The 56,632-nt window shown below is 64.7% G+C and carries 52 protein-coding genes and 1 tRNA gene (1 of these 53 only partly in view); 37 read left to right on the top strand and 16 right to left on the bottom strand.

Features of this window, described 5'->3' with window-relative positions:
* Both N2605_RS19510 and N2605_RS19505 read right to left on the bottom strand, forming a co-directional pair.
* A protein-coding gene (locus N2605_RS19510) for a dihydroorotase (RefSeq protein WP_036015131.1) crosses the window boundary here: on the bottom strand, positions 1-784 show its 5' portion. Its footprint begins 518 nt before the window's first position; only the first 784 of its 1,302 coding nucleotides appear in the window; its start codon is at positions 782-784; its stop codon lies beyond the left edge, outside the window.
* 5 nt (positions 785-789) lie between these two features.
* Entirely contained in the window at positions 790-1,737 is a 948-nt protein-coding gene (locus N2605_RS19505) for an aspartate carbamoyltransferase catalytic subunit (protein ID WP_036015092.1), read from the bottom strand.
* Between the two features lie 225 nt (positions 1,738-1,962).
* Between N2605_RS19505 and N2605_RS19500 the strand changes: the two genes are divergently transcribed.
* The 4 genes from N2605_RS19500 to N2605_RS19485 are packed head-to-tail and all read left to right on the top strand — an operon-like array spanning position 1,963 to position 6,531.
* A complete protein-coding gene (locus tag N2605_RS19500; RefSeq protein ID WP_260342077.1) occupies positions 1,963-3,309 on the top strand; it encodes an NADase-type glycan-binding domain-containing protein in 1,347 nt (448 codons plus the stop codon).
* The gene (locus N2605_RS19495) at positions 3,306-4,079 is read left to right on the top strand and encodes a M15 family metallopeptidase (RefSeq protein WP_109143512.1); all 774 of its coding nucleotides are present in this window, start codon (positions 3,306-3,308) and stop codon (positions 4,077-4,079) included. The genes N2605_RS19500 and N2605_RS19495 overlap by 4 nt, the downstream gene beginning before the upstream one ends.
* 20 nt (positions 4,080-4,099) lie before the next feature.
* Positions 4,100-5,743, top strand: coding sequence for an acyl-CoA dehydrogenase family protein (locus N2605_RS19490; RefSeq protein WP_260342076.1), 1,644 nt, complete (start codon positions 4,100-4,102; stop codon positions 5,741-5,743).
* A 23-nt stretch (positions 5,744-5,766) separates the two neighbouring features.
* Positions 5,767-6,531 (top strand): CPBP family intramembrane glutamic endopeptidase, encoded by a 765-nt coding sequence (locus N2605_RS19485; RefSeq protein WP_260347463.1) that lies wholly within the window; start codon positions 5,767-5,769, stop codon positions 6,529-6,531.
* 129 nt (positions 6,532-6,660) lie between these two features.
* Here N2605_RS19485 and N2605_RS19480 read toward each other — a convergent pair whose 3' ends face one another.
* Together N2605_RS19480 and ruvX are read right to left on the bottom strand one after the other, a co-directional pair.
* A complete protein-coding gene (locus N2605_RS19480; protein ID WP_225152456.1) occupies positions 6,661-7,584 on the bottom strand; it encodes an AEC family transporter in 924 nt (307 codons plus the stop codon).
* Positions 7,585-7,587: 3 nt separating this feature from the next.
* On the bottom strand, positions 7,588-8,079 hold the full coding sequence (ruvX, locus tag N2605_RS19475) for a Holliday junction resolvase RuvX (protein WP_036025537.1): 492 nt from the start codon (positions 8,077-8,079) through the stop codon (positions 7,588-7,590).
* A 47-nt stretch (positions 8,080-8,126) separates the two neighbouring features.
* Here ruvX and N2605_RS19470 point away from each other — a divergent pair, with 47 nt between their 5' ends.
* Positions 8,127-8,342, top strand: coding sequence for a hypothetical protein (locus tag N2605_RS19470; protein WP_063676118.1), 216 nt, complete (start codon positions 8,127-8,129; stop codon positions 8,340-8,342).
* A gap of 58 nt (positions 8,343-8,400) precedes the next feature.
* Here the strand turns inward: N2605_RS19470 and N2605_RS19465 are convergent, their stop codons facing one another.
* Both N2605_RS19465 and N2605_RS19460 read right to left on the bottom strand, forming a co-directional pair.
* Positions 8,401-9,336 (bottom strand): cyclase family protein, encoded by a 936-nt coding sequence (locus N2605_RS19465; RefSeq protein WP_036015077.1) that lies wholly within the window; start codon positions 9,334-9,336, stop codon positions 8,401-8,403.
* 201 nt (positions 9,337-9,537) lie between these two features.
* A complete protein-coding gene (locus tag N2605_RS19460) occupies positions 9,538-10,428 on the bottom strand; it encodes a LysR family transcriptional regulator (RefSeq protein WP_036025534.1) in 891 nt (296 codons plus the stop codon).
* Between the two features lie 99 nt (positions 10,429-10,527).
* Here N2605_RS19460 and N2605_RS19455 point away from each other — a divergent pair, with 99 nt between their 5' ends.
* The 8 genes from N2605_RS19455 to N2605_RS19420 all read left to right on the top strand — a co-directional run bounded on the left by N2605_RS19455 (position 10,528) and on the right by N2605_RS19420 (position 18,306).
* On the top strand, positions 10,528-11,508 hold the full coding sequence (locus N2605_RS19455) for an NAD(P)H-dependent flavin oxidoreductase (RefSeq protein WP_225140110.1): 981 nt from the start codon (positions 10,528-10,530) through the stop codon (positions 11,506-11,508).
* A 52-nt stretch (positions 11,509-11,560) separates the two neighbouring features.
* Positions 11,561-12,637, top strand: coding sequence for an NAD(P)H-dependent flavin oxidoreductase (locus N2605_RS19450; protein ID WP_036015068.1), 1,077 nt, complete (start codon positions 11,561-11,563; stop codon positions 12,635-12,637).
* A gap of 76 nt (positions 12,638-12,713) precedes the next feature.
* Positions 12,714-13,001 (top strand): Asp-tRNA(Asn)/Glu-tRNA(Gln) amidotransferase subunit GatC, encoded by a 288-nt coding sequence (gatC, locus tag N2605_RS19445; RefSeq protein ID WP_036025530.1) that lies wholly within the window; start codon positions 12,714-12,716, stop codon positions 12,999-13,001.
* Between the two features lie 14 nt (positions 13,002-13,015).
* Positions 13,016-13,228 carry a hypothetical protein gene (locus N2605_RS19440; protein ID WP_225170963.1) on the top strand — a complete coding sequence of 71 codons (213 nt, stop codon included), beginning with the start codon at positions 13,016-13,018 and terminating at the stop codon, positions 13,226-13,228.
* Complete coding sequence (gatA, locus tag N2605_RS19435; protein ID WP_260342075.1) at positions 13,225-14,700, top strand: Asp-tRNA(Asn)/Glu-tRNA(Gln) amidotransferase subunit GatA; 1,476 nt, start codon at positions 13,225-13,227, stop codon at positions 14,698-14,700. The genes N2605_RS19440 and gatA overlap by 4 nt, the downstream gene beginning before the upstream one ends.
* On the top strand, positions 14,691-14,993 hold the full coding sequence (locus N2605_RS19430; protein WP_156447234.1) for a hypothetical protein: 303 nt from the start codon (positions 14,691-14,693) through the stop codon (positions 14,991-14,993). Before gatA ends, N2605_RS19430 begins: the two co-directional genes overlap by 10 nt.
* Positions 14,990-16,468, top strand: coding sequence for an Asp-tRNA(Asn)/Glu-tRNA(Gln) amidotransferase subunit GatB (gene gatB, locus N2605_RS19425; RefSeq protein ID WP_036025527.1), 1,479 nt, complete (start codon positions 14,990-14,992; stop codon positions 16,466-16,468). The genes N2605_RS19430 and gatB overlap by 4 nt, the downstream gene beginning before the upstream one ends.
* Before the next feature lie 1,571 nt (positions 16,469-18,039).
* Positions 18,040-18,306: a hypothetical protein gene (locus N2605_RS19420; RefSeq protein WP_260342074.1), complete on the top strand. Its 267-nt coding sequence runs from the start codon at positions 18,040-18,042 to the stop codon at positions 18,304-18,306.
* 59 nt (positions 18,307-18,365) lie between these two features.
* Here N2605_RS19420 and N2605_RS19415 read toward each other — a convergent pair whose 3' ends face one another.
* Entirely contained in the window at positions 18,366-20,387 is a 2,022-nt protein-coding gene (locus N2605_RS19415; RefSeq protein ID WP_260342073.1) for an O-linked N-acetylglucosamine transferase, SPINDLY family protein, read from the bottom strand.
* 528 nt (positions 20,388-20,915) lie between these two features.
* Positions 20,916-21,008 (bottom strand) — tRNA-Ser (locus N2605_RS19410).
* 747 nt (positions 21,009-21,755) lie between these two features.
* Between N2605_RS19410 and N2605_RS19405 the strand changes: the two genes are divergently transcribed.
* Positions 21,756-23,285, top strand: coding sequence for a porin (locus N2605_RS19405; RefSeq protein WP_260342072.1), 1,530 nt, complete (start codon positions 21,756-21,758; stop codon positions 23,283-23,285).
* 129 nt (positions 23,286-23,414) lie between these two features.
* Here N2605_RS19405 and N2605_RS19400 read toward each other — a convergent pair whose 3' ends face one another.
* Positions 23,415-23,519: a DUF3551 domain-containing protein gene (locus N2605_RS19400; protein ID WP_311735305.1), complete on the bottom strand. Its 105-nt coding sequence runs from the start codon at positions 23,517-23,519 to the stop codon at positions 23,415-23,417.
* A gap of 321 nt (positions 23,520-23,840) precedes the next feature.
* On the bottom strand, positions 23,841-26,261 hold the full coding sequence (locus N2605_RS19395) for a lytic transglycosylase domain-containing protein (protein ID WP_225113879.1): 2,421 nt from the start codon (positions 26,259-26,261) through the stop codon (positions 23,841-23,843).
* Between the two features lie 281 nt (positions 26,262-26,542).
* Here N2605_RS19395 and dapA point away from each other — a divergent pair, with 281 nt between their 5' ends.
* Genes dapA through N2605_RS19375 form a run of 4 tightly spaced genes read left to right on the top strand, consistent with a single transcriptional unit; the run spans position 26,543 to position 29,032 of the window.
* Positions 26,543-27,433 carry a 4-hydroxy-tetrahydrodipicolinate synthase gene (gene dapA, locus N2605_RS19390; RefSeq protein ID WP_036015047.1) on the top strand — a complete coding sequence of 297 codons (891 nt, stop codon included), beginning with the start codon at positions 26,543-26,545 and terminating at the stop codon, positions 27,431-27,433.
* A gap of 54 nt (positions 27,434-27,487) precedes the next feature.
* Positions 27,488-27,901, top strand: a complete 414-nt coding sequence (gene mscL, locus N2605_RS19385) for a large conductance mechanosensitive channel protein MscL (RefSeq protein WP_036039223.1) — start codon at positions 27,488-27,490, stop codon at positions 27,899-27,901.
* Between the two features lie 59 nt (positions 27,902-27,960).
* Complete coding sequence (gene smpB / locus N2605_RS19380) at positions 27,961-28,434, top strand: SsrA-binding protein SmpB (protein WP_025036727.1); 474 nt, start codon at positions 27,961-27,963, stop codon at positions 28,432-28,434.
* Positions 28,435-28,438: 4 nt separating this feature from the next.
* Positions 28,439-29,032 (top strand): peroxiredoxin, encoded by a 594-nt coding sequence (locus tag N2605_RS19375; RefSeq protein WP_260342071.1) that lies wholly within the window; start codon positions 28,439-28,441, stop codon positions 29,030-29,032.
* A gap of 85 nt (positions 29,033-29,117) precedes the next feature.
* Here the strand turns inward: N2605_RS19375 and N2605_RS19370 are convergent, their stop codons facing one another.
* Both N2605_RS19370 and N2605_RS19365 read right to left on the bottom strand, forming a co-directional pair.
* Positions 29,118-29,792, bottom strand: a complete 675-nt coding sequence (locus tag N2605_RS19370; RefSeq protein WP_036025518.1) for a uracil-DNA glycosylase — start codon at positions 29,790-29,792, stop codon at positions 29,118-29,120.
* Positions 29,773-30,417: a LabA-like NYN domain-containing protein gene (locus tag N2605_RS19365; RefSeq protein WP_036015038.1), complete on the bottom strand. Its 645-nt coding sequence runs from the start codon at positions 30,415-30,417 to the stop codon at positions 29,773-29,775. Before N2605_RS19365 ends, N2605_RS19370 begins: the two co-directional genes overlap by 20 nt.
* A 330-nt stretch (positions 30,418-30,747) precedes the next feature.
* Between N2605_RS19365 and rpoZ the strand changes: the two genes are divergently transcribed.
* The 13 genes from rpoZ to N2605_RS19300 all read left to right on the top strand — a co-directional run bounded on the left by rpoZ (position 30,748) and on the right by N2605_RS19300 (position 45,073).
* Complete coding sequence (gene rpoZ / locus N2605_RS19360) at positions 30,748-31,140, top strand: DNA-directed RNA polymerase subunit omega (RefSeq protein ID WP_007603391.1); 393 nt, start codon at positions 30,748-30,750, stop codon at positions 31,138-31,140.
* A 205-nt stretch (positions 31,141-31,345) separates the two neighbouring features.
* Positions 31,346-33,634, top strand: a complete 2,289-nt coding sequence (locus tag N2605_RS19355; RefSeq protein ID WP_260342070.1) for a RelA/SpoT family protein — start codon at positions 31,346-31,348, stop codon at positions 33,632-33,634.
* 45 nt (positions 33,635-33,679) lie between these two features.
* Positions 33,680-34,432, top strand: a complete 753-nt coding sequence (locus N2605_RS19350) for a pyridoxine 5'-phosphate synthase (protein WP_057029760.1) — start codon at positions 33,680-33,682, stop codon at positions 34,430-34,432.
* Positions 34,429-34,848 carry a holo-ACP synthase gene (gene acpS / locus N2605_RS19345; RefSeq protein WP_260342069.1) on the top strand — a complete coding sequence of 140 codons (420 nt, stop codon included), beginning with the start codon at positions 34,429-34,431 and terminating at the stop codon, positions 34,846-34,848. Before N2605_RS19350 ends, acpS begins: the two co-directional genes overlap by 4 nt.
* A 249-nt stretch (positions 34,849-35,097) precedes the next feature.
* Positions 35,098-35,862, top strand: a complete 765-nt coding sequence (gene lepB / locus N2605_RS19340) for a signal peptidase I (protein ID WP_036015031.1) — start codon at positions 35,098-35,100, stop codon at positions 35,860-35,862.
* Positions 35,859-36,680 (top strand): ribonuclease III, encoded by an 822-nt coding sequence (gene rnc / locus N2605_RS19335; RefSeq protein WP_109143526.1) that lies wholly within the window; start codon positions 35,859-35,861, stop codon positions 36,678-36,680. Before lepB ends, rnc begins: the two co-directional genes overlap by 4 nt.
* Positions 36,670-37,596, top strand: coding sequence for a GTPase Era (era, locus tag N2605_RS19330; protein ID WP_260342068.1), 927 nt, complete (start codon positions 36,670-36,672; stop codon positions 37,594-37,596). Before rnc ends, era begins: the two co-directional genes overlap by 11 nt.
* Before the next feature lie 21 nt (positions 37,597-37,617).
* The gene (locus tag N2605_RS19325; protein WP_036015023.1) at positions 37,618-37,998 is read left to right on the top strand and encodes a hypothetical protein; all 381 of its coding nucleotides are present in this window, start codon (positions 37,618-37,620) and stop codon (positions 37,996-37,998) included.
* 120 nt (positions 37,999-38,118) lie between these two features.
* Complete coding sequence (gene recO / locus N2605_RS19320) at positions 38,119-38,871, top strand: DNA repair protein RecO (protein ID WP_225187486.1); 753 nt, start codon at positions 38,119-38,121, stop codon at positions 38,869-38,871.
* A 92-nt stretch (positions 38,872-38,963) separates the two neighbouring features.
* Positions 38,964-39,248 (top strand): hypothetical protein, encoded by a 285-nt coding sequence (locus N2605_RS19315; RefSeq protein ID WP_260342067.1) that lies wholly within the window; start codon positions 38,964-38,966, stop codon positions 39,246-39,248.
* A gap of 64 nt (positions 39,249-39,312) precedes the next feature.
* Positions 39,313-41,571 carry a DNA topoisomerase IV subunit A gene (gene parC / locus N2605_RS19310; RefSeq protein ID WP_036015009.1) on the top strand — a complete coding sequence of 753 codons (2,259 nt, stop codon included), beginning with the start codon at positions 39,313-39,315 and terminating at the stop codon, positions 41,569-41,571.
* A gap of 402 nt (positions 41,572-41,973) precedes the next feature.
* The gene (locus N2605_RS19305; RefSeq protein WP_036025509.1) at positions 41,974-43,524 is read left to right on the top strand and encodes an ABC transporter substrate-binding protein; all 1,551 of its coding nucleotides are present in this window, start codon (positions 41,974-41,976) and stop codon (positions 43,522-43,524) included.
* 4 nt (positions 43,525-43,528) lie between these two features.
* Positions 43,529-45,073 carry a GMC family oxidoreductase gene (locus tag N2605_RS19300; RefSeq protein ID WP_260342066.1) on the top strand — a complete coding sequence of 515 codons (1,545 nt, stop codon included), beginning with the start codon at positions 43,529-43,531 and terminating at the stop codon, positions 45,071-45,073.
* Positions 45,074-45,702: 629 nt separating this feature from the next.
* Here N2605_RS19300 and N2605_RS19295 read toward each other — a convergent pair.
* The 3 genes from N2605_RS19295 to N2605_RS19285 form a co-directional block, all read right to left on the bottom strand.
* Positions 45,703-45,966, bottom strand: coding sequence for a hypothetical protein (locus N2605_RS19295; protein ID WP_146207726.1), 264 nt, complete (start codon positions 45,964-45,966; stop codon positions 45,703-45,705).
* 90 nt (positions 45,967-46,056) lie between these two features.
* Complete coding sequence (chrA, locus tag N2605_RS19290; RefSeq protein WP_260342065.1) at positions 46,057-47,439, bottom strand: chromate efflux transporter; 1,383 nt, start codon at positions 47,437-47,439, stop codon at positions 46,057-46,059.
* Positions 47,439-48,257, bottom strand: a complete 819-nt coding sequence (locus N2605_RS19285; RefSeq protein WP_057029754.1) for a chromate resistance protein ChrB domain-containing protein — start codon at positions 48,255-48,257, stop codon at positions 47,439-47,441. The genes chrA and N2605_RS19285 overlap by 1 nt, the downstream gene beginning before the upstream one ends.
* A 194-nt stretch (positions 48,258-48,451) precedes the next feature.
* On the opposite strand from N2605_RS19285, the gene dmeF reads away from it, so the two are divergent.
* The 6 genes from dmeF to N2605_RS19255 all read left to right on the top strand — a co-directional run bounded on the left by dmeF (position 48,452) and on the right by N2605_RS19255 (position 55,508).
* Positions 48,452-49,411 (top strand): CDF family Co(II)/Ni(II) efflux transporter DmeF, encoded by a 960-nt coding sequence (gene dmeF / locus N2605_RS19280; protein ID WP_225148425.1) that lies wholly within the window; start codon positions 48,452-48,454, stop codon positions 49,409-49,411.
* A 288-nt stretch (positions 49,412-49,699) separates the two neighbouring features.
* Entirely contained in the window at positions 49,700-51,532 is a 1,833-nt protein-coding gene (locus N2605_RS19275) for an adenylate/guanylate cyclase domain-containing protein (protein ID WP_036025493.1), read from the top strand.
* Positions 51,533-51,605: 73 nt separating this feature from the next.
* Positions 51,606-52,715 (top strand): phosphatase PAP2 family protein, encoded by a 1,110-nt coding sequence (locus tag N2605_RS19270; protein ID WP_260342064.1) that lies wholly within the window; start codon positions 51,606-51,608, stop codon positions 52,713-52,715.
* A gap of 36 nt (positions 52,716-52,751) precedes the next feature.
* Complete coding sequence (locus N2605_RS19265; protein ID WP_109143536.1) at positions 52,752-54,752, top strand: S8/S53 family peptidase; 2,001 nt, start codon at positions 52,752-52,754, stop codon at positions 54,750-54,752.
* Positions 54,753-55,011: 259 nt separating this feature from the next.
* Positions 55,012-55,242: a hypothetical protein gene (locus N2605_RS19260; RefSeq protein WP_109143537.1), complete on the top strand. Its 231-nt coding sequence runs from the start codon at positions 55,012-55,014 to the stop codon at positions 55,240-55,242.
* 23 nt (positions 55,243-55,265) lie between these two features.
* The gene (locus tag N2605_RS19255) at positions 55,266-55,508 is read left to right on the top strand and encodes a hypothetical protein (RefSeq protein ID WP_260342063.1); all 243 of its coding nucleotides are present in this window, start codon (positions 55,266-55,268) and stop codon (positions 55,506-55,508) included.
* On the opposite strand, the gene N2605_RS19250 is transcribed toward N2605_RS19255, so the two are convergent.
* Positions 55,440-56,597: an MFS transporter gene (locus N2605_RS19250; protein ID WP_260342062.1), complete on the bottom strand. Its 1,158-nt coding sequence runs from the start codon at positions 56,595-56,597 to the stop codon at positions 55,440-55,442. The two genes, N2605_RS19255 and N2605_RS19250, sit on opposite strands and share 69 nt — an antisense overlap.
* Between the last annotated feature and the right edge of the window lie 35 nt (positions 56,598-56,632).

Genomic DNA, 56,632 nt, shown 5'->3' with positions numbered 1-56,632 from the left:
TGACGGCGAGCCCGGCATCGCGCGCGCGCTGAAGGATGTCGAGGGAATCGATGCAGGTCAGCGACGCCGCGTGGTAGCGGCCGCCGGTGAGGGCGACGAGGCGCAGATCGCGCTCCAGCATCACGGCTTCGGCGGCATTCGGGATGCCCATCAGGCCGAGCCGCGAGGCAAACTCGCCCTCATTCATCACGCCTTCGCCGACAAGATCGGGGTCCTCGGTGTAATGCACGATCAGCGCGTCGAAATCGCGCGCATAGGTCAGCGCGCGGCGCATCACCTGCGCATTGGTCACGCTTCTGGCGCCATCGCTGAAGGCGACGGCGCCAGCGGCTTTGAGCAGGCCGAACTCGGTCATCTCCTGGCCGTGCATGCCCTTGGTGAGGGCGGCCATCGGCTGGATGTTGACGATCGCGGTGTCGCGGGCGCGGCGCATCACGAAGTCGACCGTTGCCGAATTGTCGATCACCGGCGAGGTGTCGGGCTGGCAGATGATGGTGGTGATGCCGCCGGTCGCGGCCGCCTGGCTCGCGGTGGCAAAGGTCTCGCGGTGGCTGAAGCCGGGTTCGCCGACGAAGGCGCGCATGTCGATCAGGCCGGGTGCGACGATCTTGCCGGAGCAATTGACGATGTCGGTGCCCTCGGGGACGCCGGCCGCGCCGATGCCGCGGCGGGTCTCGCGGATGCTGCCGTCCGCGATCAGGACGTCGCCGACGCCGTCGAAATCCCTGGAGGGATCGACGACGCGGGCATTGGCCAGCAGGATGGGGCGGCGATCGGTCAGCATCGGCATCACGCGTTCGGCAGGTTACGGGCGAGCGCTTCCAGCACCGCCATGCGCACGGCGACGCCCATCTCCACCTGCTCGCGGATCAGGGATTGCGCACCGTCGGCGACGGCCGTGTCGATTTCGACGCCGCGGTTCATGGGGCCGGGATGCATCACGAGCGCGTCCGGCTTGGCGTAAGCGAGCTTCTTCTGGTCGAGCCCGAAATAGTGGAAGTATTCGCTCGACGAGGGCACGAAGGAGCCGTTCATGCGCTCGCGCTGCAGCCGCAGCATCATGACGATGTCGGCGCCGTTGAGACCCTCGCGCATGTCGCGCGCGACCTCGACGCCCATGCGCTCGATGCCCGGCGGCAGCAGCGTGGAGGGCCCGACGACGCGGACGCGGGCGCCCATGGTGTTAAGCAGGATGATGTTGGAGCGGGCGACGCGCGAATGCATCACGTCGCCGCAGATCGCGACCACGAGCCCCTCGATCCGACCCTTGTTGCGGCGGATGGTGAGCGCGTCGAGCAGCGCCTGGGTCGGATGCTCGTGCGCGCCGTCGCCGGCATTGATCACGGAACCGTCGACCTTGCGGGCCAGCAGTTCCACGGCGCCGGAGGCGTGATGGCGCATCACCAGGATGTCCGGGTGCATCGCATTGAGCGTCATCGCGGTGTCGATCAGTGTCTCGCCCTTCTTGATGGACGAGGAGGCGACCGACATGTTCATGACGTCGGCGCCCAGCCGCTTTCCCGCAAGCTCGAACGAGGATTGGGTCCGGGTGGAGGCCTCGAAGAACAGGTTCACCTGCGTCCGTCCGCGCAGGACGGTGCGCTTCTTGTCAACCTGGCGGTTGAGCTCGACATATTCTTCGGACAGGTCGAGGAGGCCGCTGATGTCGGCCGCGGAAAGGCCCTCGATGCCCAGCAAATGCCGGTGGCCGAGGACGAAGGTCGATTTCGATGTCATTAAAAGCAGAGCTATAGGGGCGGACGGCGGGGGGAGCAAGCTTCAAATCCCGCCGCCGGACTTATCCACGGCGCTTTGCGGCGGAGGCGGCGCCGCCAGCCGGTGTTCGGGGCAGCCGCTTTGCGCTAGACTCGCAACATTGGTTGCGTCACGGGCTGGATCATGACGGGCACGCGGTATTTTAATCGACTGGCGCGCAATGTTGCTGCGCTCGCGACCGCGTGCATGGCTGGCCTTGCGACACCGGCTTGGGCCGAAAAACGCGTCGCACTCGTGATCGGCAACGATCTCTATCCGAACCTGCCGGCCGACCGGCAATTGAAGAAGGCCGCCAATGACGCAACGACCGTGGCCGACGCGCTGAGGTCGCTCGGGTTCGACATCGTGCTCGGGACCAATCTTGGCCGGCAGGGCATGATCGACCGGCTTGCGGATTTCACGTCGCGGCTCGTGCCGGGCGATACCGCCGCCGTGTTCTATGCCGGACACGGCGTTGCGATCGCAGGCGTGAACTACCTCGTGCCGAGCGACGTTCCCACTGTGAACGAGGGCGCCGAGGCGCGGGTGCGCGGGGCCTCGATCGCCGAGCCCGACGTGATCGCGGAGCTTCAGGCCAAGGCAGTGCGGGTCGCCTTCGTCGTCATCGATGCCTGCCGTGACAATCCGTTTCCTCGCGCCGCGGGACGTTCGATCGGGAACACGCGGGGGCTTGCTGACGCCCGGCCCGCGCGCGGGATCTTCACGCTCTATTCCGCAGGCATCGGCCAGACCGCGCTCGACCAGCTTGGCAGCAACGATACGGCGCACAATTCGGTGTTCACGCGGATATTTGTCGAGCAGCTCAAGCGGCCCGAGCTGCATCTCGGCGACCTCGCGGTCGAGGTGCGCGAGCGCGTGGCGGCGCTGGCGCTGACGGCGACGGATGCCGGAGGACAAGCAGCACCGCACGAGCAGACGCCCGCCTATTACGACCAGACGCTCGGCGGGCGCATCTTTCTCTGGAATGCGGAATCGTCGAACGGGGCGCCGAAAGTGGCGGGCATGCTGGTGAAGCCGCCGGCAAGGCCTGCGGTCGCGGAGCGCGCCACCATGCGTCCGCCGCGTCCTTCCGCGGCAGGCGAAAGCTGCGCCCGCAGCGGCTTCGAGACCTATTGCGTCAGCTCGATGCTGAAGCCGCAATTCGGCAATTCATACGGCGCAGCGAATTTGTTCGACGCCTCGACGGGGACGGCCTGGGTCGAGGGCGCATCCGGCAACGGCGTCGGCGAGTGGATCACCATCGAGTTCGAAACCGTGCGGCGGGTCAGGTCGATCCACGTGCAGAACGGCTACCAAAAAAGCCGCGACATCTTCGCCAAGAACAACAGGGTCCGCCAGATCCGCGTGCTGTTCTCGGGCGGCGAGTCGCAGACCTTCGTTCTCGACGACAAGCTGTCGGCGCAATTGCTGATGTTGCGGCCACCGGTGTCGGCCCATTGGATGCAGTTCATCATCGACGATGTCTGGGCCGGCAACAAATATACGGACACCGCGATCACGAAACTTCTGGTCAACTCGGATCCGGTGCAATGACCGCAAGGACCGGAACCGCGGCGCGCGTCGCGCTTGTCGTGCTGCTCGCACTATCGTTTCTCGTTCCCGTGCGGGCGCAGAGCTTGCCCGGTGACTTCGTCTATCTGCGCGATATCGATCCCAGCATCATCCAGGATATCCGTTACGCCACGTCGAACAATTTCGTCGGCCGTCCGCTCGCCGGCTACCAAGCAGGCGAATGCGTGGTGAAGCGCGAGGTGGGGCTGCGGCTGAAAGCGGTGCAGCAGGAGCTGGCGGCGCAAAATCTCTCGCTCAAGATGTTCGACTGCTACCGGCCGGCGCGGGCCTCGCTCGACATGGTCAAGTGGTCGCAGAACGGCCGCGAGACGGCGTCGGAGCGGCGCTACAATCCGAAGATCCCCAAGACCGAGCTGTTCCGCCTCGGCTACATTGCGAGCCGCTCGCAGCATTCGACCGGTGCGGCACTCGATCTCACGCTGGTCGATCTCAGGGCGGACAATTCTGCCAAATATGATCCAGCCAAGACCTATGCGGATTGCACGGCGCCGGTCGAGGCGCGGGCGCCCGAGGGCAGCGTCGACATGGGCACAGGCTACGACTGTACCGACCCGAAGGGGCACACTGCGGCACCATCGATCACTCCGGAGCAGCGCGCCTGGCGCAAGCGGCTGGTGGCTGCGATGGCCAGGCAAGGCTTTGTGAACTATTCGAAGGAGTGGTGGCATTTTTCGCTGCCGGGGGCAGGCGGGGCGGCCTATGATTTCCCGATCCAGCCGCGACGGAACTGATTCCGCGCCGAGGACGCAAAATGACCCAGCCCACATTTGCGACCCACGAGGTCTTCAACCAGTCGCCGCCGTTCGAGGACGTCGATCTTTTCGCCGTGGACCGGCCGCTGGTCGAGGCGGTCAGGTCCAATGGCGGCGCAGCGGCGGAGCGGGAACTGTCGGAGTTCGGCCGGCATTGGGGCTCGGCAGCAATGGCCGATCGCGGGCGCCTTGCGAACGAGAACACGCCGAAGCTGCGCAACTTCGATGCCAAAGGCAATCGCCGCGACCAGGTCGAGTTTCATCCCGCCTATCACGAGCTGATGGCGCACAGTGCGCATGCCGGCGTGCACAATTCGACGTGGATGGCGGACGGAAAACCTGCGGGCGATGCCACTGAGGTCATTCGTGCCGCAAAGTTCTACATGGCTGCGCAAGTCGAGACCGGCCACCTTTGCCCGATCACGATGACGCGCGCCTCCGTCGGTGCGCTGGCGATGCAGCCTGACTTGCTCGCGCGCGTGATGCCGGTGTTGTCGACCAAGAGCTACGATCCGAGCTTTGCGCCGTGGTGGCAGAAACGCGGCATGACGCTCGGCATGGGCATGACCGAGAAGCAGGGCGGCACCGACGTGCGCGCCAACATGACGCGTGCGGTGCGCGACGGGGACGGCTATCGCATCACCGGCCACAAATGGTTCATGTCGGCGCCGATGTGCGATGCGTTCCTGGTGCTGGCGCAGGCCGAAGGCGGGCTGACCTGCTTCTTCATGCCGCGCTTCGCGCCGGACGGATCGGTCAACGCCATTCAGTTCCAGCGGCTGAAGGACAAGCTCGGCAACCGCTCCAATGCCTCATCCGAGGTCGAATTCACGGGCGCCTATGCCGAAAGGGTCGGCGAGGAGGGCAAGGGCATCCGCACCATCATCCAGATGGTGCAGCTGACGCGGCAGGATTGCGCGATCGCCTCCGTCGGCCTGATGCGCTCGGGGCTTGCGCATGCGCTGCACCATGCCCGGCATCGCAGCGTGTTCCAGAAGCATCTGGCCGATCAGCCCCTGATGCAGGCCGTGCTGTCGGACATGGCCCTGCATGTGGAGGCGAGCACGGCGCTGGTGATGCGGCTCTGCCGCGCCTTCGACCGCACGCCGCACGATGCGGCGGAGGCGGCCTATATGCGGCTGCTCACGCCCGCGATCAAATACTGGACCTGCAAGAGCGCGCCGCCGTTCCTGTTTGAGGCGATGGAGTGCCTCGGCGGCAACGGTTATGTCGAGGACGGCATTCTGGCGCGCCATTATCGGGAGTCGCCGGTCAACGCGATCTGGGAGGGCTCGGGCAACGTGATGTGCCTCGACGTGCTCCGCGCGCTCTCGCGCGAGGGCGAGGCGGCGACGGCGGTGCTGCAAGCGCTGGCGGCCGAGACCAAGGGGCTGCCGGGGGCGGGCGAGGCGGCCAGCTTCATCGGCAAGACGTTTCGGCGCGCCGACGGCGAGCGCGTCGCGCGGCTTGCGGTCGAGAAGCTGGCATTGCTGGCCGCGACGGCCGCGCTCAATGGCGTGTCGCCGCGCCAGGCCGAATTGTTTGCCGCGACCCGCCTTGCGACGAACCATGCCAGCATGTACGGCGCGGTCGAGCTCGACAGCGCCGACGTGCGCGCGCTGCTGGATCGGGCGCTGCCGTGAATCTCCAAAACGAAAGCCTGCTGATGGACTCCCTCAATCCCGATCATCCGCCGCTGACCGCGACGCCGGCGGCGCCGCGTGTCTGGAAGTTCTGGGGCACGGCGGTGTGGGGCCTCTTCATCTTCGTTGCGATGTTCGTCGGTCAGATCGGCGCCGTCCTTCTGCTGGCGGCGCAGCGCGGTCTTCCCATGGATCTCGCCTCGCTTCAGCTCGTCGGCCGTGAGCCGCAGACGCTCGCGCTCTCGGTCATCATGGGCCTGCCGGCGACGCTGGCCGCGGTCTGGCTCGCCGTTCGCATCAAGAAGGCGTCGTTCGTCGACTATCTCGCGCTGCATTGGCCGTCCTGGAAGCAGCTGCTGTTCGGCGCCGTCGGCCTCATCCTGATCGTGCTGCTCTGGGAAACGATGTCGCGCGCGCTCGGCCGCGAGGCGACGCCGGGCTTCATGACCGATCTGTTGAAAACGGGCCGTGACAAGGGCGCCGCGCTGCTGCTGCTCGCCGCGTTCGCTGTGGCGGCGCCGATGTCGGAAGAGGTACTGGCGCGAGGCTTCCTCTATCGTGGCTGGTCGGCGAGCTTCCTGCGCGCACCCGGCGCGATCCTGCTGTCGTCGCTCGTGTGGACAATCGTCCATCTGCAGTACGACATGTACTTCCTCGCCGAAGTCTTTGCCATCGGCCTGTGGTTCGGCTACATGCGCTACCGCTCCGGCTCGCTGTGGCTCACCATCGTGCTGCACGCGCTGAATAATCTCACCGCGGTGGTGCTGACGATGTGGCTGGGGAGCTAGGCCGCAACTTCGTCATTGCGAGCGCAGCGAAGCAATCCATAATCTCTCCGCCGCGGCAGTCTGGATTGCTTCGTCGCAAGAGCTCCTCGCAATGACAAGGTCAGAGAGGTGCGCTCGAATTGACGAGTGCTAGGCCGCCAGCGCGATCGCGATCGGCATTGTAATGGCTGCAAAGATCGTCTGCAGCGTGATGATCTGCGCCAGCAGGGGGGCGTCGCCGCCCATCTGGCGGGCGAGGACATAGGCGCTGGACGATGTCGGCACAGCCGAGCAGATCGCCACGATCGCCAGGCTGTTGCCGGAAAGCCCGAACCAGAGACCGAGCCCCATCGCGAGCGCGGGCATCAGCAAGAGCTTGAAAACAACACCGACGGCTGCGCCGAGGCTTGGACGGAAGAGCCCTTCGAGATGCAGTCCTGCGCCGGTGACGAGCAGGCCGATGGCGAGGGAGGAACTGCCGAGTGCGTCTGCAACCTCATGCCAGAGCCTTGGCAACGGCAGATGGGTGACATTGACAGTAAGGCCGATGATGCAGGCCCAGATCAAGGGATTGCGCACCAATGTCATGACGATGGCGCGGCCGGATTGCTTTTCCGGCGATGCGTAACGAGCGAGCACCGACACGCTGAACACGTTGACGAGCGGGATGATCGCCACCATCGCAACGGAGGCGAGCGCCAGCCCGACATCGCCGAACAGATTGGCGGCGATCGACAGCGCAACGAAGGTCTGCCAGCGCGTCGCCCCCTGGAAGATCGAGGTGAAGGCGGGGCCGTCGATGCCGAGCCGGGACAGGGCCGGGCGCAATGCGAGGCAGAGCAGCGACATCGCCAGCGCCGACAGCAGCAGCGCGCCGCCGACGCCGGCGACCGGCACCTTGGAGAGGTCGGCTTTTACCAGGGTCTGGATCAGCAGCATCGGAAACAACACGAAATAGGTCAGCTGCTCCAACCCGTGCCATTGCGTGTCGAGTCGCATCAGGCTGCGCTTCAGCACGATGCCGAGCACGATCAGGATGAAGACCGGCAGCAGCGCCGCGATGACGACGGCCATGGATCAGTCCGGTCCCGGGCTCGTGCGAAGATTGGCAAGGCGATCGAGCGCGCCTTGCAGGATGAAGATCGCGGCGTGCTCGTCGATCACCTCGGCGCGCTTGGCGCGGCTGACGTCCATGCCGATCAGCTCGCGCTCGACCGCCGCGGTCGAAAGACGTTCGTCCCAGAGACCGATGGGCAGCGCGGTCAATCCGGCCAGATTGCGCGCGAAGGCGCGGGTCGATTGCGCGCGCGGGCCTTCGCTGCCGTCCATGTTGATGGGCAGGCCCAGCACGAAGCCGACCACCTTGCGCTCGGTGGCGATGGCCAGCAGCCTGGCGGCATCCTGCTTGAACTGCTTGCGCTGGATCGTCTCGACTCCGGTCGCCAGCCGCCGGTCCGGGTCGGACACCGCAACGCCGATGGTCTTCGTGCCCAAATCGAGGCCGACCAGCGCGCCGCGCGCGGGCCAGTGGGTTGCAGCATCGATGAGAGGCAGGATAGGAGCCGGCATGGCTTTAGCGCATATCATGCGTCGCGCTGCGGGGTGAACTGATAACCATGGATGCACTGACACTATTCGGCCTGTTTGCCGTGACGGCGATGCTGGTCTGCTATGCCCTGGAGGATCGCAGCCACTGGTTCGTGCTGCTGTTCGCGGCGTCCTGCGCGCTGGGGTCGGCCTATGGCTTCCTGCAAGGCGCCTGGCCGTTCGGCCTGGTCGAGGCGATCTGGGCCATCGTGGCATTGCGGCGGTGGCATCTGAGGCCGCGGTGACGAAGGGGTGGGCGAGGGGCCTGCCGCGCGGCAAGCGGCTCCTCGCCCGGTTTTCAGCTCAGCGGATCGCGATCGGGTTGATCATGGCCTGCACGGCGCCGGTCCAGCGCGGCTGGCCCAGCACGAACAGGAATTCATAGCCCTTGTCGCGCGCGAGCGCCGCCGTGTCCATGTTCTCGAGGATATAGGTCCCGTTCATCGCGAGCAGAATCTGGTGGACCTCGAACACGGTCTTGCCTTCGAACGGAAGCACCTCGAGCCCCCAGGTGTCGGCGCCGACCGCGACGACGCCCTTGCCGGCGAGGTACTTCGCGCCTTCGACGCCGAGGCCGGGCTCGCCGGCCGAGTAGCGCTTGTCGTCCTTGCCGATCAGGCTGAGCCAGCCGGTGTGGAAGATGACGACATCGCCCTGGCGGATCTCGACGTTCTGCTGCTTGGCGGCTTCCTCGATCTCCTTGACGTTGAAGGCGGTGCCTTCCTTCACCACGTCGGTCTTGAAATAGGCGGCCATGTCGAGCAGCACGCCGCGGGCGACCATCGGCGGCACCTTCTCGATGCCGAGCTTCTTCAAGCCATTGGGATCGGCGAAATCGGCCAGCTTGTTGCCGTTGTAGTAGACGTGCTCGACGCCGAGATGGCCGAGCCCGTCGAGCTGACTGCCGATGCCGACCCAGCTGTCGAGGATGTCGTCGTTGTAAGTGGCCTTGTTCGGACCGAGACCCGGGGTGCCGGCCTGTCCGGGCTGCACGATGGTGAGCTTGAAGGTGCGCGGCGGGTAGGCGGGCGTCTGCGGCGTGACGGGGATGCCCAGAGCGTAGGTCTTGCCGGTCTTCACCAGCGATGCCGCCTTCACCACGAGCTCGGGCGTCATGTAGTTGGCGGCGCCGATCTCGTCGTTCGGCCCCCATTTCGATTTGGTCCAGTCCTGTGCGCTTGAAGTTCCTGAAATCGCCGACAACGCGGCGACGCAGCACAACACGAGCGTATTGCGCATCAATAGTCCTCCCGATGTTTTCTGCCGATGTTTTGGCTTCGTTTATGGTTTCGCGCTGGCCAGTCACTTATCCTAACGTAGAAGAAGCGCGGGCTTCAAAGCTTTTCGAAGTGCTGCGCTGCGATGGCAGGGCGCAGCGCGAATCGATTCAAACGCGATGGATTTGTGACGAATTTCGTAGCGTGGAACGTTGGCGCTCCGTCATGCTGCGATGACGTCCTCGTCCTTCTTCAGGCAATCGGCAAAACCGCTCAGCGCACTGTATTGATGTCCGGCGCGGCGCTGGATGAAGAGTGTCTCGACACGTGCATGTGACGGGCTCAGCGTGTGGACGGCGACGGCGCCGTTCATCGCGCTGCGTTCCACGACGGCGCGCGGCAGCAGCGTCACGCCCATGTCGGCGGCGACGCAGCCGATCATGCCGTCGAGCGTGCCGAGCTCGAAGCGCGCCGCCGATGGCCAGCCGAATTCGACGAAGATCTGTTCGAGCCGCTGGCGATAGGTGCAGCCGGTGCGGAACACCAGCGCGGTCGGACCCGACTCCGGCGTGCCGGCGCGCAGCTCGGCGAGCGAGGCCCAGCGGCGCGCGCTGACCAGCACCAGCTCTTCGCGGAACGCGCTCGTCGCGGTGAGGTCGTCATGCGTGATGGGTCCAGCGACGAAGGCGCCGTCGAGCGTGCCGTCGAGCACGAGGGCGACGAGGTCGGCGGTCGGCGCGGTGCGCAACGAAAGGCGCACGGCCGGGAAGCGGCGGTGGAAATCGGCGAGCAGCGGCGGCAATCGCACGGCTGCCGTGGTCTCCATCGATCCGATCGCGAGCGGTCCTTTCGGCTCGCCATCGTCGCGCGCGGCGAGCAAGGCTTCGCGCGACAGCGCTGCCATCTTTTGCGCATAGGGGAGGAGGCGCTTGCCGGCGCCGGTCAGCGTCATGCCGCGCGAGTGCCGCTCGAACAGCGGCGTGCCGATCTCCGCCTCCAGCGCCTTCACGCGCTGGGTGACGTTCGACTGCACGGTGTTGAGCTCCTCGGCGGCGCGGGTGATGCCGCCGGTGCGGGCGACGGCGGCGAAGGTCTTGATATCGCTGAGTTCCATGGTGTCGTTTCGCTTTTGAGATGGCAGCGTTCGCAACAATTCAATTTTCGAGAATGCTAGTCGCGCCTAGTCTCGCTGTCCAGATCGGGGAGGAGCCGTATGCCGATGACGACGTCGCTGACCACGCTGCTGGGGATCGAGCATCCGATCCTGCTGGCGCCGATGGATGTCATTGCCGGCAGCCGCCTGGTCGCGGCGGTGAGCCGCGCCGGCGGGTTCGGCATTCTTGGCGGCGGCTATGGCGAACGGATCTGGCTGGAGCAGGAGACGGCGAAGCTCGCCGACCTCAGTGCACCGTTCGGGATCGGCTTCATCACCTGGAGCCTCGCCAAGCGGCCCGAGCTTCTCGATGTCGCGCTCGCTGCAAAACCAGTTGCGATCATGTTGTCGTTCGGCGATCCGGCGCCGTTCGCGCCCAAGATCAAGTCCGCCGGCGCGCGCCTGATTTGCCAGGTGCAGGACGAAGCGATGGCGCGGCAGGCGCTCGATGCCGGTGCTGACATCCTGATTGCGCAAGGCACGGAGGCGGGCGGTCATGGCGCTTCGCGCACCACTGTCGATCTCGTGCCCGCCATCGTCGATCTCGTCGCGGGGCACGTTCCAGTGGTGGCGGCTGGCGGCATCGCGGATGGGCGCGGCCTAGCGGCCATGATGATGATGGGCGCGAGCGGCGTGCTGCTCGGCACGCGCTTCTATGCCAGCCAGGAGGCCGACGGTGCGGAGGAGGCCAAGCGCCGCATCTGCGCGGCGAACTCCGGTTCGACCGTGCGCGGCATCCTCTTCGATCTCTCCCGCAACAATGTCTGGCCGGCGCCGTTTACCGGGCGGTGCCTGGTCAACGATCATGCCAAGCGCTGGATCGGCCGCGAGGTCGAGCTGATGCAGAATGTTGCCGCAGTCGCTTCCGAGTATGCGGCAGCAAGGGCGGCGGGCAATTTCGATGTCGCGGCCGTGATCGCCGGCGAGGCGGTTGGGTTGATTCATGATATCCCACCGGCGGCGGAGATCGTCGAGCGGATTGCGGCGGAGGCGGAGCAGTTGATCGCCGGGCGGAGAAACTCGGCGGTGGCAGCGGCGTAGACTTCCTACCCTCCAGGGGAGGGTAAGAAAGAGAAAGAACGAGAGAACAACCATGTGGCCTGACCGTCGACTGATCGATCTTTTCAAGACCGAATTCCCGATCGTGCTGGCGCCGATGGCTGGCGTGATGGATGCGGAGCTGGTGATTGCGGCTGCGCAGGGCGGGGCGCTGGGGTCGCTGCCGTGTGCGATGATCTCGCCGGAGAAGGCGCGCGAGCAGGTTGGTCTCATCCGCCAGCGCGTCAAGGCGCCGGTCAACATGAACTTCTTCTGCCACACGCCGGTCGAGTTGACGCGCGAAGCCGAGGCGCGGTGGAAGCAGCGGCTCGCGGGGTACTATTCCGAGCACAGTCTCGATCCCTCCGCGCCGATCGCGGCTGCGAACCGCGCGCCGTTCGATGCAGCGTTCTGCGAAGTGGTCGAGGAGCTGAAGCCGGAGGTCGTCAGCTTCCATTTCGGCCTGCCGGAGCAAGCGCTGCTGCGGCGCGTCAAGGCGGCGGGTTGCCTCGTCATCTCGTCCGCGACGACGGTGAAGGAGGCGGTCTGGCTGGAAGAACACGGCGTCGATGCCGTGATCGCGCAAGGTGCCGAGGCGGGCGGCCATCGCGGCATGTTCCTGACCGACAAGATCGCCGAGCAGCCCGGCACCTTCGCGCTGGTGCCGCAGGTCGTCGATGCCGTGAAGGTGCCGGTGATCGCGGCGGGCGGCATCGCCGACGGACGCGGCATTGCCGCAGCCTTCGCCCTCGGTGCCGCCGGCGTGCAGATCGGCAGCGCCTATCTGCGCTGCCCGGAATCCAAGCTCAGCGCGGGCGGCCGCAAGGCGCTGGCCGAGGCGCGGGACGATTCCACCGTCATCACCAATGTCATGACCGGCCGGCCTGCGCGCGGGGTGCAGAACCGGCTGATGCGCGAGGCCGGTCCGATCTCGCCGGATGCGCCGCCGTTTCCCCACGCCGCGACGGCGCTGGGGCCGCTGAAAGCGGCTGCCGAAAAGCAGGGCAGGGTGGATTTCACCAATCTCTGGGCAGGGCAGGCCGTTGCGCTGGGCCGCGAGCTTCCCGCCGCCGAATTGACCCGGGATCTCGCCAAATCGGCGCTGGGGCGCATGAAGGCCCTCGCCGGATAGGGGGAAGCGCCGGTTGCGGCGCAAAACCGGCCTCTGCTATACGGCACATAGGTTTTGCCGTAAGAGGCCTTATATAATGTCCGTCGACGCCGCTACCGTCCGCCGCATCGCGCATCTGGCGCGCATTGCGGTTTCCGAGGGCGAGGTTCCGCATCTGCAGGGCGAGCTCAACGCCATGCTCGCTTTCGTCGAGCAGCTCTCGGAGGTCAATGTCGAGGGCGTGGAGCCGATGACCTCGGTCACCCCGATGCAGATGAAGAAGCGGCAGGACGTGGTCGACGACGGCGGGATCGCCGACGATATCGTTGCCAACGCGCCCGCGACCGAAGGTCACTTCTTCCTGGTGCCGAAGGTCGTTGAATAAACAGGTTAGATCCGATGTGCCTGCTTTGCGACGATGAGAAGGCCTATCAGGCCTACATGAATTATCTCGACAAGATGGAACGGCAGGGCAAGGCTGCCGATCCCAACATCGCCGTCAATGCCGTGCTCGACGAGATCGAGGCGGCCGCGAAAGCCGCCGCCAAAAAGGACGACCCGGCCGACGACAAGACCCTGTCTCCGTTCTTCTGCAGCCCGATCAATAAATGACCGATTTGATATCGCTGACGCTCGCCGAGGCCCGCAAGGGTCTCGCGGCAAAAACTTTCACGTCGCTCGAGCTGACCGATGCGCATCTTTCCGCGATCGAGAAAGCGCGCGTGCTCAACGCCTTCGTGATGGAAACGCCGGACCAGGCGCGCGCCATGGCGCGCGAGGCGGACAGCAAGATCGCCAAGGGCGATGCGGGCCCGCTCGCCGGCATCCCGCTCGGCATTAAGGACCTGTTCGCGACCAAGGGCGTGCGCACCACGGCGTGCTCGAAGATCCTCGGCAATTTCGTGCCGACCTACGAGTCCACCGTCACCTCGCAGCTCTGGCGCGACGGCGCGGTGATGCTCGGCAAGCTCAACAATGACGAGTTCGCGATGGGCTCGGCGAACGAGACCTCGTGCTTCGGCCCCGTCGGCAATCCCTGGCGGCGCGAGGGCAGCAACACCACGCTGGTGCCGGGCGGCTCGTCCGGCGGCTCGGCCTCGGCCGTGGCGGCGCTGCTCTGCATGGGCGCGACCGCGACTGATACAGGCGGCTCGATCCGCCAGCCGGCCGCGTTCACCGCGACCGTCGGCATCAAGCCGACCTATGGCCGCTGCTCGCGTTGGGGCATCGTCGCCTTTGCCTCCTCGCTCGACCAGGCGGGCCCTATCGCGCGCAGCGTACGCGATGCCGCGATGCTGCTGCGCTCGATGGCCGGCCACGATCCCAAGGACACGACGTCGGTCGATATCCCCGTGCCGGATTACGAGGCGGCGATCGGCAAGTCCGTGAAGGGCATGAAGATCGGCATCCCCCGGGAGTATCGCCTCGACGGCATGCCGGCCGAGATCGAGAAGCTTTGGGAAGCGGGCGCCAGGTGGCTGAAAGCGGCCGGCGCCGAGCTGGTCGAGGTGTCGCTGCCGCACACCAAATACGCGCTGCCGGCCTATTACATCGTGGCGCCGGCAGAGGCCTCGTCCAACCTGGCGCGCTATGACGGCGTGCGCTACGGCCTGCGCGAGCAGGGTAAGAACATCATCGAGCTCTACGAGAACACTCGCGCGGAGGGTTTTGGCGCGGAGGTGCGCCGCCGCGTCATGATCGGCACCTACGTGCTCTCGGCCGGCTACTACGATGCCTATTACCTGCGCGCCCAGAAGGTGCGCACGCTGATCAAGAAGGATTTTGAGGACTGCTTCGCCAAAGGCGTCGACGCCATCCTCACCCCTGCGACGCCGTCGGCGGCCTTCGGCATCGGCGAGAAGGGCGGCGCCGACCCGGTCGAGATGTATCTCAACGACATCTTCACGGTGACCGTGAACATGGCGGGCCTGCCTGGCATCGCGGTGCCCGCCGGCAAGGACGCGCAGGGCCTGCCGCTCGGGCTGCAATTGATCGGCCGTCCGTTCGATGAGGAGACGCTGTTCTCGCTCGGCGAGGTGATCGAGCAGGCCGCCGGCCGCTTCACGCCCGCGAGGTGGTGGTGAATGTCGCCGATTTCATCGCGAGTCTCGGCGGCGCGGCGCCCGCGCCGGACCTGAATGCGCCGCTCGCCGGCCTCTGGTGGGCGGCGAAGGGCGACTGGGACCGCGCGCACACGATCGTTCAGGACGAGAGCAGCCGCGAGGCCGCCTGGGTGCATGCCTATTTGCACCGTGTCGAAGGCGATCTCGGCAATGCCGGCTACTGGTATCGCCAGGCCGGGCAGCCGGCGGCAAAGGATTCATTGGAAGCGGAGTGGGAGCGGATCGCTGCCACGCTGCTCGGGAGCAGGACATGAGCACGGCCACGCACAAGCTTCTCAAGGGGTCAACGGGTGACTGGGAGATGGTCATCGGCATGGAGATCCATGCCCAGGTGACCTCGAACGCCAAACTGTTCTCGGGCGCGTCTACCGCTTTCGGCGGGGAGCCGAACAGCCACGTCTCGCTGGTCGACGTCGCGATGCCAGGCATGCTGCCGGTCATCAACGAGGAATGCGTCAGGCAGGCTGTCCGGACCGGGCTCGGCCTCAACGCGCAGATCAACCTGCGCTCGGTGTTCGACCGCAAGAACTATTTCTATCCGGACCTGCCGCAGGGCTACCAGATCAGCCAGTACAAATCGCCCATCGTGGGCGAGGGTGAGGTGATCATCGATCTCGACGGCGGCAAGACGGCCACCATAGGTATCGAGCGGCTGCATCTGGAGCAGGATCCCGGCAAGATGCTGCACGACCGGTCGCCGTCACTGTCCTACATCGATTTCAACCGCTCTGGCGTGGCGCTGATGGAGATCGTCTCGAAGCCTGATATCCGCGACGCCGAGCAGGCCAAGGCCTATGTGACCAAGCTGCGCTCGATCATGCGCTACCTCGGCACCTGCGACGGTGACATGGAGAAGGGATCCCTGCGCGCCGACGTCAACGTGTCCGTGCGCAAGCCCGGCGCGCCGCTCGGCACCCGCTGCGAGATCAAGAACATGAACTCGATCGCCTTCATCGGCCAGGCGATCGAGTATGAAGCGCGGCGCCAGATTGAGATCCTGGAGGACGGGGGCGAGATCGAGCAGGAGACGCGCCGGTTCGATCCCAACAAGGGTGAGACGCGCTCGATGCGGTCGAAGGAGGAGGCGCACGACTATCGCTATTTCCCCGACCCTGACCTGTTGCCGCTGGAGTTCAGCCAGGACTTCGTCGACGCGCTGAAGGCGAAGCTGCCGGAGCTGCCGGACCAGAAGAAGGCGCGCTTCGTCGCCGATTTCGGCCTCTCGGCCTATGATGCGAGCGTGCTGGTCGCCGAGCGCGAGAGCGCGCTGTTCTACGAGACGGTGCTCGACAAGCTCGCCAACCGCGCCCGCGACGGCAAGATGGCGGCGAACTGGGTGATCAACGAGCTGTTCGGCCGTCTCAACAAAGAAGGCCGGGATATTACGGCCTCGCCCGTCAATGCCGGGCAACTGGCTGCGATCATCGACCTGATCGGCGAGGGTACGATCTCGGGCAAGATCGCCAAGGATCTGTTCGAAATCGTCTGGCAGGAGGGTGGCGATCCCCGCGCGCTGGTCGAAAGCCGCGGCATGAAGCAGGTCACGGATCTCTCTGCGATCGAAAAGGTGGTCGACGACATCATCGCGGCCAATCCCGACAAGGCGGCGCAGGTGAAGGACAAGCCGCAATCGCTCGGCTGGTTCGTCGGCCAGGTCATGAAGGCATCCGGCGGCAAGGCCAACCCGCAGAGCGTCAACGACCTGCTCAAGTCCAAGCTCGGCGTCTAAGCCTGACGCATTCGAACGAGGTGACGGACGCGTTTCGTCACCTCGCTTTTGGTTCTCGCTGCGACGCTCGCGCGCATCCTCGACGGCAAACTTCATCCTGATCGACGGCGATGCGGCGGCCGAATCGCCGCCGCGCGATTCGCCCGAAACGGCGGCTTGAACGCGCTCCGGCGAGCGCCCGCGCCGTTAAGCATGAAAATATTTTCGTTGCCAAAAATCGCGACTCAGAGTCCGCGAAACGCCTTTGCGAGGCGACCGCACGATTGTCGATGCGCATCGCTGCGTTGGTCGCGCGCGATACGCGCGTGCGAAAAAATACTTGCTGCATAGTGTTTTCGTGCAATCGCATCGTTCGCGAACGTCGGCGATGCGAGCGCTCTGCATGATCGCAAGTGCACGTCGTACGAAGCGCCTGCGTCGCGCCCGCCAAGCGCAGGCGCCTTGCTGCGTCAACACTTCTTTAAGCGAGAAGCTGTTTTTTTCTTCGTGTTGGTGTATTCGGGATGAAGTGCATTCGATCCCCGAGTGCACGCAGCGATTAAAGCCATCTCACACATCGGAGGGCAACATGGCCAAGAAAGCGAAGAAGGCGAAGAAGGCGAAGAGCGCAGTGAAGAAGACTGCGAAGAAGACCCGCAAGGTCGCGAAGAAGAAGAAGTAACTTCGCTTCTGAAGTTGCCGGCTCCAGATAGCCGGCACGTCATCAGCGCCTCCTAGAGGTTCTGGTCGACGACAGAGGGTGTCGGCGAGACATCAGGTCAACGGTCGGACCGTTCTCTTTCGCGGTCCGGCAGAAGAAACGAGTTTTCTTCGTTCGGTGCGGTTCTCCTCAAACGGGCTCCGCAATTTCACGACAGGCCTTCGGGCCAAAGTGGAATCTGGTCCTGACGTGTTCGCCGACGCCCTCGTTCCCTTGAAGCCGGGGCATTGCCGGCATTCCTCCCCCTCACATCGTTGATTTGATCGCGTCGCGTCCGAGCGCGCTTCTGTCGTGCCGGCTTGATCGCTTGGCTTGGAGAGGCAAGGCGGCCCGTGGCGTGATCGCGCGCCGTTTCGCCCAGCGGTGTCGCCGCCCGGCTCCGACGGGCCGATCCAGCACGCGCGGCTTGTCGTGGAACGATTGCGGCCGCTGGAATACTGGGTCACCCGCCTGCCACCTTCGCCGCTTCGGCGGCCCGAGACCGCATACCGTGGAAGCCTTGGCGTAGCGAGGGCGCGGGTGACGCCAGTTGAAGAAAAGCAACCACATGACCTGCGCCACCGCGCGCGATGGTTATCGATGTCCTGAAATCCCAGGGTAAACCGAATCTGACGAATGACAGAAGCGCCTGCGAATCAGGGACTTTTTGAATTCTCGGCACAGGAGACGCGCGCCCGCGTTTACGTCTGCTTCATCGCGATGCTTAAACTGCCATTCAAATTTGCCCGCCATCATCGCCTCCAACAAGCCGGCAAACGGCGACGGGGAAGAGTTGAACAGTGCACGATCCCGTGACGGGTCATGCACATCAGAGGTTGGACGGGAGCCGCGCTCGGGGGACGAGGCGGCATAAGAACAAAGGGGATGCGTGATGTTTCAGGGTACTTTCGATCTGGAGACGGCGACGCCGGTCGATGCGAGCGCGCTGTCGGACGTGCTGTTCGAGCGCGGGATCTATTGGGCGAGCGGCCGCTCCGGCATCGTCGATCTCGTCGCCGCGCACAAATGGTTCAATCTCGCCGCGCTGAAGGGCCGCAAGGACGCCGTGGCGCTGCGCCGGGAAATCGCCGGGCAGATGTCGGAGGCCGAGATCTCCGTCGCGCAGCGTGAGGCGAGAGCCTGGGTCTGCGCGCACTGAGCGTCACTTCGCTTGGGAACCGGACCTTGACCGGGCGGCGCCACCGCGCCGAGGCGGCTTCAGGTCGAGGTTTGCACGGCAAACGAGGCCGGCGCTTCGCCCGCGCAATGCCTGCGCCAGATTTCGTCGAATGCCTTTTCGATATCCCGCGTCATGCGGACAGTATCGAAAAGCGGCCAAGTGGTCCGGCGCGCCGCCAGCTTGCTCCTGAGCGCGACGCGAAGTTCGGAATCGTGCGCGATTCGAAGTGCCAAAGCCTCATATTCCTCCAGTGATCGCGTCACCAGCTCGGGAAGGCCTACGGCGTTCAGGAGACTGGCTGCAACGCGTCCGGCAAAAGTGGTCCCAAGGCACGTCAGGACCGGCAAGCCGGCCCAGAGGGCGTCGCTGGCCCCGGTGTGTGCGTTGTAGGGCAATGTGTCCAGGAACAGATCGGCGACCTGATGGCGCGCCAAATGCTCGTCAGCAGGGACGTGCGGAGCGAACACGATTCTCTCGGCGACAATCCCCCGCGCAACGGCTTCACGCTTCAGATTCTCCGTGGCGACCGGGTCGCCATCCAGCAGCCAAAGGACGCTTCCGGGGGTCTTGTCGAGCAGCCGCATCCAGACGCCGAACAACGGGGGCGTGATCTTGGGGCTTCTGTTGAACGCGCAGTAGACGAACGCATCGTCCGCCAGTCCGAGCTGGCTCCGGCTCGGTGGATTTGACGGGAGCGGTCGCTTCGCGTCGGTCGCCTGGTAGCTATTGGGAAGATAGATCACCTTCTCGGCGTAATAAGTCTGCTCTGCTTCGGGGATGACGATCCGGTCGGCCATGAGATAGTCGAGATAGGGGGCGCCCATCGTGCCGGGAAAGCCGAGATAGCTGACCTGGATAGGAGCCGGCCGGCGCGCAATGATTTTCGGCCGTGCACCGGCGGTGAAGCCGCCGAGATCGACGAGAACCTCGATCTCGAGCTGGCCGATCAGCTTGACGACGTCCTCGTCGGCGAGATCGCTGACATCTTCAAAACGTTCGAATGCGGCCCTCAAGCGGTTGCGCATCTGGCTGTCGTCGTCGGGCCCGTGGGAGATGGCGGTGACGTCGAAGCGCTCGCGGTCGTGCGCCTCGAAGACTCCGGCCATCAAATACGCGGTGGCATGACTGCGAAAATCGGCCGACATGTACGCGACCCGGAGCCGGGACGCCGGTCTCGGCGTTCCGGGCCTGGCGGCACCCCCGTCGGGGGTCACCTTGGCGACATAGGCCTTCGCGCAGGTCAATTGGCGTGCAGGCGATGAGGAGACATGAAAGAAGGTGAAGGGGTCGACCGGCACGCCTGCCTCGGCAGCGTCTTCCATGGTGGCCTGTTCACGTTCGAAGCTGCTCCAGTCGGCGCGCTTCCGCTTGCAAGCAACGAGGTTGCTCAGCGCAAACGGGAACGTCTTATCAAGTGCGACCGTTCGTTCCAGAGCCACGATCGCTTCGTCGTCTCGCCCCAGCTGGCCAAGAACCTCAGACAACGCGAAATGGTTCTGTGGGTCGGCCGGTGCAAGCTCGATGGCGCGGGCGTAGCTGTCACGCGCTTCCTCGAGTCGACCAAGCTGCTGCAACGCGCTGCCTCGGTTTGCGAACGCGGCGCTCGACGGTGCGATCGCAATGGCGCGATCAAACTCGGCTATGGCGTCGCGAAGCTGCTGCCGTGCAATGAGGATCGCTCCGCGATTGAGATGCGCGTCCGCGAAGTTCGGAGCCAGGGCGATTACTTTCGCAAGCCAGACGAGCGCATCGTCCGGCTTGTCCAGCGCGCGCAGCACGTTGGCATAGTTGAAAAGAACGTCGGGATTGCCGGGGTCGACGCGTGCAGCCTTCTTCAGCAAAGGCTCGGCATCCGCAAAATGGCCGCGTTGGGCGTGCAACAGCCCCAGCATATGGAGCGCGACGGCATGCGTTCTGCTTCCCTTCAGAATGGTCGTGTAGGCCCGTTCCGCTTCCGACAGATTGCCCGAACGGTGCGCCGCAATTGCCTGGTCCAGAATAGCTGACGGATGGAGTGAGGAGGGGGCCGAGGCTCCCTTGTTGCGGCCTTGTTGCGACATGCAATGGGTTCTCGACCCGACGTAGGGGGGTCTGTGCTCGGGCGAAATGGTGCAAAAACTCTAGTCACCTTTGCCGGCGAGAACAACGGCCGCGCCGCCTGCGCTCATTCGCACGGGCGGACGCGCTTGCGCTGGAGCAAGTTTCTTCTTCATGGCGTCGCCTAGAATCCGACGGCATGAGCAACCAGGCTACGAATGGACGATGGCTGCCGATTCAGATCGCTCCCGACGAGTGCGACCTGGAACTCGGGCGTCTGCACAAAACAGGTATTGTGCCATGGTCCTTTCCATGCCGGCGTAAGGGCGGCATCTGGTTCAATGTTTGGGCCGATGAGGCCGTGCTGATAGCGCCCTCGCATTGGCGGGTCTGGCGATCCGGCATTTAGGTGGGGGCTCACATATATAAGGAGCGCGCGAATCGCGCGGGCTCGCCGCCCTCATCTTGTGCGGAACTTTCGTACCGGCGTCGCCCATCGCCTTCCGCTGGACGCGCGCAGCGACCTTGATTCTGCTTCCGGGATTCTGGGGTGGCGGAGAGGGAGGGATTCGAACCCTCGATACAGCTTGAGACCGTATGACGCTTTAGCAAAGCGTTGCCTTCAGCCACTCGGCCACCTCTCCGGTGCGAGCCTTATGCATCTATTTGCTCGGGCTGGTCAATTTGGAAGCGCGTGTTTTAGCTCGAATATTCCCAGCGATTTGCGAAACGAGACGGGTTTGCGCTCGGATCAGGGCGTGGCGCTGAATTTTCGAGGAAATTCAAAGGTGCAAAGAAGGACTAGCACCTCTGCGTCCTCGCTCGCCGAGCTGTCCGGCCCGATTATCCCGCCAGCGTGACTTCCATATAGAGAGTGATGGCGAGCCCCGGACGGCGGAGGTATTTGCAGGCTGCCTGCGTCAGATTGCGCGACGGGGAGGCGGTCGATGCCTGCCCATTGAGTCTCCTTCTGATTCCACGATTCGAGCGCCTCAAAGCTGGCTCAAGCCGAGCGCTCGCGCGCGGCGCCTCATGTGCGGAACTTTGATGGCATTTGGAACCGCCCCGAAAACATCAATGTAAACAATGCGTTACGAGAGCTGTTTGATCACATCTGCGTGTTATTTGTGCAACACCCGTTGGAAAACACGCTGCACCGGCCCGTTTCGGAGCGTTCTCTTGTTGTGTGTGCAAGGACGTTCGGTAATTGTGACTGAGCGACGGAGGGGGGCATCCCGAGGTCGTCCCGTTTAGGTCATTCGCTTAAGTCCCTCGCGTTCATGCGGGTGTGTCCGAAGACGCGAAGGGGCCGAAAGCGGTGATTTAGAGGGGGTTGGGGAATTGGCCGTCCGGTCAGTGACCTTCCCTGAAGAGCAACTTGGAGGTTTAACATGAAGTTGGTTAAGAGCCTTTTGCTCGGCTCAGCGGCGGGTCTAATCGCCGTGGGCGGAGCTCAGGCAGCCGATCTCCCCGTGAAGGCCAAGGCGGTCGAGTACGTGAAGATCTGCTCCCTGTACGGTGCTGGATTCTACTACATCCCGGGCACCGACACCTGCATCAAGTTCGGCGGTTATCTGCGTGCCGACATGCTGTTTAACACGAACAGCGACTACGGCATTGGCCAGGGTGCTCCCGGCGGCGCCAACAACCGTCTGGACAACTACTATCAGACCCGCGCTCGTTTGGACTTCACCATCGATACCCGTACGGCAACCGAGTACGGCGTGGTCCGCACCTATGCCGATACGGTCTTCAGCTGGGATTCGACTTCCACGACCTTCAGCAGTCCCTCGACCATCTCGCCCGGTTCGGCCTCGCTCGGCCTCTACCATGCGTTCATCCAGTTCGCTGGTTTCACCTTCGGCCGCACCGTCTCGATCTTCGACGCACCGTGGCAGAGCTATCCGGCTGGCGGTCCCGACTTCCTTCCGGGCGGCAGCAACAACGTCACCGGTGTGAACCAGGTCGCCTACACGGCTGATTTCGGCCAGGGCATCACGGGTTCGGTCGCGTTGCAGGATATGACGACCGCCGCTGGCGGCCAGTCCAACCTCTGGAACGCGAGCGTGACGGGCGTTGCCGGTGCAGTGGGTGGCTTCGCCACGACTGCAGCTGCGGGCGCTGCCTTCATCCAGGGCATCTACGGTGTCAACGATTGGGGTGGCACGCGCATGCCCGACATCGTCGGTCAGGTTCGTGTCGATCAGGCTTGGGGTCTGTTCCAGATCTCGGCGGCGGCGCACGAACTCCACTCGGCTTATTACGGTACGACGGAGCTCACGGGTCATCCGTCGGACAAGTGGGGCTGGGCGGTGCAAGGTGCCTTGTCGATCAAGAACATCCCGACTGGTGCGGGTGACTCGATCAACTTGCAGGCGGTCTACACCGACGGTGCTTCGCGGTACAACTTCCAGAGCCTGTTCCCGCAGACCATCTTCATCTACGGCGGCAGCGGCATCGCTTATCAGAGCATCGGCTTCGCCGGTATCGCTGATGGCGTGTTCGGTTCCGGTCTCGGTATCGAGACCGTCAAGACCTGGGGCTTCCGCGGTGGTTATACCCACAACTGGTCCCCGAACTGGGCGTCGGGCATCTACGGTGCTTATGCTTCGCTCCGCTACGGCGATCAAAGCAAGGCTCTGATCTGCGCCAACTTCGCTGCTGCTCTGGCCCCCGCCGCTGGCTCGACCTGTAACCCCGACTTCAACCTTGCGGTTATCGGCGGCAACTTGGTCTGGACTCCGGTCAAGGGTCTCGCCTTCACGGCTGACGTGAGCTACGTCTGGCTCGACCAGAAGCACTCTGGCGTTGTCACGGGCGCCAACACGGCCAACCTGGCTGTTGCCAAGCCCGCAGCGACCTACGAGCTGAAGGATCAGGGCAACCTGCAGATGCTCCTGCGCGCTCAGCGCAACTTCTAAGATCGACCCTAGGTTGATCCATGAACCCCGGCAGGAAACTGCCGGGGTTTTTCTTTGGAGCGTAGCGCTTCGCCTAACGTGCGGACCTTGTTGGCTCGCAAGCTGGAATGTCGGCAAAGTGCTATCAAACTACCATCTCAGGCCCTTCCACTCCTTGAAGGCATAGGTCGGGTTGAGACCGCAGGCATCGATTGTGCCCGACGCGGTCGCCATGCACTGGCTGTAATTGGACAACTGGCAGTTGCCAGGATTCTCCCAACGCCGTTCTTGCAGGCAATAGCGATTCTGGATGCCGGTTACCTGTGGCTGGGCAGGATGGCGGTTCTTGCCGAAGGGGGGAGCCGCCGGTCGCGAGGCCCGACGAGATCACGGCTGCGAACAGGAACGCACCGACCACGCGCAGCGTGACACGTTCCCAGCCTTGTGAGGCATAAGCTAACCGGTGCGTGGGAACGCTTGGCGCAATTCTATCGTCAGGTCGCTGGTGCCGTCGACGAATCCTGCCGAGCCCTGCCCAGCAACCAGGCTCTGATTCTAACGGGCCATCGACGCCCGTTACTGCACGCTGACGGCGCCGCGGCGCAGATCGGCTTCGATCTGCAAGCGGGTGCCGCCGCCGAAACGGGCGCGGTAGACTTGAAGGTTTTCCATGATCCGCTGCACATAGTTGCGCGTCTCGGAGAACGGAATCAGCTCGACCCAGTCGACCGCGTCGACCTTGGGGTCGCGCGGATCGCCGTAACGCTCGACCCACTTCTTCACGCTGCCGCGGCCGGCATTGTAGGCGGCGAACGTCATGATGTAGGAGCCGCGATAATCCTCGAGCAGTCCGCCGAGCTCGGCCGAGCCGAGCGTGGCGTTGTAGACGGAGTCGTTCTTCAGCCGCCCCAGGTCGTAGGTTGCGCCGTGGCGCTTGCAGACGTAGCGGGCGGCATCCGGCGTCACCTGCATCAGCCCGTAGGCCTGCGCCGGCGAGACCACCGACGGGTTGAACGCGCTCTCCTGCCGCGCAATCGCATAGATGATGCTGCGTTCGACCTCGGGGCCGATCGGCGTGAACTGAGGGATGCCGTTGACGGGGTAGGCGTAGAAGTCGAACGGGAGGCCGCGGTTGAGCGCGGCCTTGCCGAGCAGCAGCATGCCGCGCGCGTCGCTGTAGCGCTGGGTGAGCTCGCCGAGGCCCGCGAGCGCCTCGGGATCGCCGTTCTCGCCCATGTCGGCGAGCAGCGGTATCGCGAACTCGCGCTCGTCCAGCTCGTAGAGCAGTTGCGCGGCGCGCACGATCTCGAGCCGCTCGGCGCCGCGACCGCGCGGCTGGCTGTTGAGCTCGATCTGCGGCAGGCCGAGCTTTGCGCGCGCGAGCTGGCCGTAATAGCTGGTCGATTGCTCGGCCGCCCGCGCATAGGCATTGCGTGCCTCCTGCTGGCGGCCCATCGCCTCGGCAGCGCGGCCCTGCCAATAGCCGGCACGCGCCAGCGCGGTGGGATTGACGCTGCCGACGCCGATGCGAGCAAAATGCTGGGCGGCGGTCGCGGGATCGTTGAGGAAGCGCAGCGCGATCCAGCCGGCGGTGAACTCCTGCTCGGTCTTGTAGATGTCGCGCGAGGGCAGGGCGGCGTCGCGCGCGATCAGATAGGCGCTGCGGAATTCCTCGGTGTCGATCATCTTGCGGGCCAGGAGGCGCCGCTCGATCCACCATTCATCGAGATTGTGGAGGCGACCCGGATCCTTCGGCGCCGACAGCATCAGCTGGGCGGCTTCAGTGAACTTCTCCTCGCGGCGCAGCAGCTGGATCTTGCTGAAGATGAAGCCGGGATCGCCGTGCAGCTCGCGCGGCACGGCATCGAGCAGCGCCCGCGCGTTCGGCGCTTTCTTGACCGCGGCGATGCGGGCCTTGGCGAGCGCGACATAGCCGGCGCCGAGACGCTTGGCGGCGCGTAGCGCCGCCTCGTTCTCGCTGCCGTAGAGCAGGTTGTCCATCCGCGCTTTCTGGTCGCCTGGCGTGAGCAGGGCGCCGAACTGGTCGAGCGCGTTGTTCTCGGTGTCCTCCGACATCGGATCGGCGCGCCAGGCGTCGCGCACCAGCCGCTCGGCATTGGCGCGGTCGCCGCGCGCCAGCATCGCCCTGGCCAGCGTGAAGCGTCCCTTGGCGGAGATCGGCGATTCGTTCTCGAACCACGACCACGCGACCGACTCGTCGCGCCTGTCGTCCCACATCGCGGCCTCGAGGCGCCGGCGCAGGAAGGTCTGCGATGGCCAGCTCGGATTGGCTGAGAGGAAGGCGCGATAGCGTTCCACGGTCGCGCCGTTGTCCTCGCTGCGCAGGATGATCCATTCGGCGAGCTTTCGCGCGACCGGATCGGAGATGCCGGCCGCGGCATTGGTGGCGTCGCCGGCCTTGCGCTTGCGCACGAGCTCGATGACGCTCTCCAGGGTGTCCTTGTCAGCCTGCGACGTCGACGACGTCGCAGCCACGGCGGCCGGGATGACCGGCTTGCGCGGCGCTGCATGCTGGCGCGTTGCAGGCGCCAGTATGGGAGCTGCGGCCGGTCTGGCCGGGGCCGGCGCAGTCGGTTTGACGGTGGCAGTCACGGCCGGGGCGGGGGCTGCCTTGGGCGGCGAGCCGCTCGCAGTCGGCGCTGCCTTAGGTGCAGCTGCAGGGGTCGTGGCAGCAGGAGCGGTAGCCGCAGGCTTGGATTTGTCTTTGGGCTTGTCCTTCGCCGGTTCCTTGCTGGCGTTCTTGCCGGCATCCGGCTTCTTCGCGGCGTCCTTGGCGGGGGTGCCGAGCGTACCCTTTGCGGCCTTCGCGGCGTCCTTGCCGGTTCCCTTGGCTGTATCCTTCGCCGTTTCCTTGGTTGATCCTTTGGCCGGGCCATTCGAGGCGTCCTTGGCTGCTGGCTTGGCGGGATCCTTGGTCTCCGCGGCCGTCTCGTTGGACTTGGCGAACGCGGCGCAGTCCATCGACAGCCCGGCCATCAGGCACAATGCCATACTCAGGGATCGCCACGCGGCAGATGCAAAGGAGGTCACGGCGTTTCGTCGCCCCGAATCAGTGAAGTGGCTCAAGACCTAGCTGAATTTGCTTGAATATGCGGAGAAAATACCAACAGCCGCTTACCTCGGGCCGATTTGCACCAGCACCGCGGCAAAATCGCGGCCTAAACCCAGCCTGGCACCGACCCCGGGTCTTTTACCGGCCGGATAGACCCGATATGAAGGGGGCTTGCTCAAGAGATCGCCGCGTACGGAGGAAGTCCATGGCAGCCAAGACGAAATTCCGAGGGTCGTTCACCGCCTTGGTCACCCCGTTCAAGAACGGCTCGCTCGACGAGGCGGCATTCCGCTCCCTGGTCAATTGGCAGATCTCCGAGGGCACCAATGGCCTCGTTCCGGTCGGCACCACCGGCGAGAGCCCGACGCTCAGCCATGACGAGCACAAGAAGGTCGTGGAATGGTGCATCGCTGAAGCCAAGGGCCGCGTGCCCGTCATCGCCGGCGCCGGCTCCAACTCGACCAAGGAGGCGATCGAGCTCTCCCAGCACGCCGAAAAGGCGGGCGCGGACGCCGTGCTGATCGTCACGCCCTATTACAACAAGCCGACGCAAGAAGGCATGTACCAGCACTTCAAGGCGATCAACGATGCGATCGGCATTCCGATCATCATCTACAACATCCCACCGCGCTCGGTGATCGACATGTCGGTCGACACCATGAAGCGGCTGTGGGAGCTGAAGAACATCGCCGGGGTCAAGGACGCCACCGCCAGCATGGTCCGCGTGTCGCAGCAGCGCGCGGCGATGGGCGAGGACTTCAACCAGCTCTCGGGCGAGGACGCCACCATCATCGGCTACATGGCCCATGGCGGCCATGGCTGCATCTCGGTGACCTCGAACGTCGCGCCGCGCCTGTGCTCGGAGTTCCACGCCGCCTGGCAGAAGGGCGACACCAAGGCGGCGCTCGCGATCCACGACAAGCTGATGCCGCTGCACAACAACCTCTTCATCGAGAGCAATCCGGCGCCGATCAAGTACGCGATGTCGCTGCTCGGCAAGCTGGACGAGACGCTGCGGCTGCCGATGGTTCCGGTGTCCGAGCCGACGCGGGTTGCCGTGCGCAGCGCGATGGTTCACGCCGGTCTGGTCAACTGACGCATTAGCCGTTCGGGGGAGCCTTTCATGAGCCTGGAGGAAAAGGGCGCGCGGATGCTCAAGGAGTTCCGCGAGTTCGCCATGAAGGGCAACGTCGTCGATCTCGCGGTCGGCGTCATCATCGGCGCGGCCTTCGGCGGCATCGTCACCTCGCTGGTCGGTGACGTCATCATGCCGATCATCGGCGCGGTCACCGGTGGCCTCGACTTCTCGAACTACTTCATCCCCTTGTCGAAGGCGGTCACCGCAACCAACTTGGCGGATGCCAAAAAGCAAGGCGCCGTCCTTGCTTACGGCAGCTTCCTGACGCTGACGATCAACTTCATCATCGTCGCCTTCGTGCTGTTCCTGGTAATCCGCGCCATGAATACGCTGAAGCGCAAGGAGGAGGCGGCACCCGCTGCTCCGCCAAAGCCGTCGGCCGAGGTCGAGCTGCTGACGGAGATCCGCGATCTCCTCAAGAAGTGACGCGTCCACTTCATCCGAACTGTTAGAATCCGAGCGCATCTCGATCAGGTTTGCCCGTCATGGCCGATAAGAACGAACGTCCGATCAAGGTGATGGCGGAAAATCGCAAGGCGCGTTTCAACTACGCCATCGAGGACACGATCGAGGCGGGCATTGCGCTGACCGGCACTGAGGTCAAGTCGATCCGCAACGGCAAGAGCACGATCGCGGAATCCTATGCCGATTCCAAGAACGGCGAGATCTGGCTGATCAACGCCACCATTCCCGAATACCTGCAGGGCAACCGCTTCAACCACGAGCCCAAGCGGCCGCGAAAGCTGCTGCTCCACCGCCGGCAGATCAACAAGCTGATCGGCGCGGTCGACCGCGAGGGCATGACGCTGATCCCGCTCAAGCTTTACTTCAACGAGCGCGGCCGGGCCAAGCTGCAGCTGGCGGTTGCGAAGGGCAAGAAGCTGCACGACAAGCGCGAGTCCGAGAAGAAGCGCGACTGGAGCCGGGAGAAGGGCAGGCTGCTGCGGGCGAGGGGATGACGAGATGAATCAACGGAACCTGCTCGAGGTCGACTGGAGCCAGATTCCCGCGCCTTCCGACGATGGCGCCACCGCGCATCTCGAAGGCATGACGTTGCCGCCGATTGGCCTGCTCGCGACCGACGACACATCGGTCACCCTGTCGGCTTTGCGCGGCCGCACCGTGGTGTTCGCCTATCCCCGCACCGGCGAGCCCGGCAAGATCGCGCTGGTCGATGATTGGGACATGATCCCCGGAGCGCGCGGCTGCACGCCCCAGACCTGCGCCTTTCGCGATCTCTACGCCGAGCTGAAGGCCGCCGGCGCCGCGCATGTGTTCGGCCTCTCGACCCAGAGCAACGACTATCAGATCGAGATGGCGTCGCGCCTGCATCTGCCGTTCCCGGTGCTTTCGGACGAGAAGCTGGCGCTGACGCGCGCCTTGAACTTGCCGACCATGGAGGTCGCGGGCCTGACGCTGATCAAGCGCCTCGCGCTTGTTATCGACGACGCCAGGATCACGCACGTGTTCTATCCGGTGTTTCCGCCCGACCGGAACGCCGGCGACGTGCTGGCCTGGCTCAAGGCAAATCCCGTCAATAAGGCGCGATGCGATTAGGATGAATCGTCATCGCGCTTTAGCTTATTGTTTGAGCATGATCTTTTCGGAAAACCGCTACGCACTTTTCCGGATCATGCTCTAGCTAATCGAGATCCGCCTTCACCTTCGCGAACACGGATCTGAACATGTCTGGCGTCAGCACGCCGGTGTTCGTGTTGTAGCGGGAGCAGTGATAGCTGTCGTAGAGCCTGAACGCGCCGGCCTGATGCACCGCGCCGTGGCCGAAGGGGGCTTGCGAGGCCTTCAAATTCAGCGGCTTGAGCACGCTGTCGTGCGCAATTCGCCCGAGCGCGACGATCGCGCGCAGCTTCGGCATCGTCGCCAGATTGGCCACGAGAAACTGGCGGCAGGTGTTGATCTCGATCGGCAGCGGCTTGTTCTGCGGCGGCACGCAATGCACGGCATTGGCGATCCGGCAGTCGACGAGTTTCAGGCCGTCGTCGGGACGCGCCTGATAGGTGCCCCTCGCAAAGCCGTATTCGATCAGCGTGGCATAGAGCAGGTCGCCGGCATAATCGCCCGTGAACGGCCGCCCCGTGCGGTTGGCGCCCTGCATTCCCGGGGCGAGGCCCACGATCAGGAGGCGGGCCTTGATGTCGCCGAAGGGCGCAACCGGCGCATTGTGCCACGAGGGCTCGCGCGCGCGGTTCGCCTCGCGGAAGGCGACCAGGCGCGGGCAGAGCGGGCAGTCACGGTCGGGAACGATTGTGAGAGGCTGGCGGCTTGACCGGGCCGCCTCACTCCTCGAAGTCGTCATCGCCCCTCGGCGCCGTCGTGGTCGCGCGCTGGAGGAATTGCGGGGCGTGGTGGCGTTCACCACGCTCGCCGCGGTCACGCGGGGCGGGGCGCTCGGACGGATCGCGGCCGAGCTTGGATTGCAGCTCGACGAGGTCGGTGAAGACGTCGGCCTGGCGGCGCAGCTCGTCGGCGATCATCGGCGGCTGGCTGGCGATGGTGGAGACCACCGTGACCCGCACGCCGCGGCGCTGGACGGCCTCGACCAGGGAGCGGAAGTCGCCGTCACCCGAGAACAGCACCATCTGGTCGATGTGCTCGGCGAGCTCCATGGCGTCGACGGCGAGCTCGATGTCCATGTTGCCCTTCACCTTGCGGCGCCCGGAGGCGTCGATGAATTCCTTGGTCGCCTTGGTGACGACCGTGTAGCCGTTGTAGTCCAGCCAGTCGATCAGCGGGCGGATCGAGGAGTATTCCTGGTCCTCGATGATGGCGGTGTAATAGAACGCCCGCAATAACGTCCCGCGGCTCTGAAACTCCTTCAGCAGGCGCTTGTAGTCGATGTCGAAGCCGAGGGTTTTCGCCGTCGCGTAGAGATTGGCCCCGTCGATGAAGAGCGCGATCTTGTTGGTAGGAGAAGGTGACATTCAGTTTGCTCGCGTAGCGTTCGTGATTGATCGTTTTTTGTTGGCGCGGCGACAACAGGCCGCGCAGTTCTAGAGTGCCGCAGAAACCCGTCGAAACCGCAAATCCGGAGAAGTCGGGGCAATCAAGGTATAGTTATGGCGGACTTGCATACACCCCGGGGCCGCCCCCAACGGCAGCCCGGAAAACCACCCGTCCCAGCCCCAATGTGGGGGTAGCAGAGCGGTTTGGCGAGGCCAAATCACAAAATGGTCTTGCGAAACCGTCCCGGCCCCTATAACTAGCCCCAATCATCCACATATTTCGTCCCACCCACAACGGAGCGACAGTCCATGGCTCGCGTCACCGTAGAAGATTGTATCGACAAGGTCGACAACCGGTTTGACTTGGTCCTGCTGGCCGCCCACCGTGCCCGCATGATTTCATCCGGTTCACAACTAACGGTTGACCGCGATAACGACAAGAACCCTGTTGTGTCTTTGCGTGAAATTGCCGAGACGACGATCTCGCCGGAGGACCTCCGCGAGGAGCTGGTCCACTCGTTGCAGAAGTTCGTCGAGGTGGACGAGCCCGAGCCGGATACAGTGCCGCTGATCGGTTCCGCGGGGGCAAGCGTCGATGCCGACGACACCGAGGTCGCCGTGGAGCGCATGACCGAGGAGGAGCTGCTGAAGGGCCTGGAAGGCCTCGCGCCTCCCGAGGAGCAGCCCGAGGAAGACGAGTAATTCCTCCATCGCGATCATCTTCTTCTTGTGATCATATCAAAGGCCCGAACGATCGTTCGGGCCTTTGCTTTTGTTGACCTTTTCGTGGTTACCATAGCGCTGCGGTCGGTGCTTGGCCCTGTCACTGAATTGATCGGACACGAGCGCGATCGGAGTTAGGATATATGCAGCGGGCCGGCTCAAGCCCGTTTGAAGGCAGGACGGCATGGTATATCGGCGCCGCAGATCCACGCAGATGCAGGCCGCAACCGAATCGGTTGCCGTGGCCCCGACTGCGCCGGTCGCGCGCCCCGCCAGGCCTCGCGCCCGGATGATGCGTCAATATGACCTCGTCGAGCGCGTCAGGTCCTACAATCCCAACACCAAAGAAGACCTGCTGAACCGTGCCTACGTCTACGCCATGAAGGCCCACGGCTCGCAGACCCGCGCCTCGGGCGATCCGTATTTCTCGCATCCGCTCGAGGTGGCTGCGATTCTCACCGACCTCAAGCTAGACGACGCCACCATCGTGGCCGCGCTGCTGCACGACACGATCGAGGACACCGAGGCAACGCGGGCCGAGATCGATCAGATCTTCGGCTCGGAGATCGGCGCGCTGGTCGATGGCCTGACCAAGCTGAAGCGGCTGGAGCTGGTGTCGCGGGAGGCTAAGCAGGCCGAGAATCTGCGCAAATTGTTGCTGGCCATTGCCGACGATGTCCGCGTGCTTTTGGTCAAGCTCGCCGACCGTCTGCACAACATGCGCACGCTGGACTTCGTGCCGACGGAATCGCGCCGGCGCATCGCCGAGGAGACGCTCGACATCTATGCGCCGCTGGCGGGGCGCATGGGCATGCAGGAAATGCGCGAGGAGCTGGAGGATCTGTCCTTCCGCACCCTCGATCCCGAAGCCTATTCGGTGGTGATGCAGCGGCTCGACGCGCTGGCTGAGCGCAACCGCAACCTGATCGGCGAGATCGAGGACCAGCTCTCCAACAATCTGCGCCACCGTGGCTTGGGGGCGCGGGTCTATGGCCGGCGCAAGAAGCCGTTCTCGATCTGGACCAAGATGGAGCGCAAGTCGGTCGGCTTCGAGCAATTGTCCGACATCTTCGGCTTCCGCCTCGTCGTCAGCGACGTCGAGGCCTGCTATCGCGCGCTCGGGATCGTCCACACCACCTGGCCGGTCGTGCCCGGACGTTTCAAGGACTATATCTCGACGCCGAAGCAGAACGACTACCGCTCGATCCACACCACGGTGATCGGCCCCGGCAACCAGCGCGTCGAGCTGCAGATCCGCACCGAGGCGATGGACCAGATCGCCGAGCGCGGCATCGCCGCGCACGTTTTCTACAAGGAGGGCGTGGGTTCGCCGACCGAATTCCTCAAGCGCGAGTCCAACGCGTTCGCCTGGCTGCGCCACACCATCGGCATCCTCTCGGAAAGCGCGAACCCGGAGGAATTCCTCGAGCACACCAAGCTCGAGCTGTTCCACGACCAGGTGTTCTGCTTCACCCCGAAGGGCAAGCTGATCGCGCTGCCGCGCCATGCCAACGTGATCGACTTCGCCTATGCGGTGCATACCGACGTCGGCAACAGCGCGGTGGGCTGCAAGATCAACGGCAAATTCGCGCCGCTGTCCTCGGAGCTTCAGAACGGCGACGAGGTCGAGGTGCTGACCTCGGAGGCGCAGTCCGCGCCGCCCTCGGCCTGGGAAACGCTCGCCGTCACCGGCAAGGCGCGTGCCGCGATCCGCCGCGCCACGCGCACCGCGGTGCGCGACCAATATGTCGGGCTCGGCCGGCGCATCGTCGAGCGCCTGTTCGAGCGCGCCAAGATTGAATACGCCGACGACAAGCTCAAGGGCGCGCTGCCGCGGCTCGCGCGCACATCGATCGAGGACGTCATGGCGGCGGTCGGGCGCGGCGAGATCAAGGCCTCCCATGTCGCGCGTGCGATGTACCCGGATTACAAGGAGGAGCGCATCGCGCGCTACGGCGTCAAGAAGGGCCTTGCCGCCAAGCTCAAGGAGAAGGGGGTCTCCGAACAGTCGCGCAGCCCGGTCGCGATCCCGATCCGCGGCATCAATTCCGACCTTCCGGTGAAGTTCGCGCCGAACGGCGGCGCCGTCCCCGGCGATCGCATTGTCGGCATCGTCACGCCGGGCGAGGGCATCACGATCTATCCGATCCAGGCGCCGGCCCTGAAGGATTTCGAGGAGGAGCCGGAGCGCTGGCTCGACGTCCGCTGGGACATCGAGGATTCCGCGCCGCAGCGCTTCCCGGCCCGCATCAAGGTCGAGAACGTCAATGAGCCCGGCGCGCTGGCGCAGATCGCGACCGTGATCGCCGAGCACGACGGCAACATCGACAACATCAGCATGCAGCGCCGCTCGCCCGATTTCACGGAGACGACGATCGATCTCGAAGTCTACGACTTGAAGCACCTCAGCGCGATCCTGGCCCAGCTGCGCGCGAAGGCGGTCGTCGCCAAAGTCGAACGTGTTAATGGATAGGCGCATCTCGCATGCGCCGTTCCCTCTGATTTCGCGAGTTCTGAAATGCCCGCACCTCCGCTCCGCCTCGGCGTCAATATCGATCACGTCGCAACCGTGCGTAACGCGCGCGGCGGCCGCCATCCCGATCCGGTGCGCGCCGCGCTGCTCGCGATCGAGGCCGGCGCCGACGGCATCACCGCACATTTGCGCGAGGACCGCCGGCACATCCGCGACGAGGACATGGCGCGCCTGAAGGCGGAGATCTCCAAGCCGCTCAATTTCGAGATGGCCGCGACGGACGACATGATGCGGATCTCGCTCGCCACCAAGCCGCACGCGGTGTGCCTGGTGCCGGAGCGGCGCCAGGAGGTAACGACCGAAGGCGGGTTGGACGTGGTCGGCCAGCGCAGCGCGCTCGCGCCCTATATCGCGCGGCTGAGCGAGGCCGGCATCCGCGTCTCGCTGTTCATTGCGGCCGATCCCGCCCAGATCGAGATGGCGGCACGGCTGCGCGCCCCTGTGATCGAGATCCACACCGGTGCCTGGTGCGATGCCGTCGTCGATGGCCACACCGACAAGGCCGAGGCTGAATGGCAGCGGATCGTGGCCGGGGTGAAGCTGGCGAAGGACGCGGGACTCGAGGTTCACGCCGGCCACGGGCTGGACTATGCGACGGCGGAGAAGATCGCGAGCTTGCCCGAAATCATGGAGCTGAACATCGGCTATTACATGATCGGCGAGGCGCTGTTCGTGGGGCTGGCCGAGACCGTGCGCAGCATGCGCGCGGCGATGGATCGTGGCCGGAGCCGGGCATGATCATCGGCATCGGCTCCGACCTGATCGACATCACCCGCGTCGCCAAGGTGATCGAGCGCCACGGCGAGCGTTTTCTCGACCGCATCTTCACCGCGGCCGAGCGGGCCAAGGCGGAACGGCGCGCCAAGAACGAGAAGATGGTGGTGGCGACCTACGCCAAGCGCTTCGCCGCCAAGGAGGCCTGCTCCAAGGCACTCGGCACCGGCATCAGGCGCGGCGTCTGGTGGCGCGACATGGGGGTGGTCAACCTGCCGGGCGGGCGGCCGACCATGCAGCTGACCGGCGGCGCGCTGGCCCGGCTCGAGGCCCTGACACCGGAGGGGTTCGAGGCGCGGATCGACCTTTCGATCACCGACGACTGGCCGCTGGCGCAGGCTTTTGTCGTCATTTCCGCCGTCCCGCTGCCGAAACCTTGATCGCGGCTCGGGCGTTTTGTGATTTTCTTTATAAATCAATATCTTAATCAGTTTTGATGCGATCCTTGATTGCGTGGCCTCCGACAACCGTCTAAAAGTCCGCGAACGCAAATCAGCCTGGGCGAATTCGGCTTTACGCCGGAATTGGCCCTCACTATCAGAATCAGGACAATCTCCTTGCGCCGCGAACCGGTGGGCCGTTCGCGGGAGGAGGGCGCTCTATGATCGCCGGCCGGAATTGAGAGAGCAATGAGCGTGACTTCGGGAACGAAAACTGAGAGCGGCGTCGGCGAAACGATCCGAGTCGTCATTCATGCTCTCCTGATCGCGCTCGTGATCCGCACCTTCCTGTTTCAGCCCTTCAACATCCCGTCCGGCTCGATGAAGGCGACGCTGCTGGTCGGCGACTATCTGTTCGTCTCGAAATATTCCTACGGCTACAGCCATTACTCGATTCCATTCTCGCCGCCGCTGTTCTCGGGACGGATCTGGGGCTCGGACCCCGCTCGTGGCGACATCGTCGTGTTTCGCCTGCCGAAGGACGATTCCACCGACTACATCAAGCGCGTGATCGGCCTTCCCGGCGACCGTGTCCAGATGCGGGACGGGCTGCTCTACATCAACGATACGCCCGTCGAGCGGCAGCGCATGAGCGAATATGTCGGCGAGGACCCTTGCGGCTCGGAAGGCGGCGGCATCTCCCGGGTGAAGCGCTGGAAGGAGACGCTGCCGAACGGCGTGTCCTATGAGACGCTGGACTGCGCCGACAACGGCTACATGGACAACACCAACGTCTACACCGTCCCGGCCGGCCACTTCTTCATGATGGGTGACAACCGCGACAACTCCACCGATAGCCGCTTTCTCGGCCAGGTCGGCTACGTCCCGCAGGAGCACTTGATCGGCCGCGCCCAGATGATCTTCTTCTCCATCGCTGAAGGCGAGCACGCCTGGATGCTCTGGCGCTGGCCGTGGGCGGTGCGCTGGAATCGGTTCTTCAAAATCGTCCGATGAAAGACGAAGCCAAGGACATCGCGATCCAACCGACCGAGGTGCAAGCCGCTCCCGAGGGCGATGCTGCGGCGAAGGCGCCTGCCAAGAAGAAACGGCCGCGGAGCAGCAAGGCCAAGGGCACGAATGCCAACGCGGCGCTCGAGGCGCGGATCGGCCACAGCTTCGCCGATCCAAATATGCTGATGCAGGCGATCACGCATGTCTCGGCCCTGAAGTCCGGGCGCAAGCGAGGCGACAGCTATCAGCGGCTGGAATTCCTGGGCGACCACGTGCTCGGGCTCGTCGTCTCCGACATGCTCTATCACGCCTTCCCGAACGCCGATGAGGGCGAGCTGTCCAAGCGGCTTGCCGAGCTCGTGCGCAAGGAGAGCTGCGCGGACGTCGCCAAGTCGCTCGGTCTCGTCGACGACATCAAGCTGGGCTCGGTCGGCTCCAGTGCCGATGCCCGCCTGCGCAAATCCATCCTCGGCGACATCTGCGAGGCCGTGATCGGCGCCATCTACCTCGATGGCGGCCATGCGGCGGCAGCCGAATTCGTCAAGCGCAACTGGACCGAGCGGATGCACAAGCCGCGCCGGCCCTTGCGCGATCCCAAGACCGTGCTGCAGGAATGGGCGCAAGGCAAGGGACTGCCGACGCCTGTCTATCGCGAGGTCGAGCGCACTGGCCCGCATCACGATCCGCAGTTCCGTGTCGCCGTCGATCTGCCGGGCCTGGCCCCGGCCGAGGGTATCGGCGGCAGCAAGCGCGCGGCAGAGAAAGTGGCAGCCTCAGTGATGATCGAACGCGAAGGCGTCGGCGGCAGCAATGACGGTTGAAGCAAGCGGCGGGGCACCCGGCGCGACGCGCTGCGGCTTCGTCGCGCTGATCGGCGCGCCGAATGTCGGCAAGTCGACGCTGGTCAACGCGCTGGTCGGCGCCAAGGTCACGATCGTCTCGCGCAAGGTGCAAACCACGCGCGCGCTGATCCGCGGTATCGTCATCGAGAACAACGCGCAAATTATCCTTGTCGACACGCCCGGCATCTTCTCGCCCAAGCGCCGGCTCGACCGCGCCATGGTCTCGACCGCCTGGAGCGGGGCGCATGATGCCGATCTGGTCTGCGTGCTGCTCGATGCCAAAACGGGCATCGACGAGGAGGCGGAGGCGATCCTCGCCAAGGCCGCCAGCGTCAATCACGACAAGATCCTCGTCATCAACAAGGTCGATCTGGTCCAGCGCGAGAAGCTGTTGGCGCTGGCGCAGGCCGCCAACGAGCGCATGACGTTCGCAAGGACCTTCATGATCTCGGCGATCTCGGGCGATGGCGTCGACGACATCCGCAAGACGCTCGCGGACATGGTGCCGCCGGGTCCGTTCCTCTACCCCGAGGACCAGATGTCGGACGCGCCGATGCGGCAGCTGGCGGCCGAGATCACGCGCGAGAAGATCTATCAGAAGCTGCACCAGGAATTGCCCTACCAGTCCACGGTCGAGACCGACAAGTGGGAGGAGCGCAAGGACAAGTCTGTGCGGATCGAGCAGACGATCTACGTCGAGCGCGAAAGCCAGCGCAAGATCGTGCTCGGCAAGGGCGGCGCCACCATCAAGTCGATCGGCGCCGACTCGCGGAAAGAGCTGATGCAGATTCTGGACGTGACGGTGCACCTGTTCCTGTTCGTCAAGGTGCGCGAGAACTGGGGCGACGATCCCGATCGCTATCGCGAGATGGGCCTGGACTTCCCAAAAGAATAACCAAGAAAAGATCGGCATTCGATGAGCCTACCCACCAACGTCCAGCGCTTCGAAGCGCTGCTCTATGCATCGTTGATGCTGGACGCCGTCTCGATCGCCGTGCAGGACCGCACGCCCAATGCCGCGGTGACCGAGCAGATGATCATGACCGGGACGCTGCTCGCCGGCGGCATGATCCTCCTGCTGCTCTATTTCGTCCGGCTGGCCGCGCATCATCGCAAGAACTGGCCACGCTGGGTGCTGGCGGCGGCCCTCGTGTTGTCGGTGATCTCGCTCGGCCAGATCATCGGCGAGAAGGGCCTGGAGCTCGACAGCGCCATCGAGATCGTCTCCTGCGCGCTGACGACGATGGGCCTGTATTTCTCCTTCAGCGGCGACGCGCGGGACTGGTTCAACGCGTGAGGCGCCGTAGGGTGGATTAGCGAAGCCTAATCCACCTTTGACGTGCACGGGCGATTGGCGGATTACGCCTTCGGCTAATCCGCCCTACGATTGAACGCCGGAATCCGCTACACTTCCCCTATGGAATGGTCCGACGAAGGCATCGTGCTGGGCGTCCGGCGGCATGGCGAATCCAGCGCCATCGTCGAGCTGTTGACGCGCGCGCATGGCCGGCATCTCGGGCTCGTCCGCGGCGGCGCCGGTTCGCGGATGCGGCCGCTGCTGCAGCCGGGGAACAGCGTCAGTGCGGTGTGGCGGGCTCGGCTCGACGAGCATCTGGGCACTTATACGATCGAGGGATTGAAGCTGCGCGCGGCAACGCTGCTGGCATCGTCCCACGGCGTCTACGGCGTCACCCATCTCGCCTCCGTCGCGCGGCTGTTGCCGGAGCGCGATCCGCATGAGGACATCTTTGCGCTGCTCGAGCATTCGCTCGACGATTTCGACGACATCGGCAGCGCGGCCGTGCACCTGATCCATTTCGAGCTGGCGATGCTCGCCGAGCTGGGCTTTGGGCTGGCGCTGGACAATTGTGCAGTGACCGGCGAGACCACGGACCTGATCTATGTCTCGCCAAAATCCGGCGGCGCGGTATCGCGTGGCGCGGGCGAGCCGTGGCGCGACCGGCTGTTGCGCCTGCCGCCGTTCCTGCGCCAGGGCGAAACCGCGGGCGATCTCACCGAACAGGATCTCCAGGACGGCTTCCGGCTCACCGGCCTGTTCCTGCTCCGCCACGTGCTTGAGCCGCGCGGCCAGGGCCATTCCGATGCGCGGGCCGGCTTCATCAACGCCCTGATGCGGCAGCAGGCGAGGGCGGCGATCCCGGCGCCATGACGTAATAGCTGCCCAGCAGCATGCAGTTCCCTGGAACGAAATCGGCCCGCGCGGACTTGGGGCTTGAGGTTCCACATCGGGGGACAGCCCAAATGTTGATCAGGGGATTCGCCTTGTCCGCGACGCTGCTTGCGCTCGCGCCCGACGCCATGGCTGGCGAGCCGCAGCCCGGGGCGTTTCGCCGGGCCTCGTGCACGGTGGTGCGGTACTATGTGGCGAAATATTCCGCTGCCGCTGCAGAGACATGGGCGCGGTCGCGGGGCGCGACCGACGCCGAGATCGAGGCCGCCCGCCGTTGCCTGACCAATGCGCCGGCGCCTGCGCAAACACCTGGTCCAGCCCCAACCCAGACCGTCACAGCCGGCTGGGCAGGCTAGTACGTCGCCCACAGGGAACCATTCGATCCTTGCCCGATTCGCTTCCACGGTTTAACCGGGCGGCATGGGAAAACGAATCGTTCCGCCGGAAGAACCGGCTGAAATCCACGAGGTGCCGCTGCGTGAGGCGCTGGAAGAGCGCTATCTCGCTTATGCCCTCTCCACCATCATGCACCGTGCGCTGCCGGACGCGCGCGACGGCCTGAAGCCGGTGCACCGGCGCATCCTCTACGGCATGCGCCTGCTCAGGCTCGACCCCGGCACGGCCTTCAAGAAGTCGGCCAAGATCGTCGGCGACGTGATGGGCTCGTTCCATCCGCACGGCGACCAGGCGATCTACGACGCCATGGTCCGCCTCGCGCAGGATTTCTCCTCACGATATCCGCTGGTCGACGGCCAAGGCAATTTCGGCAATATCGACGGCGATAACCCCGCCGCCTACCGCTACACCGAAGCGCGCATGACCGACGTCGCGCGGCTTCTGCTCGAGGGCATCGACGAGGACGGGGTCGAATTCCGCGCCAACTACGACGGCCAGTCGAAAGAGCCCATCGTGCTGCCGGGCGGCTTCCCGAACCTGCTCGCCAACGGCGCGCAGGGCATCGCGGTCGGCATGGCGACCTCGATCCCGCCGCACAACGCCGCCGAGCTGTGCGACGCCGCGCTGCACCTGATCGAGAAGCCCGACGCAAAGTCGAAGGCACTGCTCAAGTGGGTCAAGGGCCCGGATTTCCCGACCGGCGGCATCATCGTCGATTCCAAGCAGGCGATTGCGGAAGCCTACACCACCGGCCGCGGCTCGTTCCGCGTCCGAGCGCGGTGGACGCAGGAGGAGGGCGCACGCGGCACCTGGGCCGTCGTCGTCACAGAGATTCCGTTCCTGGTGCAGAAGTCGCGTCTGATCGAGAAGGTCGCCGAACTGCTGGACCAGAAGAAGCTGCCGCTGGTCGGCGACATCAGGGACGAATCGGCCGAAGACGTCCGCATCGTGATCGAGCCGAAGTCGAAGAACGTCGATCCGGCGCTGATGATGGAATCGCTGTTCCGCCTCACCGAGCTCGAAAACAAGATTCCGCTGAACCTCAACGTCCTGATCAAGGGGCGCATCCCCAAGGTCGTGGGGCTCGCGGAGTGCTTGCGCGAATGGCTCGACCATCTGCGCGACGTGCTGATCCGCCGCAGCAACTACCGCAAGGCGCAGATCGAGCACCGGCTGGAAGTGCTCGGCGGCTTCCTGATCGCATACCTGAACATCGACAAGGTGATCAGGATCATCCGCACCGAGGACGAGCCGAAGCCTGAGCTGATGAAGGCGTTCAAGCTCACCGAGGTGCAGGCGGAAGCCATCCTCAACATGCGCCTGCGCTCCTTGCGCAAGCTCGAGGAGATGGAGATCCGCACCGAGGACAAGAACCTCCGCGCCGAGCTCAAGGGCATCAATGCGGTGCTCGCCTCCGAAGCCGAGCAGTGGAAGAAGGTCGGCGAGCAGGTCGGCAAGGTCCGCGACATGTTCGGACCGAAGACACCGCTCGGCAAGCGTCGCACCACCTTCGCGGATGCGCCCGAGCACGATCTCGCCGCGATCGAGGAGGCCTTCGTCGAGCGCGAGCCGGTGACGGTGGTCGTCTCCGACAAGGGCTGGATCCGCACCATGAAGGGGCATGTCGAGGATCTCTCGGGCCTTGCCTTCAAGCAGGACGACAAGCTCGGCTTCGCCTTCTTCGCCGAGACGACCTCGAAGCTCCTGCTGTTCGCCACCAACGGCAAGTTCTACTCGCTCGACGTCGCCAAGCTGCCGGGCGGCCGCGGCCATGGCGAGCCGATCCGATTGTTCATCGACCTCGAGCAGGAGGCCGCGCCCGTCGCGCTGTTCGTCAACAAGGGCGGCCGCAAATTCCTGGTCGCCAGCCACGAGGGCCAGGGTTTTGTGGTCAACGAGGACGATTGCGTTGGCACCACCAAGAAGGGCAAGCAGGTCCTCAACGTGGACATGCCGAACGAGGCCCGCGCGATCACCGAGGTGACGGGCGACACCGTCGCCGTCATCGGCGAGAACCGCAAGATGCTGGTCTTCCCGCTCGACCAGGTGCCGGAGATGGCCCGCGGCCGCGGCGTGCGCCTGCAGAAATACAAGGACGGCGGCCTGTCCGACGTTGCGGTATTCGACGCCAAGGCGGGCCTGACCTGGAAGGATTCCGCAGGACGCGAATTCTCCGCGACCATGAAGGAGCTGGCGGAGTGGCAGGGCACGCGCGCCGACGCCGGCCGCCTGCCGCCGAAGGGTTTCCCGAAGTCGAACAAGTTCGGTCGAGTGATCGGGTAGGGCACTGGCCCCAACTGTCGCCGCAACGACGCTGTCATGCCCCGCCTAGTGCGCAATTGCGCACTAGGCGGGGCATCCAGTACGCCGCGGCTTCTCCGTATCCATCAGCTGTCTCTGGAATACTGGGTCGCCCGGTCAAGCCGGGCGGCGACAGCGCGTGTTGTGCTCTCTGCTCCACCGTCATTGCGAGCGCAGCGAAGCAATCCAGAATCCCACCGCGGAAAGACTCTGGATTGCTTCGCTGCGCTCGCAATGACGAGCTGCGCCAGCCTCGCTCTCCAACTCTAAGTATGTGCATCCTGCAAACGCGTGGCAGCTAGCTATGAGCGCATACGTGTGGGCACGAACATTGCTTTTTTCCTGCTGAACGCAAACGGCTGGTCAAAAGGCAAAAACACCCCAATGCTCAAACTGAAGACTTTCATTCCCGCGCTGTTCGGCCTTGCGCTGGTGGCGGCGCCCGCGCATGCGGCGGGCAATCTCGTCGCGGTGCTCGAGGCGGAGATCGTCACGCTCGATCCGCATTTCTCCACGGCCTATATTTCGCGCACGTTCGGCTACATGGTGTTCGACACGCTGTTTGCGAAGGATGCCAAGGGCGACATCAAGCCGCAAATGGTGCAGGACTGGAAAGTCTCGCCCGATGGCTTGACCTATACGTTCACGCTGCGCGACGGCCTGAAATGGCACGACGGCCAGCCCGTCACGGCAGCCGATTGCGTGGCCTCGCTGCGTCGCTGGGGCACCCGCAGCGCACTCGGCCGCCGCATTTTCGCGATCACGGCTTCGCTCGAGCCGGTCGATGCGAAAACCTTCGTGCTGACGCTGAAGGAGCCGTCCGGCCTCGTCATCGACGCGCTCGGCAATCCCGTCAGCCCGGTCGCTTTCATGATGCCCGAACGCATCGCGAGGACGCCCGGCGACCAGCGCACCACCGAGATCGTCGGCTCCGGCCCGTTCGTCTACAGCAAGGCCGACCACCGCACCGGCGACCGCATGATCCTGAAGAAGTTCGGCGACTATGTGCCGCGTCCCGAGCCCGCGGACTTCCTGGCCGGCGGCAAGCGCGTCAATGTCGACACGCTCGAGGTCCGCGTCATTCCCGATGGTGCGACTGCCGCCTCTGCGCTGCAGGCCGGCGAAATCGATTTCATGCAGTACGCGCCGTTCGATCTGCTGCCGCAGCTGGAGAAGAACACGCGCGTCAAGCTCGTCAACTTCACCGGCGGCAACATGTTCGCCGGCGCCTACCGTCTCAACGCGGCCTCGAAGCCGTTCGATGATCCGGAGATCCGCCGCGTGCTGTGGAAGCTGGTCGACCAGCGCGAAGTGCTGGATGCGCTCGGGCTCGACGCCAAATACGCCACCCCTTGCGCGACCTACTTCACCTGCGGCACCACATACGAGAGCAAGGCCGGCACGGAAGCCGCCGCAAAGCCCTCGATCGAAGCGGCGAAGGCTGCGCTGAAGGCGACCAAATATGCCGGCGAGCCCGTCGTCGTGATGCAGGCCAACGACCTCGAAGCCCCGCGCGTTTCGGCGCAGGTGCTCGCCGAGCGGCTGAAGGCTGCAGGTTTCAACGTCGATCTGCAGGTGATGGACTGGGCGAGCGTGCTGGCGCGCCGCGCCAAGAAGGAGGGCTGGAGCGTCTATGGCGTCCACGCCGGCGGCTTCGACCTCGGCTCGCCGCTGACCAATGTCATGGTTGCCTTCAACTGTGCCGACTTCACCGGCTGGCAATGCGATGCGCGTATCACCCCTCTGATGGAAGCCTTCGCCAAGGCGCCGGCCGAGGCGGACCGGAAGAAGATCGCGGGCGAGATCCAGGCCGTCATGTACGATCAGGCGCCCGGAATCCCGTGGGGCCAGTTCGCGCAGCCGGCCGCCTATCGCGCGACTTTGCGCGGTCTGATACCGTCCGCCATCCCGGTGTTCTGGAACGTTGAGAAGTAGCGCGATGTACGATGTCATTGTTGTCGGCGGCGGCTCCGCCGGCGCCGCCGTGGCCGCAAGGCTCTCCGAAGATCCCGCACGGCGCGTCCTGCTGCTCGAGGCGGGGCTCGACTGGCGCGCCGACGAGGCGCCCTGGGAGGTGCGGACGCCGAATCCGATCCCGATCATCCACAAGCGCGAGTACCAGGAGAAATGGCAATGGCCCGATCTTCTGACGCGCCGCGTCGCTGGGCAGGAGCCGCGCTTCTACTGGCGCGGCAAGGGGCTCGGCGGCTCGTCGATGATGAACGGCCAGATCGCGATCCGCGGCGTTGCCGATGCGTTCGACGAATGGGCGGCCAATGGCTGCACCGGCTGGTCGGCGAAAGAGGTGATGCCGCTGTTTTCGGTGATCGAGGACGATCTGGAATTCGGCGATGTCGAGGGCCACGGCCGCGGCGGGCCACTGCCGGTCTACCGCGCGCCTTTGCAAAAGTGGGGTCCGATCGACCGCGGCTTGCGCGATGCGGCACTTGCGAGCGGCTATCCCTGGTGCGCCGACGTCAATGGTCCGGACGGCGAGGGCGTTGCGTGCTACCCCATCAACAGCCGCGACTTGCGCCGCATCACCACCAATGAGGGCTATCTCGAGCCCGCACGCGGGCGCGCCAACCTGGAGATCCGCGGGCATGCGCTGGTCGATCGCGTGCTGATCAGCGACGGACGGGCGACCGGTGTCCGCGTTCATGTCGAGGGGCAGGGCACCCAGGAGATCAGCGCCCGCCAGATCGTGCTGTGCGCCGGCGCCATCCACAGTCCGGCGATCCTGCTGCGCTCGGGCATCGGGCCGGCCGAGGAGTTGAAGGCAATGGGGATTGCTGTCACGCGCGATCTGCCGGTCGGCCGCCATTTCTTCGACCATCCGCTGTTTCGCGCCACGATCCAGCTCCGGGACGAGCTTCGTCCCACCGATCCGGATACGCGCCACACCAATTGCTGCGTGACCTATTCCTCCGGCCTCGCCAATGGCGGCAAGCGCGACATGATCCTGATCGCCTTCAATCATCGCGGCATCGGGAACCCCGGAGCGATCGGCGCGGGGCTGTTCAACGCCTATTCGCGCGGGACGCTCAAGCTGGCCTCGACCGATCCTGCAATCGATCCGGTCGTCGAGGAGAACATGCTGGCCGATCCGCGCGACATGCTGCGCATGATCGATGCGGTGAAACGCCTCGCGGTCATCACGTCGCAGCCGGCGCTGTCAGGCATCGCCGACTGGATCAGGCTCGCTGACACGGATTTGACGCTGCCGCAGGCCGCCAGCCTGCCCGATCACGAGCTCGACGCGGTGCTGCGCCGCGAGACCGGCGACATCCAGCATGCCGCCGGCAGCTGCCGCATGAGCGGCGGGAACGACCCCGATGGCGTGGTCAACCCCGATGGTACCGTGAAAGGGATCAGCGGCCTTCGCGTCGCCGACGCCTCGATCATGCCGTCCGATTGCCGCGCCAACACGCACTTCACGACGGTGGTGATCGGGGAAGCGATCGCGCGGATGATGATGCGATAGCCAGCGGCCAGGATCTGCCATGTGATGAGTCGTGCGCGCTACGCGGAAGGGTACGTCGAGTGGCCGCGGGACTGGAATCAATTGAACGTTGCGCAACATCGTTCCTAGCGATGTTGAAAGCCTCCGACGAATATCATCAGGAACGTTTGCGCGCGGCTTCGATTGGCATGTCATCGTCAATCGGAGTTTGAACCATGCGAAAGACAATCTTCTCAGTAGCCATGTGTGCGTTGCTTGCCGGCGCCTCGATCGGGTTCGCCCATGCGCAGGCGGGCGGAGGTGCCGGAGGCGGGGCCGGCGCAGGTGGAGCGGGCGGCGCGGGTGCGGGCGCTAGCGCCGGGGCCGGAGGAACCAGCGGCGGAACGAGCGGCGCGGCGGGTGGAACGGGAGCGGGCGATGCAGGTACCGGCAGTTCGACGGGATCCAGCGTAGGCGCCGGCGGCGGCAGTGGCGCGGGTTCCGGCCAGGGCGGTCCTCAGACCATCCGTCCGGGCGGCACAAACGATCCAACCCGACGCTAACAAAGGTCGGCGCTTATTGACGTGAATAAGGGAAGGCTGCGGGATTCAACTCAGCAGCTTTCCCACGCCCTCGCCGCGACAGCGCAAGGCCTAGGGGTGGCACGGGCCCTACGGACTGAACAAACTGCGAAGAAACCGCTCCTTTTCGCCGGGCGCATAACCTTGAGAAGCGCCGAAATAAGGTTCAGTGGCGCCAGGATAAGCTGAGGTTTCCGGCGGCGGCGCGTAGGCGAAGCCCGAAGCTGGACCGGACGGGACCATACCCTGACCGGAATGGACAATCGCGTGCCGCCGGTGTGGATGACGCGCCTGTGCGGCGTCGGCAGCGCCGACCAAGGTGATCAGAAAACTGAAAACCAGAAGGAAACGCATCGCTGTTTCTCCAAACGCCCCCTGCCTAGGTGGCGTTCGGCCGCGGCGTTCCAACTCATCCTGGACTCACGATTAGTCACGTCCCTGGCATCAGATCACCCCGGCCATCCGCAACGCCACGCCCGCCGCGCAGCTGCCCGCCAGCACCGTCAGCATGCCGAGCTTGAACCGGAAGATCGCGGTGGCCGCCGCGATCGCCAGCACCAGCGCCGGCACGTCGACGCTCCTCAGCACCGGCATGTCGAAGTTCAGCGGAAACGCATGCACCGGCACGGTCTCGCGGAACAGGATGTGCAGCGCGAACCAAATCGACAGGTTGAGGATCACGCCGACCACGGCGGCGGTGATCGCGCTGAGCGCGCCGGCGAGGCCCGCGTTGCCGCGCAGGCGCTCGATGTAGGGCGCGCCGACGAAAATCCAGAGGAAGCAGGGCATGAAGGTAACCCAGGTCGCGAGCAGGCCGCCGAGCGTGGCCGCGAGCATCGGCGACAGGCCGCTAGGGTCGCGATAGGCCGCCATGAAGCCCACGAATTGCAACACCATGATCAGCGGGCCCGGCGTGGTCTCGGCCATGCCGAGACCGTCGAGCATCTCATGCGGCTTGAGCCAATGATAATGCTCGACCGCCTGCTGGGCGACATAGGCCAGCACCGCATAGGCGCCGCCGAACGTAACCAGCGCCATCTTCGAGAAGAACAGCGCGATCTGGCTGAACACATTGGCCTGACCCAGGGCCATCAGCAGTGCGATCACCGGCACCAGCCAAAGCGCCAGCCACAATGCACCGACGCGGATCGCGCGCGCCGTGTTCGGCCGGACGTGATCGGGCACGGCCTCGCCGAGCATGCTGTCGATCGCGGCGCCGCCGCCATGGCCGTGACCGGCCGGCGCGAATTCCGGACGGCCGCTTCGGGCGCCGGCATAACCGATGAGGCCGGCGGCGATGATGATGATCGGGAAGGGGACCGCGAAGAAGAAGATCGCGACGAAGGCGATGCCTGCGAGCGCGATCATGATGCGGTTCTTCAGCGCGCGCTTGCCGACGCGCACTACCGCCTCGACGACGACGGCGAGCACGGCCGCCTTGAGCCCGAAGAACAGCGCCTCGACGAAGCTGACATTGCCGAAGGCGGCATAGATGTAGCTGAGGCCCATGATGGCGATGATGCCGGGCAGGATGAACAGCCCGCCCGCCATCAGCCCGCCGGCGGTGCGATGCATCAGCCAGCCGACATAGGTCGCGAGCTGCTGCGCCTCAGGTCCCGGCAGCAGCATGCAATAGTTCAGTGCGTGCAGGAAACGGCCTTCGGAGATCCACTTCTTCTCCTCGACCAGGATGCGGTGCATCACCGCGATCTGGCCCGCGGGCCCGCCAAAGCTCAGGCAGGCGACACGGAGCCAGACGCGGAAAGCTTCGTTGAAGCTGATGCCGTGACCGGCACCAGCTCCCGCTTGATCGGCGCGAACGTCCATTACGCCTTCACCTTGTTGGTCGGCCAGTTGTGAGTCTCGGTGGTGGCGTCGCGGCACCAGCGGTAGAAGGCATCATAGAGCAGCATGCCGGCCTCGAGCTGCTCGAGGTCGTCGTCATACATGCGCGACAGCCCGAGCGAGGCCGCGAGCAGGCCGGGCGCCTCCGGCGCGAGGTCGGGTCGCGCGGTGTCGGCGCCGCGCACCAGCGTCGCGAGGCGCAGCAGGGGCGGAGTCGCGATGCCGAACTCCTCGATCATCACGTCGAAGGTGCAGAGCTCGCCGCGGTGGCTCCAGAACACGTTCTCGATGTCGAAGGGCGCTGCGCCGAACCGCTCGCCGACGGCGACCACCTCGGACGGCGCGACATAGAGGAACACTGCGCCCGGATCGACGAAGCGGCGGATCAGCCACGGGCAGGCGATGCGGTCGACCTTCGGCCGCGCCCGCGTCACCCAGACGGTGCGACCCTTGGCATCGCGCGGCGGCAGCTTGCGGGCGTCGACCAGCGGCAGCTTGGCCGCCTTCCAGCCCTCGAAGCCGCCCTCCAGCGTTTCGGCCTGCGCGCCGAGCTGGCGTAACCAGGCCGCGGTGCCTTGCGCGAGCTTCTCGCCGCGGAGGCAGGAGACTACGGCGCGGCGGCCGGCGAAGGCGCCGCCCCAGTCCGCCACGTTGTCGTGGCCGAGCTTGATGGAGCCGGGAATCAGCCGCCGGTCGGCGGCGAAATCCTGCTCGGTGCGCACATCGATCAGAACCGGCGCATTCGCCGTGCCGATCAGCCGTGCCATTTTGTCGGATGAGATGGTCGTGAATGTAGACATGATGCGTCCTCGAGAACCAAACGGGACGCGATGCTTGGGCCTGTCGCCTCGTGGGGAGATCGCTCAAATCCCCATGGCGCAGATTACAGCGAAACTAAGAAGCACTGTCAATCCGCGGGACGATTGGTCCTTAGAAAATTGGTGCCTGCCGTCTATATTGGAGGCCAACAGAGCTGAATCTTCGGGAGAATTCGATGCATTCCCATTCCATCGAACAATGGACCCATGACCACGCCTTCCTGGGCGAGAAGCACGACGACAACGAGCGCCGCACCTGGTTCGTGGTCGTGCTGACGCTGGTCATGATGGTCGGCGAGATCGTCGCCGGCTCGCTGTTCGGTTCGATGGCGCTGCTCGCCGACGGCTGGCACATGGGCACCCATGCGGCGGCGCTCGGCATTGCCGCCTTCGCCTATCGCTTCGCGCGGCGGCATCTGGGGAATGCGCATTTCACCTTCGGCACCGGCAAGTTCGGCGATCTTGCCGCCTTCGCCAGCGCGATCATCCTCGGCCTGATCGCGGTCGAGATCGCCTATGAGAGCGTGCTGCGCTTGATCAATCCGGTGCCGATCGTCTACGGCGAGGCAATGGCCGTGGCTGCTCTCGGCTTGGGCGTCAATCTCGCCAGCGTGTGGCTGCTGCGCGACAGCCACGATCATCACCACGGCCATGGCCATCCGCATGATGACCACGCTGAGCATGACCACGAGCACGATCGTCACCAGCATCAGCACGACAACAACCTCCGCGCGGCCTATGTCCATGTCATGACCGATGCCGCAACCTCGGTGCTGGCGATCGCAGCGCTCGGCCTTGCCATGTATTCCGGCTGGGTCTGGGCCGACCCGGCGGTGGGTCTGATCGGCAGCGCCGTGATCGCGAGCTGGGCATTCGGCCTGATCAAATCATCGGGTGCGGTGCTGCTCGACGTGCGCGCCGACGAGAAGCTGGAGCGGGTGATCCGCGCCCGCATGGAGATCGGTGAGGATCGCGTCACCGACCTGCATCTCTGGCAGGTCGGCCCCGGCCATTGTGCCGTGCTGCTCTCGGTGGTGTCGGACAAGCCGAAGCAGCCGGCCGTCTACAAGCGGCGGCTCGCCGGGCTGAAGGGCCTCAGCCACGTCACGGTCGAGGTCGAGACCTGCCCGCATTAGCGGTGAGTGAACGTGACTTCGCGCATGACGAGAAGAAGTTTGCGTTTTCATTTTGAGTTGTCGCGATTGCGACCCACCCGGGCGTTTCGCAAATCGTGATCTGGTTCATAACCGAGCGGCCAGCTGCGCAGTATGGATTGACGTGCGCTCGATGAGGACGTGCGTGCGCTGAGTTCGCAACTGCCGGGCAAGGTCCGGTCAACATCAAGGTAGTGAAGCAGTACCGGCCTTAAGGGCCATTCACCTGAGAGCCCGGTCAGCGGAGGCCGGGCTTCGGAGAGACGAGCAATGGGCCTCGTGCAGCAGGACACCGTGGTCCTCTTGGTCGACCTCGTCGAGTCCGTGCGTCTGATGCGGGAGCATGAGGCGTCCGCGGTGCGTCGATGGACCGACTTCGTCCAACTTGCCACCGGCCAAATTCTGCCGCGTTATCGCGGCGGCCTCGTGAAGAGCCTCGGAGACGGGCTCATGGCCCGCTTCGAATCCGTGCGTGATGCCGTCAATGCCGCCGCCGAAATGCACCGGAGTATCGCCGTTCAGAACACCGGGCGGCCTGAAGATCAACACTTCCAGCTTCGTGCGGGGATCAACTCCTCCACCGCCTGGAGTGACGGCACTGACATCTATGGCACCGGCATCAACCTCGCAGCCCGGCTCGCAACTCTTGCCGGTCCCGGTGAAACCATCGCCAGCGAGGCCGCGCATGAGCAACTGGCGACAGCTCTTGCCAGCCTGGCCAGTCCGGGGGAGACGATTGGCAGCGCTGCGGCGCGCGACGAGCTGACGCACGGAGTGGATGCGCTGTGCGAAGATTTGGGCGACTGTATCCTCAAGCACTTTGACAAGCCGGTTCGCGCCTACCGCGTTGGTCCGGCCAGTCCACACCCAAGCCTCGCAGCTCGGCGAGACTATGGAACTCCCATGGAGCCGACGATCGCCGTCATCCCCTTCGACGCGCGCAAGGACGCGGAGGAGCATCTCGACGTTGGTAACCTGATCGCGGACAGCGTGATCTGGTGCCTCTCCAGATCGGCGAACCTCAAGGTGATCTCGCGTCTGTCGACCAACATATTTCGCGGCAGGGTCAGCGATGTGGCGGAAGTATCGGCGCATCTCGGTGCCACCTACATTCTCAGCGGCAGCTATGTGGTCGATGCGGACCGGATTCTGGTGACGGCGGAGCTGTCCGCGGCGCGAACCAATCAAGTCGTCTGGACCGACCGCCTGAGCGGCAATATCGGCGATCTGCTGCAGCCGGAGAGCGAACTGGCTCACCGCATCGCCGCTGCAGTGCATCTGTCGGTCTTCGATGCCGAGGTCGAGCATATCCTGACCCAGCCGTTACCGACGCTAGAAAGCTACTCGCTGCTGCTTGGCAGCATCCGCCTGATGCACCGGTCGAGCAGGGAGGAGTTTCTCCAGACCCGGACGGTGCTGGAGGAACTGATCAATCGCCACGGCCGAATAGCTGCCCCGCGCGCCTGGCTCGCCAACTGGTACATCCTGCGCATGACGCGCGGCTGGTCCGAGGACCGCAAACGCGAGGCCGCCGAGGCCTTGAGCGCCACTCGCGCGGCGCTCGACCGTGACCCGTCCGACGCGCTTGCGCTTGCGACCGAAGGCTTCGTCTATTGTCACATGTTGAAGGATCTGGACGCTGCCCGAAAGCGGTGCGAGCAGGCCGTCGATGCCAACCCCAGCCACGCGTTGGGCTGGCTCTACCGGGGCACCGTCGACGCCTTCAAAGGCGACGGCGAGGCAGCCGTGGACGCAACGCGGCGCGCTCTGAAACTCTCCCCGCTCGATCCGCAGCGGTATTATTTCGAGTCCCTGGGCGCCACGGCGCTTCTATCGGCGCATCGATACGACGAGGCGGAAGAGCTCGCGCGCTCATCTCTCATTCTCAATCGCATGCATCCGTCTACGTGGCGGGTCCTCGCTATCGCACTCGTTTCGCAGGGACGGGTCGCGGAGGCCCGCGAAGCCTTGGGCAAGATGTGCGAGCTCGAGCCGCATTTGACCCTAGATCGATACATCGGGCGCCTCCCCAATGCGCATCTCGAAACAGGCAGGCACTGGGCTCGCTGCCTCGAAGTGGCAGGACTACCGACGACAGGCTGACTAACCTCATACCGACTTGTTTTCATAAGGAGGCAGGCAATGGCTCAACTAGGCGGGGCGGGAGGAGCAGGCGGTGCAGGTGGTGCTGGCGGAGCCGGCGGCGCAGGGGGCAGGAGGTGCAGGCGGAGCGGGCGGCGCTGGAGGGGCCGGTGGGGCGATAATTGGCACGCTCGGCGACGTCTGGGCCAATCCCATCATGGTGGATGCACTCATCCACGCTCGCGAAGGGACAATCGTTGTTCCGGAGCGACCGACCTCTCCGTATTTTTACTACTACGCGCCGGCCTTGCCGGCGATCGAAGACCCAGCCCAATTGGATCGCTGGGAGCCGTGGGTGCGCGCCTACACAGCGGTCGGGGAGATGCTGCAGGGCATCACCCTTCAGGTGTCGGGCGCCGATCCGAACGCATTCCTGGTTCGCTCGCCCGCATACGTGATTGCGGAGTTAGGGCGTCCGGTCCAATCGACGTTTCAAGACCAGATTGAGATGGTCGTGAGCTGGGCCGAGCTGCGCAACGAACGCGCCACAGAAATCATGGCGCAGATCGATCCCCAGTATGCCTTCTGGTCCTCGATCGTCTACCTGCATCCCGAGAGGACCAGGCGGACATTCGAGCTCATCAACATGGTCCTGCAATTCTGCGTTTACGTGGAAATGCGCTTCAAGCATGCGCTGGGGTGCTCGCGTCCCGTGGAATACAACGCCCAGGTTCAGCCGATGATCACGACGCCGGGACACGGAAGTTTCCCGAGCGGACATGCGACGCAGGCTTACGCGGTAGCCTACGTGCTGAAACGGCTATTGAGCCTGCACAAGACGACATCCGGATTCCCGGAGATCGTTGAGCAGCTCGACCGGCAGGCCGCACGAATCGCAACCAATCGGGTCGTGGCCGGAGTCCATTTTCCAGTCGACAGCATGGCAGGGCGGATGCTGGGTATCGCCTTGGGCGAGTACTTCGTCGGCCGTTGTCTCGGGAGCACGGCAACCAAGAGCCGCAAATTCAACGCCAGCCACGCCGACAGTAACTCTCGCACGGATTTCAATCCCTTCCATGCTGACCAGGCGCTCAATGCCAACAAGTTCTATTCGGAAACCACAGGAGGGACTGTTACGCAGTCCCTCCTGATGAAGGAACTATGGGACAAGGCCTACTACGAAGTTTCGACAAGATTTCCGTAGGAAACACGTCCCTGCAACCGAAGTGGAGAGCATTCCATGGCCGAGGAATTGCCGAGATGCTTCGACCCGTACCTCCGGTACGCAATCGCGAGCGAATTTAAGAACTTCGATTTTTTCGACAAGCAGGAGTCCAAGCTATTCCTGTTCGTGGAGCTTAAGCACGCCGGGCTGGCCGATAATTTTGTGAGAGCCATGAGTCCTAGTGACTTCGGCGCCGAATTCGGGCTGACCAGCCCGAACTCGCGATATCTGACCATGCGGGCTTACATAAGGGCTGTCGAGAAGGACAGTTTCCGGGCGTGGGACGACAACGTATCCCGGGTCGAGCTGTCCCTCCCGTTGAAGCCGACGGCCATACAAAAGGGTGCGCAGCGCAACAGGTCCGCGAGCGAACAACCACCGACACCTCTCCTCATCGGCGTGATCGACGATGGCTGTCCGTTCGCGGCCGCTCAGTTTGTCAAAAGGATCGCGGGTGTCGCATCCGGGACACGCGTGCGCGGTGTCTGGGATCAGAACGAGCACGCAGGCCGAGTCCCGATCCCGGTAGGTGCCGACGTCTTTGGCGAGAAGCCGTTCGATTTCAATTACGGCCTCGAGTTCCTTCGAGACTCCATATCCGGCGTGGTTGGGCTCAACGACTGGATCCAGTTGCACAAGAGGGCAAACACGATCGACGAGGATGGCTGCTACGCGCGTGGAGGTTTCAAGACCCTCAAGCATCAGGCCTCGCATGGTGCACATGTAATGGATGTCCTCGCCGGACGCATTCCGCTCTCGGCACGCATCGCGCGCCGCGATCCGCCAAGTTGGCAGCCCGGAGATCCCCTGACCGATCCCGCTTGCGAAGCAGATATCGTGTTCGTGCAGTTTCCCGAGAGCTGCCTTCGTGACGCGACCGGCGTCTGGCTGAAGGGTTACGTCGCCGATGCAGTCGATTACATCATGTCATTTGTCGATTCTGGCACAACGAACGTGGTGATCAATGTCAGCTACGGGCCGACAACCGGACCTCACAACGGCACGTCGGAGCTCGAGGGCAAGCTGAGGGAGCTTGTCACCCACTATGACGGCGTTTCCGTAAGTCCAAAGCTCGACGTCTTCCTGCCTGCCGGCAACAACTATCTGAGCGATGGGCACATCCATTTCGTCAGGCAAACCATGGCAGAGCCCGACCATGTCGAATGGACGTGGCGCCTTCCCCCCGACAATACCGTGCTCTGCTTTGCCGAAGTCTGGATGAAGAAGAACTGCACGGACAATGTCATTGTTACGCTCACCTCGCCCGGCGGTCGTAGCTCCTCGTCGACTGCCGGTCCAGCGCCTCCCGGTCCCCCACCCCCGCCGCCCGCTGCACCGGCGCTTCCGCCCTATACCGGTGCGTATGCCCCCGTTGACTGGGGTGACAATAGGGTGTGGCTGATTGCGGTCGAGCCCACCATCGCGGGAGCCGGCATGGTGCCCGAGCATGGGAATTGGAAGATCAAGGTGGAGGGCATCGAGTTGGGGAGCGAGGTTCATGCCTATGTGGCACGTACCGATCCGAACATGAACATGCGCACGGGTGCGAAGCGTTCGTACTTCATCGACGCCGGATGGGAGGCGGGCCGCGCGGCCGAGGCCGGCTGCACGTATGCCGGTGGGGAATTTGACAAGACCGGCTCGCTTGTTTCTCGCCTGGGCACCCTCAACGGGATCGGTACGGACAGCGTCGCGGGTGTGCAGGTGGCCGGCGGCTACATTCTGTCGGCGCCGAAACGCAAGTCGCCTTATTCGTCGGCGGGCCCCGCACGAACCGGGCCGCTCCCACGGCGAGTTGGTCCCGACTATGCGCTGTTCTGCGACGAGTCAGATGCTCTGCAGGGTGTACGTGCCGGGGGCAATCGAAGCGGCGTGGTGTTTCGGCTCATCGGTACCAGCGCCGCCGCGCCGCAGCTGGCGCGATTGGTTGCGGATCGGCGACCGTTGACGGTGCACGATGCTCCAGCCAGCCCTCCGGACGAGAAGCGAGGTGATGGCGATCTCTATCCGCCGTGATGTGGGCGAAGAGCGCGCCAGCTGGAAGGGCATCCGGTCGGGGCAAGCTTCCGGCCGCCGCCGGCCTCGATGCAGAAGATCGCAGACACGCTCGCCAAGGAGAAGGCGCAGCTCTGGATCAACCACGACAACCGCCCAGCGCGACAGCCAGAGGATGGCGCCGGAGTTTTACCGACTGACCTTTCCCTGAGGCCGCTGCCACAAGGGTGGCAACAGCATCATGCTAGGGCCCGCGAAAGCTCCGTGACAGGAGAAGGTCGTGGGCGAGTGGGGCGGAGTTACGATCGCGCTTGTCTCGAGCAGCTTCGGCGGGACTGCCGCGGCCGTCACCCGCTACCTCGTCGGCGGCGCCGATCCCGTCCTGCTCGCGACCCTGCGTTGGGGGATCGGCTTTCTCTGCCTGTTGCCTTGCGCGTTTCTGCTCGGCGTGTCGGCGGCGCTGGCGGCTGGCCTCGCGCAAAGCCCACCGGGCGCATGGCGCGGCGAGTGATCATAACCGGTGCGGTGTTCTGCATGGCGTTCTACAACGTGCTGTCGCGACCGCTGATGCAGCGCTCGAGCGCGCTCGGTTTTCTCACCGTCGGCATGGGCGCGGGCGCCGTCGTACTGGTGCTGGCGGGGTTGGCGAAAGGCAGCTTTGCAGCGCTCGAGCACTTCACGGCGGCGCAATGGATTGCCGCGTGCTGGTCAATCCGGCCGCCGGCCGGCGCGGATCAGGAACAGCGCGGCCAGCGCCGAGAGGCTGAGCGCGGATGAGACGATCAGCACCTTGGCGCCCATGAGGTCGATGAGCAGGCCAAAGGCGAGCGGCGCCACCGCCTGCGCCATCCGTGCCGGCGCGCCGATGATGCCGAGGCGATAGCCGAAATCCTTCGGGCCGAAGATCGACAGCGGCAGGGTGCCGCGGGCGATCGTCAGGATGCCGTTGCCGGAGCCGTGGAACAACGCGAACGCGCTCGCCGCAGCGCCGCCGAAGATCGCGACGATCACGGCGCCGAGCGGGTGGGTGAGGCAGGCGAGCCGCGTCGACCACAGCGGATGGAAGCGGCTGAGGAAGCCGGCCTCGAGCATGCGGGCACCGACTTGCGCCGGCCCGATCAATGCGCCGGCCGCGATCGCCTCGGCTGGCGTCGCCCCCATCGCCTCCAGGATGCGCGGGAAATGCGCGGCCATCGCGCCGGTGACGGTCCAGACTGCCGCGAAGATGAAGGCGAGCAAGATCATCGTACGATCGAGCGGCACATGCGGCTTCTCGGCAGTGGCCGCCGCCTGCTTGGCGCCCTTGATCGCCGGCAACATGAAGAAATTGAGCGGCAGGCCGATCAGGATGTTGGCGGCGGCCCAGGCGAAACAGGTTTCGCGCCAGCCGATATGGGCGAGGCCCCAGGCGGTGAGCGGCCAGCCGACGGTGGAGGCGAAGCCCGCCATCAGCGTGATGCCGGTGATCGACCTGCGCGCCTCGCTGCCGTAGATGCGCCCCAAAGCCGCGAAGGCGGCATCGTAGAGCCCCATCGCCATGCCGATGCCGAGCCCCAGCCAGGCGATCGCCATCACTATCACCGACTGCGATATGCCAAGCAGCACGAGGCCGGCGGCAATGGTCACGTTGGAGGCCGACAGCACCTGACGGCCGCCGACGAGATCGATCTGCCGTCCAATGCGCGGGCCCAGCATTGCGGAGATCACCAGCGCGGCCGAAAACGCACCGAAGATCCAGTTGGAGGAGACACCGAGCTCGCGTCCCATTGGGTCGGCGAGCAGCGCCGGCAGATAATAACTGGAGGCCCAGGCGAGGGTCTGCGTGGTGCCGAGCGCCAGGATGATCGGAAGCTGGCGCTGGGTCATGTCCTCGTATTTCTGATCGGCCGTGTCATCGGCGC

The organism is Bradyrhizobium yuanmingense (genome assembly GCF_025200905.1).
Lineage (GTDB): Bacteria > Pseudomonadota > Alphaproteobacteria > Rhizobiales > Xanthobacteraceae > Bradyrhizobium > Bradyrhizobium yuanmingense.
Note: the sequence above shows the minus strand (reverse complement) of the source record. Positions and strands in the feature narration are given on the sequence as shown.

Excerpts from the sequence above, each read along its gene's own strand:
- N2605_RS19375 (WP_260342071.1), top strand. The coding sequence starts at position 28,439 with ATGAATCAACGGAACCTGCTCGAGGTCGACTGGAGCCAGATTCCCGCG.
- era (WP_260342068.1), top strand. The coding sequence starts at position 36,670 with ATGACGGTTGAAGCAAGCGGCGGGGCACCCGGCGCGACGCGCTGCGGC.
- N2605_RS19420 (WP_260342074.1), top strand. The coding sequence starts at position 18,040 with ATGTTTCAGGGTACTTTCGATCTGGAGACGGCGACGCCGGTCGATGCG.
- rnc (WP_109143526.1), top strand. The coding sequence starts at position 35,859 with ATGAAAGACGAAGCCAAGGACATCGCGATCCAACCGACCGAGGTGCAA.
- N2605_RS19325 (WP_036015023.1), top strand. The coding sequence starts at position 37,618 with ATGAGCCTACCCACCAACGTCCAGCGCTTCGAAGCGCTGCTCTATGCA.
- N2605_RS19315 (WP_260342067.1), top strand. The coding sequence starts at position 38,964 with ATGTTGATCAGGGGATTCGCCTTGTCCGCGACGCTGCTTGCGCTCGCG.
- N2605_RS19415 (WP_260342073.1), bottom strand. The coding sequence starts at position 20,387 with ATGTCGCAACAAGGCCGCAACAAGGGAGCCTCGGCCCCCTCCTCACTC.
- parC (WP_036015009.1), top strand. The coding sequence starts at position 39,313 with ATGGGAAAACGAATCGTTCCGCCGGAAGAACCGGCTGAAATCCACGAG.
- N2605_RS19505 (WP_036015092.1), bottom strand. The coding sequence starts at position 1,737 with ATGACATCGAAATCGACCTTCGTCCTCGGCCACCGGCATTTGCTGGGC.
- N2605_RS19465 (WP_036015077.1), bottom strand. The coding sequence starts at position 9,336 with ATGCGCAATACGCTCGTGTTGTGCTGCGTCGCCGCGTTGTCGGCGATT.
- N2605_RS19485 (WP_260347463.1), top strand. The coding sequence starts at position 5,767 with ATGGACTCCCTCAATCCCGATCATCCGCCGCTGACCGCGACGCCGGCG.
- N2605_RS19350 (WP_057029760.1), top strand. The coding sequence starts at position 33,680 with ATGCCCGCACCTCCGCTCCGCCTCGGCGTCAATATCGATCACGTCGCA.
- N2605_RS19500 (WP_260342077.1), top strand. The coding sequence starts at position 1,963 with ATGGCTGGCCTTGCGACACCGGCTTGGGCCGAAAAACGCGTCGCACTC.
- N2605_RS19440 (WP_225170963.1), top strand. The coding sequence starts at position 13,016 with ATGTGCCTGCTTTGCGACGATGAGAAGGCCTATCAGGCCTACATGAAT.
- N2605_RS19305 (WP_036025509.1), top strand. The coding sequence starts at position 41,974 with ATGCTCAAACTGAAGACTTTCATTCCCGCGCTGTTCGGCCTTGCGCTG.
- dapA (WP_036015047.1), top strand. The coding sequence starts at position 26,543 with ATGGCAGCCAAGACGAAATTCCGAGGGTCGTTCACCGCCTTGGTCACC.
- N2605_RS19370 (WP_036025518.1), bottom strand. The coding sequence starts at position 29,792 with ATGACGACTTCGAGGAGTGAGGCGGCCCGGTCAAGCCGCCAGCCTCTC.
- N2605_RS19355 (WP_260342070.1), top strand. The coding sequence starts at position 31,346 with ATGGTATATCGGCGCCGCAGATCCACGCAGATGCAGGCCGCAACCGAA.
- N2605_RS19450 (WP_036015068.1), top strand. The coding sequence starts at position 11,561 with ATGTGGCCTGACCGTCGACTGATCGATCTTTTCAAGACCGAATTCCCG.
- N2605_RS19490 (WP_260342076.1), top strand. The coding sequence starts at position 4,100 with ATGACCCAGCCCACATTTGCGACCCACGAGGTCTTCAACCAGTCGCCG.
- N2605_RS19295 (WP_146207726.1), bottom strand. The coding sequence starts at position 45,966 with ATGCGTTTCCTTCTGGTTTTCAGTTTTCTGATCACCTTGGTCGGCGCT.
- dmeF (WP_225148425.1), top strand. The coding sequence starts at position 48,452 with ATGCATTCCCATTCCATCGAACAATGGACCCATGACCACGCCTTCCTG.
- N2605_RS19480 (WP_225152456.1), bottom strand. The coding sequence starts at position 7,584 with ATGGCCGTCGTCATCGCGGCGCTGCTGCCGGTCTTCATCCTGATCGTG.
- N2605_RS19250 (WP_260342062.1), bottom strand. The coding sequence starts at position 56,597 with ATGACCCAGCGCCAGCTTCCGATCATCCTGGCGCTCGGCACCACGCAG.
- N2605_RS19300 (WP_260342066.1), top strand. The coding sequence starts at position 43,529 with ATGTACGATGTCATTGTTGTCGGCGGCGGCTCCGCCGGCGCCGCCGTG.
- recO (WP_225187486.1), top strand. The coding sequence starts at position 38,119 with ATGGAATGGTCCGACGAAGGCATCGTGCTGGGCGTCCGGCGGCATGGC.
- smpB (WP_025036727.1), top strand. The coding sequence starts at position 27,961 with ATGGCCGATAAGAACGAACGTCCGATCAAGGTGATGGCGGAAAATCGC.
- N2605_RS19265 (WP_109143536.1), top strand. The coding sequence starts at position 52,752 with ATGGCCGAGGAATTGCCGAGATGCTTCGACCCGTACCTCCGGTACGCA.
- N2605_RS19460 (WP_036025534.1), bottom strand. The coding sequence starts at position 10,428 with ATGGAACTCAGCGATATCAAGACCTTCGCCGCCGTCGCCCGCACCGGC.
- N2605_RS19495 (WP_109143512.1), top strand. The coding sequence starts at position 3,306 with ATGACCGCAAGGACCGGAACCGCGGCGCGCGTCGCGCTTGTCGTGCTG.
- acpS (WP_260342069.1), top strand. The coding sequence starts at position 34,429 with ATGATCATCGGCATCGGCTCCGACCTGATCGACATCACCCGCGTCGCC.
- ruvX (WP_036025537.1), bottom strand. The coding sequence starts at position 8,079 with ATGCCGGCTCCTATCCTGCCTCTCATCGATGCTGCAACCCACTGGCCC.
- lepB (WP_036015031.1), top strand. The coding sequence starts at position 35,098 with ATGAGCGTGACTTCGGGAACGAAAACTGAGAGCGGCGTCGGCGAAACG.
- N2605_RS19405 (WP_260342072.1), top strand. The coding sequence starts at position 21,756 with ATGAAGTTGGTTAAGAGCCTTTTGCTCGGCTCAGCGGCGGGTCTAATC.
- mscL (WP_036039223.1), top strand. The coding sequence starts at position 27,488 with ATGCTCAAGGAGTTCCGCGAGTTCGCCATGAAGGGCAACGTCGTCGAT.
- gatC (WP_036025530.1), top strand. The coding sequence starts at position 12,714 with ATGTCCGTCGACGCCGCTACCGTCCGCCGCATCGCGCATCTGGCGCGC.
- N2605_RS19365 (WP_036015038.1), bottom strand. The coding sequence starts at position 30,417 with ATGTCACCTTCTCCTACCAACAAGATCGCGCTCTTCATCGACGGGGCC.
- chrA (WP_260342065.1), bottom strand. The coding sequence starts at position 47,439 with ATGGACGTTCGCGCCGATCAAGCGGGAGCTGGTGCCGGTCACGGCATC.
- gatA (WP_260342075.1), top strand. The coding sequence starts at position 13,225 with ATGACCGATTTGATATCGCTGACGCTCGCCGAGGCCCGCAAGGGTCTC.
- N2605_RS19275 (WP_036025493.1), top strand. The coding sequence starts at position 49,700 with ATGGGCCTCGTGCAGCAGGACACCGTGGTCCTCTTGGTCGACCTCGTC.
- N2605_RS19395 (WP_225113879.1), bottom strand. The coding sequence starts at position 26,261 with ATGGCCGGGCTGTCGATGGACTGCGCCGCGTTCGCCAAGTCCAACGAG.
- gatB (WP_036025527.1), top strand. The coding sequence starts at position 14,990 with ATGAGCACGGCCACGCACAAGCTTCTCAAGGGGTCAACGGGTGACTGG.
- rpoZ (WP_007603391.1), top strand. The coding sequence starts at position 30,748 with ATGGCTCGCGTCACCGTAGAAGATTGTATCGACAAGGTCGACAACCGG.
- N2605_RS19470 (WP_063676118.1), top strand. The coding sequence starts at position 8,127 with ATGGATGCACTGACACTATTCGGCCTGTTTGCCGTGACGGCGATGCTG.
- N2605_RS19455 (WP_225140110.1), top strand. The coding sequence starts at position 10,528 with ATGCCGATGACGACGTCGCTGACCACGCTGCTGGGGATCGAGCATCCG.
- N2605_RS19255 (WP_260342063.1), top strand. The coding sequence starts at position 55,266 with ATGGCGTTCTACAACGTGCTGTCGCGACCGCTGATGCAGCGCTCGAGC.
- N2605_RS19285 (WP_057029754.1), bottom strand. The coding sequence starts at position 48,257 with ATGTCTACATTCACGACCATCTCATCCGACAAAATGGCACGGCTGATC.